This is a genomic window from Xenorhabdus sp. TS4, from assembly GCF_014467265.1.
GTDB classification, from domain to species: domain Bacteria; phylum Pseudomonadota; class Gammaproteobacteria; order Enterobacterales; family Enterobacteriaceae; genus Xenorhabdus; species Xenorhabdus ehlersii.
On the sequence record NZ_NKHQ01000061.1, the window covers coordinates 1 to 52,892 of the forward strand.

The following is a 52,892-nucleotide window of genomic DNA, read 5'->3' on the forward strand; positions in this document are numbered from 1 at the left end:
CTAAAAATGACAATTTACGATGTAAATTGGCTACCTAATTTTTGGCTATTTAAATTGACCGCTTAAAGGTGTTTACTGTTCCGTTACTCCCGAAACCCCTCTTTACGCCTAAAGCGCCTGCTGTACACCCGGGCATGGCTCAGTAATGAGCGCCCCGGTCTGATGTTTGATTTTGCCACCTCGTGGCTGCTCCAGAATAAGGTGCTGCTGCCCGGAGCGACCACGCTTGTACGCCTCGTCAGTGAAATAGGGGTTTTACGCCGGAATCCCAGATTTTTCCGTTATCTTAGTTTTAGCCTCATAACTAAAGTATCCAAGTCAATAATTTCATTGCTGTTTTTGAAGGTATAATGCCCATTCAGCAGTATGTGGTGCCAAGCCACAGGGGATATTCTCATCAATGCATCAATCCCTTTTACATTCTCTTCCGCTTCAAACCGCTCCAGCAAACGCGATAGGATCGCTAAGTTGTAATAAATAATCGCGTTACTGATTAATCGCCCACATTGGTTGCTGATCTCCGTTTCAATGTCGTTTTTTCCGGTTAACTCTTTCTTCCCTCCGACTTTGGCCACTGCGGCGCGTAACTGATGATAAGATTCAATCCGGTTCTGAGAGCGACGGATATTACGTTCCTGTTGCGGATCGCGCAGATACTTCAGCGTATAAATGCTGCGAATTAGCCGGTCATATTCAAATATCGCCAGTCTTGTCGGATTGGCTGTTGTATATGTACATAACTTACGGATCAGCGTTCCCTGCGTCATTTCCTTCAGTCCCAGCGTGGCAACGATGCGATCGAGATTACTTATTTCCCGGGTGATAAGCTCCAGGTCAATCTGACCGACTGCCTTCAAACGAGTGATGGACAGCGTATCAAAAGTCCAGATGGACTATATCTGCCTGCAATATCCGGGATATTTCCGCTTTGCGAAATGGATGGAACGTTTGGCACAGGGTATTGCTGATGGCGTCATTGAGGTTCCCAAAGATCACTAAAAAGACCTGGACGGAAATTTCGGCGGTTCCGACGTAGAACCCCATGAGGGGGTAGAATAAACAGCCCCGCTGCTTGCGGCGGGGCTGTTTATTTCCCTTAACTGCCGTTATGGTTTCGTTGCTCCCGAAACCCCGACATTGCCCCAAGGTTTTTATGCTCTTTTCTTCTTGTATCAATTTTTATGCGCGTAGCGCATGTAAGGCGGCTCATAGATGTTTGAGGGAACGTCGGAGGCAATCCGCCGAAACTAAGGGGGACTAACAATGTACACCATAACCGTTCTCGCCCTGCTAAGCCTGTGCGGCTTTTCAGGTGGCAATTAGGTAGGTTATCTCTGTAACCCCGGTGAGCGGGCAGCGTGAGGCTTTCGACACGGTGGGCGTGATTTCTGGGGCGTAAGCAGTTGCGTTTACGTAGCTGTTTACGGGGATAATAGCATTTATTTATTGTGTGTTTCTGAGTGAGTGGTCGTTAGGCTGCCGAAGAGGAGTCCTTTTTTGTCTTTGTTATTCACAGAATTTGTTTAATGAAATAACTAGTTTTTTTGAATAAAGAGATAAGACGTAGTCTTGATTATATTGCAGCTTAACTTTTTAATATTTGCTAATAACATTTATATATTAATTGCAGGTAAATGTGTATAAGTATTTATTACTCGGTTTTTAGGCTCTATATAGTAATTTTGATAGTTTTTGATCTTCTTTAAGTGATGAATAAATGAACAGAATTGAGTGTAATATAAACACAGATACCGCCAGTTAAGGCGGTTGTATCAATGGGGCATATAAAGCGTCAGTGGACTACAGGAGGCGTATCAGGTTGAGCTGCCATAACTTCTGGCCCTAGCTCCAACTGATATAATTCTTTCCAAACTAGTTTTTCAAATTCCAACTCAGTCATATAACTTAAAATTTCAGGCGAGAGCGTGCGCAACAACCTGTTGCTCACGTTATATTTTCTATCATCAAATGGTAGCCGACTGAGTATCTTATGTTGTTTTCGTTTCAATGCTTCCGTTCGACGACATGCCAGAGTAGCAAGGCGACATTTATTGTACCAGCGAGCTCGAGACGCTTTGACAGACAAAACCTCTCCTGGAGCAACGATTCCCTCAGATTCTGCAATGCGACGCTCATACTGTTCAGCCCGTAACTTATCCATGTTAACACCAGTTAGACGCCAACCTGCATCGGTGATAATGACATGCTTAGGAAAATAGATACCATTCATATGATCAAATGAGTTATCAAGCTCTGGAATACTCAGAATTCCGAATTTAATCATTTCATCAATTAGTCGTGATATTCTACTTAATGTTACCATCGTTTCAGGAATAACATTCCCTTGCTCATCTTTGGGACTGAGCCTTTCTGACAGTTTTGTTAAATTGATAGTCACAATGCTGTTCGCTAAATTTACTGTGTCTATCATGACAACAAACAAAGCATCCAGTAATGCACGACGTTCTGGGCGGAATCCTCTCTGGCGGCCAACTATAGGACGTAGAAAAACAAAGTAAGGTGAACATGATGGACGGCGACGAAAAAACCACTGACCAGTATTCTTGTCTTTAATCACTAGATTTCGTTGAGCTCGACCCAATTCGCCTGGCAATGGCTTATAATCTTTCGGTCGGGTATAGAACGGATTTGGGCATTTACATGCAGTAGAGTGCGTTCCTCTCCTGCGCTTAGTTTTCAGTTTTTCTTGTGAGTGTGAGGAAAGCTGTTCAAACACATTTTCCTACACTTACGGCAGAATCATATTGATCTAGAATGAACATGCGTTATAATCTCCACAGGCCAGCGCCTGTTTTGTGATCCCCTGATTTCTGTCACTTCCGCCAAGATGTATCAGATTTCGGGGGATTTTGCATTTAGAGCTCGCATCTCGAAGCCCTGTACCCTGAACATTTAAGGATATGTTCTTATCCAATAATACTAATTCGTTAAGCCAAACTCTTCTGGAAAACTTAGCACAACTATCTGTAAATACTACCTGATTTTTGCTTACATGCAATAAACAGATCATTTTTTAGTGATTAGTCACAAATGATTTAATCTACAGATTAAACCGTATTTTCCACTACTCCCTCACTCCTAGTCAAGAAATCTAAAAAAAATAGAATCGATTAAAAAACACCTAATCCTGTAAAAATCAATATAAAAAAACACCTATTTGCACTTTAATATAGCAACATTCGCTTGAAAATAGAACAAATAAAAAACAATTAGCAAAAGTTAATTATTCTGGATTTTTACTATTATTACTCAATTGATCTGTTAAAGCCGACTTTTAAAGGTATTTAAATTTAAAAGTTAACTTAAACAGAGTTTAATAACTGTTTTAAGTTGTTTTACGAAATTTATATTTTCAATAAATCATTTTACAACACATTAAATAGTAAATACTATTCTATGCATACATGAATACATTTTGACTCGGATAGTAAATTCGTTAATTTCTACTCCTCAAGACAGTGTCTAATTACTTTAGCCCGGACTGTGCCTGATATCTAAAATTGTCGGGTGCATTCCAGGCTAAAGTGCAGTCGTTATTACGGAGAAATCAATGCTTGTCTCCTAATACTCAATGCTCGTTAGTTGTATCCTTTGGGTACAATTTTGGCGGAGCATACCCACCATGCAGTACTGCGCTTTATTATTCTTCTTCAAATACTCTTCTGCAGCTCATCATCGGGAGACATCATGGAACGCTGGTATCTCGCTTGCCATAAAGCCGGTAAAGACAACGTATTCAAAGCCCAGATAACTCTGGAACGAATGAATATTATGGCGTTTAGCCCCGTAATTCGTAGTTGTCGGCCACGATCAGACCGACCAGGCCAATTCCGACAAGTAATGGAACAACTCTTTCCAGGATATCTATTTATTTTCTTTGATCCTGAAATACACCATACGTCAAAGATCGAGCTTTGCCCCGGTATAAGCCATCTAGTTCGTCTCACTGGTGAGATAACTCCCATCCGTGATTCAGTCGTGGATGAGATTATGCAATTGCCTGTTTGTAGCCAAGCATTTCGCATTAAGCATCCAGGTAAAAACAGTTGGGGAAGAAATACAACTCCATTGAATAATCAACAAAGAAAGCAAATTCAATCTCTCGTTGAGGAAAATAATGGATTAACGCGCAATGCTATGTTCTTCGCATTTGCGGAAGCCTTACGTTAATAACCAAGATCACCCGCTTACAAACTTCTGTATTACTCTATTACCAGTGAAAAAATTTAATTAGGTAGATGCTGCCACTATGAGAAGTGGCACTGTGTCTCTCACACTAATACCCTACTTTCCAATTACCCTATGAATTGTCAGTTTATACTGACTTCTAACCTTCTAGTTCTCTGGATGGTATTTCAACATTTGCGCAATTGCGTAATCGAGGTGATTTTAATGATCCAAAGACAGCCAAAAAGTTATTACTTGAGTGCTAAACACCATGAGCTGCTTAACGAACATGCTGTTAATTTAACATCTCTGCTAAACCAGCCAGTTTCTTGCCGTAATGTACTCGAAGCAGTAATCATATTATTACCAACTATAAATAGCATCGTACTAGCTCAAAAAGTCCTTGATAATACCCATACTCCCCGAAGAGGGCGGAAGACTATAAACGGGGGTAAGAAAAAATGAAAAAAATCATATCGGTAACCTTAGTGCCAGTAATGTTGAGTGGGTGTGCTGGAACAGTACAAACACCGCCCTCTGTTCCGGCACAAAAATTTGTCACTACCCTAATTCAAGAACAGTTGCCAATAATAAAGCAGGCGCACAGCGAACTCGCTCAAGTCAGCCGAATACAACTTAACCCAAAAACGCCATCAGTTTCTCTAGCTAACAATAAAGCGACAAAGGACACACCAAACCCGTCGGCGTCTTCATCATTAGCAGCAAAACCAGCGGTGGGATTACAAGCTATACGTTATATAGGTGTTCCCCCTAAACTACTTGTGCCGGCGAGTGCTGGAAAATCTGAAACTCTTAACCAAGCTGTTATGCAGATACTTCCTGTACACTGGCAACAAAATTATGGGAAAAACATCAAACCAGAAGTACATGAATCATTACAATGGGGAAGTAATTCCCAATGGACTTATGTACTCAATCAGTTAATGATGAAAAAAGGTTTGATTGCTACAATAGATTGGACGACTAAACGAGTATCAATTTCAGACACAAAATCATCAGAGCAAAAGATCCCAACATCAACTGAAAAAGTCGCCACAATAGACCACACGTCACCGATTCAAAAAGCTACACAAGAAACGTCTGGCAAAGCCAAAATGCTAGAAACTGCAATATCTTCTAAGCCTATAGTCCATCAAAAAGTATGGCGTATCGAAGCAGGCAATACCTTAAAAGACACCGTATTCAATTGGTCGGCCAATGAAGAATGCGCTACTCCGGGCATAAGCCACTGGACAGTAGCTTGGATGACCTCGGTTAATTATCGTATTGATGCGCCTCTTCAATTTGAAGGTAGCTATCGTGATGCTCTTAATAGCTTGTTCACGTTATATGGTACGGCAAAAGTTCCTCTATACGCAGGTACTCGTAATGAACAATGTGTTTTGAGCGTTGATGATAAGGAGGTTCATTAATGTTTTACTGGTTGTTGTCTTTCTTTATTGGTTTTCTCGTGATAGGGGATATTTCAAGTAATCTTCCTGCGGAGTTTCAACGACAAGAGAGCAATCTTAACCAGCGTGCAATTCAAACTGTACGTTACATTAATGAGATAAATGATTGGCGTTATAAGAATCCAGCTCAAACCGAAGGAACTATTCCTGATAGCAGCCTCGGCTGGGTTTCTGTTCCAGAATTACACAATGTATTACAAGCTAACCGTATATTTGTGTATCAAGAAAACCAACCCGGCTTAATGTCGGCATTACAAACTCAAACAAACAATTCAGCATTAGTTGGTAAAGTTATTAACCGCCGTTTAATTGACAGTTTGGGTAATGATATGCAAATCACTGTCCCTGCCGTTATTACCGATGGTAGTTTAGTATACTTGAACTAACTTTGTATCTTGTTCCTTCCTTCTTCATTCTAATTCAAGAGATCCCTATGAAAAATCGTCTTTCCCTGACCGGGATAGCGGCAGCTTTGTGCCTGTTGTTATCCGGTTGTGCACCATTGGAGCGTATAGACAAAATTGATAACAAAGTAATGTCAGATGAAAAACAAATTGAGAAGAACTTACAGACAATAAAAAATGGCTCAGTTGTTCGCAATCTAACGACACAATGGATCAATCCTTATCCTATAAAAAACGCACAATCAGACGGTAATACGCAACTTCCACCTTGTGCTGTTGCAATCAATCGCCCTGGAAATATTTCCTTAGCTGAGGTCAGTGCTTTTATTAGCAAACAGTGCCGTTTATCCGTGATAGTGACTCCTGATGCCAGAGCCATGCTTACACCAAAAAGCAGCGGTAAAACTGAGCGCATTAGTGGCCCGATACCTGCTCCTGATCCAAATGGAATACTTCCTCTTTCAATAATTGGGGGAGAAAGTATTCAACCAGTGCAACCTATTCATGATTCTTCTTCTCTTCGCAGCTTATTCTGGCAAGGTGAGTTGGGAGGTATGTTAGATAATGTAACAACTCGGCTTGGTTTGTCTTGGCGTTACGAACAAGGCCGAATTACTATTTTTTACTTGGATACACGCACCTTCCCTGTAAATTTTATGGATAGTAAAGCATCCTTTGGCTCTAAAACTGTTAGCGGAACAACATCATCAGTAGGTGCCACTGGTGATGGTGGTAATGGCGGGTTAAGTGGTGATTCAAATACATCTCAATCTACAGAGATGGAAATTAAATCCAATTTATATGAAGACGTGGCCAATACAATAAAATCGATGTTAACACCAAGTGTAGGCCGAATGCATATGTCTGCCGGTGTACTAGTGGTCACGGACACACCAAGAGTACTGGAACAAATCGGTCGTTATTTAGATGATCGTAACAAGCAATTAAATCGACAAGTCGTTTTGAATGTTCAAGTATACAGTGTTGAAAAGCGCCGACAGGATCAGCTGGGCATCGATTGGAAATCTATACTTAATACAAGCAGTGTTGGGATATCCTTAAGCAATGCATTTACTGGTGCTGCTTCTGGTGCTTTAAATGGCGGCATTTCAATTCTAGATGGTAAAGGTGAAGGTTCGGCAGCATTTATTAAAGCACTTTCAGAACAAGCCAACGTTAGCGTAATGACCGAAGCCTCAAGCATGACCACAAACTTGTCAGCAGTACCTATTCAGGTCGCGTTGCAACAAGACTATGCTTCAAGTGTTACAACTGAAAATACCCCTAACGTTGGTTCATCTAGTAGTATCACAAAATCAACCATTACCACCGGATTCAACATGACTGTATTGCCATTTTTGATGCCTGATTCATCAAAAATGCAGCTTCAGTTTGCTATCAATATGTCTGATGATCCTACGATGCGAACATTTACCAGTGAAAAAACATCGGTAGAACTAATGAGAACTCGCCTTAAAACTTTTACTCAACGAGTAATCATGAAATCAGGCCAAACATTGATATTGAGTGGTTATCAATCATTGAGTAATACAGCTAATCGTCAAGGAGTAGGAAGTTTCCGCTTCTTCGGGTTAGGTGGAGGGAGCAAAGGTGAAGACAATAAAACTATGTTAGTCATTCTCATTACACCAGTTATTTTGGGGTAAAATATGACTCAACAAAACATGCCAACATACTACCTGTTACAAACAGACAAAGCCTGGTTAATAGCTGGCCTACAATGGCAGTACTTATCTATACGCGGGCGGAGAAACATGCTCCTACGCGCTAAAGAGAAGAAAGCTAATTACTGGTCAGCACGAGCTGCCGAAGATAGTCAAGCACAAGGAACATTATTGGGTACAGTGAATATCACTGATACACAACCAATAAAAAGAAGTGGCCATATCCTTTCATCAATGGCACTCACTGTTCTCCCTGATTTACCAGATAATTGTTACGCTGTTTTTCAGCTTTCTGATGAGCAATATTGGTTTGTCGCAGTCATTGACAAAAAATTATCCTCTCTTGGTGATGTAGTCGGTGACAAAAGTTCGATTTTGACAGCAGTAGAAATATTTTTACAAGTAACTCCACAGCCCGAGAATGGATGGTCAGTATATGCACCCTCTAATTTTTTCCACGACATACTTGCGGAAGAATTAGAACTCCTCCCTCTACTCACCAATAAAATAAACATTCGTCGAGCTCGCCTTCATAAAACTCATAGTCGGCAATCGTTATGGATTTTAGGGAGTGCTGCGCTCATTTTATGCGGGGGATACTTAACCAACAACGCTTGGCAAGCTCATCAATCTCAAATGCGCATTGAGGCAGCTCAAGCTGCTCTCTTAGCACAGCAAGCTAGTAGAGAAAATCAGCAGAAAATCGCCGACAACCTGAAACCATGGAGCTCACTTCCTTCATTTCCCGACATGATGGAAGCCTGTAGCAAAGTTTGGGAAAAAGCCCCTATATCTATAGCAGGATGGATTTTCGACTCAAGCACTTGCAATAATTCAGGAAGCATTACACTGAATTATTCATTACCAAGTGGGGGAACAATAGGTGATTTTACGGCCCGGCTTCCTTTGTTCTATAGCGAAATAAAACCAACTTTCAACATACTTGGAGGGGCGAACTCAGCATCATTCACACTGCCATTTTCTCTGGTTCCGCCGGCACACCCTGAATCTTTATTATCAGGGGATCAACAAATCCAAAATTTAACCAGCTATGCGCAACGTATTAACGCGCAACTAAGGCTAAGTGAAAGTACCGTCACAATTCAGCCAAACCAAGGTGAAACTAACAACTTGCCGTTTCAGTTTCGCACCTACAATTTTGAATTTATCACTGATATACCTCCTGATCGATTGTTTGCACCTTCCCGTTTTAATAGCAATGGGATTAGAGCAATGAGCATAAGGACGTTACTTAAAAACAACCGATTGGAATACAACATTGAAGGAGTTCTGTATGCAGAACATTAAAGTCTGGCTCTTAAGTATGGTGCTGATAACGCCAGCAGTTAATGCAAATCCAGATACTGATTTACCATCTTCATCAACAGTTATCAGCGAACCCAAAGAACCCTCTATAACCACACCTACTCAAACTGTAACAACATTCAAACGAACAGAAGCAGGACGCGCTTTAAACTTGGGGCAACTTGAATCTATTCAAGCTGAGACTGTTCTTTACGAAGCCCAATTAGCCCGAGCCAAGGCTTTGAGCGAACTACAAAAAAATGGTTATGACAGTTCATTTGAACTTCCATTCAATCCTGCTTCACCAATACAAGACAGCAATCAAATAGATATTAAGGGAGCAACTCAAGACACAACCCTACCACAGGTGATTGAAATTTCCGGCAGAGGAAAAAACTTCACGGCATTACTTACCTTAAATAATGGTAATCAGGTCACCATCCAAACAGGCGGCCAAATACCGGGTACTGATTATGTTGTTCGGCGTATTAGTATCAACGAAGTTATTATAACAGCACCTAATAGGCCACTAATTTCTCTCTCTTTTGCGAGGTGACAATAATGTCCATTGGATATAGTGGAGAACATTTTTACCTAGATAAATCAAACCCAGAACAACCTGTCATTTATGTATCTGTGAACCACCGAGGTAATCATCAACTACAATCAATACTCGCTGAACAGCGTAATAAGTACCCAAATCTACTCATCGAGCTAGTTCAGCTTGATAAGCTCAAAGAAATTCAACAGAAACAACCAGTAGAAAATGAAAAAACGTCTAACCCTCAAGCGAAGGTCATTGAATACTTTCGAAAGGCGAAAGAGTTAGGGGCCAGTGACATCCATTTCCTGATTGGTATGAATAAGATCACCTTAGTACAATTCCGAATCCATGGAGATTTAGAAACAATCGACAAATTGGATGAAGACGAAGGTAGAACACTTGCATCCACAATCGTAATGTCCATGTGCGATGTTGCAGAGAAAAGTTTCAATGCAAACAGACCACAAGATGCCCGCATACGTAAAGAATTTCTTCAAACTGCAAAATTATTTGGTGCGCGTTACGCACATACTCCAGCTGAATTCGGCCTTTATGTAGTCATGCGTTTGTTACCTGATGAAGGGAAAGCCCCTCCGACTCTCGATGAGCTGGGATTTTTACCGGAGCAACAACCCCTCATTCGTCGAATGCTTTCAACACCAGAAGGCGTCGTCATTCTTTCTGGGCCTACAGGCTCAGGGAAAAGTACCTCCCTACGGACTTTTAGTGAGATATATCTAAGCTTCACCAATCATCGCAAGCGGTTATTAACATTAGAAGATCCTCCAGAAGGGCTTATTCGTGGTGCAGTCCAAACGCCCATTATTGCGGATAAAAATAATCCTGAGACGGTCAGCCGAGCTTGGGTTAGATCTATATCAGCATCATTGCGACTAGACCCTGATGCAATGATTGTCGGTGAAATTAGGGATTCCCACTCTGTGCAATCAGGATTAGCGGCCGCTAAATCAGGGCATCTTGTATTGACCACTCTACATGCAAACTGTTCTGTCGGTATTTTAGATAGATTGACAGATACACTAGATATTCCAATGGGGCAAATCGCTGATCCTCAGGTGATGATTGGCCTAATATCACAACGATTAGTTCAGCTACTTTGCCCTCACTGCAAAAAATCCTGGCAACGCGTTAAAGAAACCTTAGAATCAGAAAAAAAGGTTCTCTTAGAAAAATTCTGTAATACAGAAAAGTTATTCTTTCAAAATTCGTCAGGATGCGAACACTGCCACAAAGGTGTTACAGGACGTAAGGTTATTGCCGAAATTATTCGCCCTGATGCTAAGTTTATGAGTATTTATCGAAACAAAGGCAAACTGGCTGCACGCAGTTATTGGGTTCATAAGCTTGGCGGTATTACCCGTGGCCAACATTTGCAGAAATATCTCCATGCCGGTTTAGTTGATCCAATCAAAGCTGATTACATTAGCCCATTGGATGAAGATAGCCTTACCTTGTTACCAAGGGAGGAAATATGAAACTTGATTTTTCAGCATTAAGGAATCTTCTATCTGGTGTAGGTAAACAATCTGATAAATTCTCAATTAACAATATTAATGACAGGTTGAGTCGTTGGTTGGCTCAAAAAACATTCACTACCTCAGACCGTTTAACACTCTACGAAGATCTCGCATTCCTTCTAGATAACAATCTTCCTGTTGAGAAAGCCTTAAATGCAATGATTCTCAGTTATGGGACAAAACGCCCACCTGTTGTTTTTTGTTTAGAAGATGCTCTTTCTGCAATTAGCCAAGGCAAATCTGTTGATCAAGGATTATCCGAATGGGTTCCCAGACAAGAAGCCGCTATTCTTAGCGCCGGTGCGCAAGATGGTAACCTTGCTGCTGCACTCAACCGCGCCATTACAGTAGTACAGGGCATGGATGAGATGAAGTCTGCTCTTATGTCCACGTTGGCTTACCCAATGCTCTTATTGGGTACAACATTCGCCATGATGAAAATGGTAACAGTCTATTTTTTGCCACGCCTAGAAACGCTATCAAGTAAGGAAAATTGGGGGGGGGCCTTATGGTGGCTAAACACGATCTCTGAATTTTTCGTTAATAACGCTCTATTACTTGGCGTGTTCATTCTACTAATTATCGGCTTTGTTACATGGTCAATGCCTAATTTAACAGGCAACGTTCGTAAACATATCCTTGATAAGATAATGCCTTGGAGTATTTATCGTGACGTATTGGGAGTAGGTTTCTTATTGAATTTTAGTGCTCTAATGAGAGCACAAGTAACAACTCAAGACGCCATAAATATATTGAGTAATCATGCACAACCTTGGTTATTTGAGCGGTTAGCTGCCACTCAAAACCAAGTGAGCCAAGGCGATCATCTTGGAATAGCATTACGAAATGCCGGTTTCGGTTTCCCATCCCCCCGCGCTATCGATAAATTGGCATTACTTACCGACGGTGATAATGCCGAAAACATTATTGAGAATTTTGCCCGAAATTGGCTTAAACAAACCGTTGCTAAGATCAAGAAAACAGCGAAATTACTTTCTAATATCACATTAGGAACTAATGCTGGCTATATGATTCTCATTCTTTTAGCAACTCAAGACCTCAACAACCTAGTTGGCAATCACTAGTCCAACAATCTCATTTCTACATACACAGGAAATAAAAAGGAAATAATATGAAGCTATACATTAGTTCGCCTCGCCGTGCCATCAATAAAGGTGCTATCACACTTCTTGAAGCATCTATCTATATTGTTTTGGCTCTGGTTGTGTTAGCTGTAGCCGTTACACAAGGAGGAGGATTATTTAATCGTAATGACGCTAGTACCGAGTACAATAACGCTGCCGAAATATTGAACAACACTCGTGCAATGACAAAAACATCAGGTACATACAATTTTAGCACCGCAGATGCAATGACAGGAGCCCTAATCCAGTTCGGCGGTGCCCCTGCTAATATGACAATAGTGGGAACCAAATCATCTGGCACCGCAAAATTACAAAACTTATGGGGAGGAGCTGTCACAGTTCAACCTGTAACATCAGCCGGTGGTCAAAAGTCCAGCTTTTCTTTGACCTACGCTTCTGTTCCTCAGGAGGCATGCATCACTCTTGCAACTAAATTAAGTGCTGCCCCTTCTATTGTAATTACGCAAGTAAACGGAAAATCCACTAACGGCTCAATAGCAGCAAATGCCATTGGCGCCCAATGTACTCCGAATAATGGCTCTGCTGGTCAAAATACACTGATATTCACCAGTAATACCTGATCCTCCTTGCCGATAGCATTCTGCTATCGGCATCATCTCGCGGAGTGCATTACCATGCTATGTGCTTTACAACGGTTCCTGATACTAATTGTGTTCACAGGAATGGTGCTGTTATTTATGCCAATACATGCTCAAGCATTTTGTTTTAACGAAGCCGGAGCACGCTATAAAATAGATCCTTTATTACTACGTTCAATAGCGACTGTGGAAAGTAATCTTAGCCCCCGTGCTATCGGCAAAAATCGCAACAAAGCAGGTCGTATAACCAGTCGTGATTACGGACTCATGCAAATAAATGAAATACATATACCTCAACTGCAAGCTCTAGGCATTATTAATAATGAACAAGACTTATTCAATAATACCTGCCTCAATGTTCAAATAGGAGCTTGGGTATTAGCCAAACATCTTAAAAAATGCGGAGTGAATTGGGAGTGCTTAGGTTCTTATAATGCGGGATTTGCTGATAATAACAGTAGCAGAAGAATGATATACGCTCGAAAAGTGTATTCCGTTTATTTAAAACTTTATGGAGGGACTGATTAACTTGATTAATTTAATGATTTGGTCCTTTTTCTGTATTGCTTCCCCCCTATTTATAATATTATTTGCGCGAATATTGACTGTTCCGGCCAAACTGTTTATACGAATACACCACGGGCTTCCTCTAACACGCTTACAAATAAACAGTGTTATATTTTCCTTCACATCAGCCAGCACTTCACTACTTATAATGGGATTGATTTCTAATGTGAATCCAATAGGAATAATCAAATGTTGGGTATTATTGGCTTGGGGGATACCACTAGTTCTTCTTGATATACGAAACTTTTGGTTGCCTTTCTGCTTTACCACTGGGTTCTGGTTGACTGGTATACTATTTTCTCTTTTACCAGATAACACGACTCAATTTACAGAGTCCGTTATTAGTAGTGGCATCATGTTTGCGTTCATGCGGTTATTTCATTACTGCGTTAATAGAAAACACCCCGAAGAAAGATTCGGATTAGGTGACGTACATTTAATTGCAGCTCTTTGCGCTTGGATTCAGTGGCAGCTTGCCAGTCTGCTATGCGCGATGGGTTTTATCATATTCATTGCTGCCGCCTTAATTACGCGAAAGCATACACAGGCTTATGCTCCTTGGTTGTTCGCATTTATCGCTCTCTTAGCTACATTCCTTCCCCTGCAAACCATACAAGGTGTTTTATGACAGTTAAATTCAAGACTTCCATTAATAGAGGATTCTCATTAGTTTCTTTGGCTTTTGTTTTAGCCATAGTATTAATTGCGGCTCCTATTGGAATGCAAAAATATGCTGATTACACCGACCAGCGAGCCTGGAATGGGACAGCAGAACATATAAATATAGTTAGTCAAGGTAGTCGTCGGTATATAAGAGACAATTACAATACGTTGCTTAATCAAGTAAAAAACGGAAAATCCGTCGATATATCATCTCAAACCCTACTCGAAAAAGGATATTTACCTGCCGGTTTTTCCTTAACAAATAATAACAATCAAACCTATGTTCTATCTATAGCCAAAAACTCGAAAAAAAACGATATCATGGTTGCTTTTGTTATTACTACCGGTGGCCATGAAATTCCATTTAAAGGATTACGTTTTATTTCACAGGGAATAACTGGGCTTGGTGGTTATATTTATCCCGCCAACATTGCAAACGGCGCAGGTGGAGGCTGGCAAGTAAATTTATCTAATCTCGGGCTCAAAGGTCAGAGTGGTCACATTGTCTCTTATCTGTCTTCCGAAATATTAGGTACAGATGCAGAAGAAAGTGATCGCCTTTATCGTTTCAAAGTTAATGGAAGACCAGACTTGAATCGGATGCATACGTCAATTGATTTAAATAATAACGACATTGACAACGGTGGAGAAATTAATGCTCAGAAAGGTAATTTTAATGATGACCTGACTGTGAATAACGATATCAAAAGTAACAATGGATGGATAATTACACATGGTAATAAAGGCTGGATGAATGGTACTTATGGTGGCGGTTTTTATATGTCCGACGGTACCTGGATTAGGACCTTAAACAAAAAAGGAATTCACACAGACGGCCAAGTTAAAGCTCTGGATCGGATTTCAACGGGAGAGTATTTACAGCTTGGTAAACCTTCCGTTATTGGCACAGCCTGTTCCTCCAATGGCTTAATTAGCCGAGATGACGAAGGAGCACTGCTTTCCTGTCAGTCTGGTGAATGGAAAAGCAATGGAGGAGGAGGAGATTACGTTCCAGTAAACATTTCTATCCCTGCCAGTGGCCTTATTGACTTAAACCAATATGTTCCCAACGCCAAGGCAGTACAAATCAGAGGAACTGGTGAAAATAATGCAAATGGAAACTGCTGTCCAAGAATGGGATTGAATGTAGATAGCGTCAATGTATTCGGACAAGGATTTGATACAAGCACTAGCGGGGAAAGGACTTACAGCGCATTTACTTTCATTACATCGTCTGGTTCACATAATTTTACTTGGTACTCATGGGGTTGGTGGCGAGAACAACCAACACTGACAATCATTGGCTATTGGAAATAAGCGCCCAAAAAACGCCTATCAATCCTATCCGGAACAGTCCTAAATCTCAATGTCTACGTACATGTAGTAAACAGGAATATATCAATGATGAAACGACTGATTATTTTTATTACCTTATCTGTGATGTTAGCGGGGTGTCAGCAAAAACCAATAGTTTCTCAACACCAAGCACCACCCTCACTAACTATCTCGACCCAGCAATTGCAAAAACTGCGTCAGGAATTACACCAGAAGGGAGTTTTAGAAAAAGCTAATACTCAGTTTCCTACAAAAATTAACTCTAACTCTCAACTCATTACCGTAAATTGGAGTGGAGATGCTATTGAACTCCTCAGCCAACTCGCTCATCAACGTGGTTTAACATTTGCTTATACCGGTGTTCGATTGCCTCTCCCCGTCACTGTTCATGAAGAAAACATCTCTTTTGAACATTTACTGCGTGTCATTAATACCCAGATCAATTGGAGAGCCAGACTAGAACAAAATCCCGTTGAGTTACGTCTTTACTTTATGCTGCCGCTGAAAAAAGGAACATTAGCATGACACTAAAAGCATTGCTCCTGTGTCTGGCACTTGTCACCATGCCAACGATTGGGGCAACAATGGATACTGCACCACCAGATATAAACGCTTACCTATATCCTCAATCAATTGATAAACACGGTGTGAACGATACGTTATGGCAATTATTGGATGACGCAGGCCAAACAGTTGGATTTAGAGGAGGAAAAGCCCAACGAGCTTGGGAACTACAAAAAGAGTTAAATAACCAAAATGATATCCTCAGCCGTCTCTATGAATTCGCTCCATTAATAAACCGACAAGGTTGGTTGCCTCCTGTCATAGTGGTATCGGAAGATTTAGCACACATTACCGATAAACAGATTCGTACAGCGAACAAAGCCTACAATATTTTAGTACCAGAACGTTTTGTCAGTAATCCCCCAACTTGGCGCCAATATTTACTCTCAGGTCTGACTATTAGTTTTGATGTTTCCTCAGAGATAAAGCCTAAAAACAGCGCAGAAGAAAAAGTATGGCGGGAGGCGATCAAAAAAGGTTGGCAAGATGGCCGTGAAAGTGCGGATCGTATCCTAGAAAGTAATTTCCATCGATTAACCAGAGATTATTCTGGGATGATACGTTATTCAACGTTGATTCAACAAGGCATGATCTCACCACCGGTGATCAGCGAAGAACTCCAATCTGTTACTGGCTCTCGTGACAAATTGATGATTGGCGATAAGGTTCGGGATCTGAAACAGCGTGCCGGATTCGAACTAGATAAAAAACGTTGGAAACCAGTCGTTACCCCATCTCAGAAATAGCTCATAGGACTAATAATGATACCTTTAACACACTACGATTTCAGCCGTGGTGGGTTGAATGCTGATAATCTACGTGGCTTCTTTGTTCATTGCTACCGTCACGGTGTATCTGATATCCATATACAGAGTGGAAGCCCTCTCACTGCAGATCACTATGGCCGCAAAGTCATTTTAAGCCAATTTAGATTAGAACATTCCAATCTTATACGACTCATTGATGAAGTTTTTTCTCCTGAAATCAAAGCACAAGTACAAAGTGGAAATGGTGTTGACCGATCGTTACAGCTGGAAGGTGATAGTAACGGGAGATATCAATTAGCGCGGGGAGAACGTGTCAGATTTCGTTGCAACTTCATACAAGGCACGATTGGTAACCTCAATACCGCAATCGCCGTAACACTCCGAGTTATTCCCTCTCTGATTCCAACACTAGATAGTCTGGAATTAGAAGAAGATCTGCAAAAAAGTCTTCTACCACTAAACGGCCTCGGATTAGTTTGTGGTGAAACAGGCTCTGGAAAATCAACCCTTTTAGCATCGACCTATCAGCATTACGGGGAAACACATCCTGACGGAAAAGTTGTTACTTATGAAGATCCTGTTGAGTATTTACTTGGTGGGCCTAAGTGGGTTCTACAACCTCAACAATGCCAAATAGGTCGGGATGTTAAAAGTTTCGCTGATGGGCTGCGTCTCTCATTACGCCAAGCACCAACTGTTATTGGTATCGGAGAAATTCGTGATTTAGAAACATTACAAGCAGCAATGGCATGTGCTCAATTCGGTCAATTAGCATTAAGTACCCTTCATGCTTTTTCACCCGGTCATGCATTTTCACGTTGTTGCATTATGGCTCCCGAAGATTCGCGAGAACAAATTGCATTCGATTTACTGAATGCTCTTCGTTATATCGTCGTGCAACGTTTGATACCAACTACAGATGGCAAGCGCACGGCAGTACGAGAATACATAATATTTGACGATGAATGGCGCAGAGCATTACCTCAGCATCACTACACCCGCTGGCCTGAAATGATTAATTCAAGTTTACGAGACAACAATAGACGCATTATTGATCGGACATGGCAATTGTTCGTCAACAATAGGATTGATGCACAAATTGCAGAGAAAATCATGGGATGGCGTGAATTTTCGGATAAACAGAAGAGTACATAATGAAAGATGATTACAGCCCTTGGTTAGATGCAGGAAAACCTGTCTCCATTTATGGCATTCCCGTTTTAGTCTTCCTTGTTTTTCTATTGTTATTCATATGGCCAACGACAATTACCTTATTCATCTGCTGCTCTCTGATCATTTTATACAAAGTACTAGCCATATTCGGCTACACCCTAACAGTGTTACTCCAGAGGATTCACCACTGGCTACGTGGCAATAAAATCACAGGGCGCCCTTGGTGGTATCGGAAATTCTTTGAATAGGACATGTAATGAAAGCGACTGAACCTACCTATCTAGTAATTCCTATAGAACAACTTCAAGAAGCCAAAAAACAAGCTGGAAAACTTGAGAATGGCCAAAATGCTCTAGAGTTCGATGTCAAAAAAAAACTGTGGTTAGCTCGCCCTGGCGCAGATCTTGAAAAATTGTCAAAATGGCATATGGATACCACGTTAGTTACAGAAGGTAATCATAGACAAGATTTTGGAGACTTCATTCGTGCACATGGAGGTAAGCTAAAAGGCAACCCAGTCATGAATGGAAAAAAACAACGAATTAGTATGGTTGGTGATGGACCGGGGAAGAAATCAGGTGTCTATGTCGGACATGAAGATGGTTACCCAAACGGGTGGTTTGTTGACCATCGCGACGGAGGTGACCTAAAAAAATGGTCCTCAAAATCAGCTAGACCTGACCCTAAAAAACTAGCTCATCTTAAGGCTATCGCCGCTCAGGAACAGTTACGTCGAGACAGAGAAACAAGTATTAAACAAAACTCCAAAGCCAAAGAAGTTGCTGCTCTCTATAACAAACTTCCTCAGGCGGGACACAATCACCCTTATCTATTACGTAAAGGAGTTATGGCTGCAAAAGGTGTACATCTGGACACTCAAAATAATCTAATTGTCCCTCTTTCAAATGTCGAAGGTAATATTCGAACACTACAAACTATCGACCCTGACGGAGATAAGCGCCTCACAACAGGTGGAGAAAAAGAAGGTAATTTCTATGTGGTTGGCGGCACCTTAAAAAATGGCTCGCCGATCATATTTGCCGAAGGTTACTCAACCGCAACAAGTGCCGCAATGGCCATTCAATATCCTGTAGTTATGGCCGTTGATTCCGGCAACTTAGTTAAAGTTGCTCAAGCTTTACATGAACGCTATTCCGACAGCCCGAAATGGTTTTTAGCCGATGATGATATCCCCAAACCTACACGCCCTGGTAATCCCGGCAAGGAAAAAGCTTCTCAAGCCGCTGAACTAACTGGGGGATATTATATTCTTCCAATATTTACGGGCGAAGAACGTCAAAAAGGTCTTACGGATTTTAATGATCTTCATAAATCCAGAGGGATTAATGCACTAAAACATCAGTTGCAGCCTGTAATTACAGCTATACAAGCATCTTCTCACATGGAGCCGCCTAAGATGGTTGATACCCCTACAAAAAACCAATCAGAATCAACAAAAATGCAAAACGAGATATTTGAATCAGATAATTCAAAATCCGCTTCAAACATTAACGTTACTCCTGAGTCTTCCATCTCCAACGATGATTATGCAGATTATAGCCACATCATCGAAAAGGTTATGGAACAGGAACAACAAGAACACCAATTCGAAAACATCACATCTGAACTGCCCAAACAAGATGTACCTGAGCCTTCTGAGATATTAGAGCCGGCAACAATGGAATCGGCTCAAAATGAGCATGACGAGTCAATTAATGACGATAATATTGCACCACAAGAGGCTTCCCTTGGTGAAAATGAACCATCCGATGTCATTAGTGAGCCAGTATCTGCAGACAACAAGCAAGATGTACAGCAAACTGCTCCAACGGAAGTTCAACAAGCTCAGAACTCAGAAGCAACAGAGGTTACTGAAACTAGTAAACAACAGCTGCCAGAACCGAATCCCGAGAAAGAAAAAACTCAAGCAGCAGATGAAGACGCTAAAGCATGGTTAAATTCCAGCCGGGCTTCAATCGAAGAAATGTTATCGGAAGATAAAGCACGCTTCCGCAATAGAATACGGGATTCCCAAATAACAGGCTTGCAAAATCAAGAAGCGGCAGCAGCAGAGTTAGCAAAAGAAGAGGAGAAATTAGCAAGTAATGTAGAGCCAATAAAACAGAATGAGCAGTTAGAAAATGCGATTCTTATCGAAACATCACGCCAATTAGCACCGATAGACCTTGATGCTTTAATGCAACAAATCACACATGAAATAGCCAATGATGGCCGTTCTGTAAAATACCTGCTTAGCGGTGAAGATGCATTTGTTGACCATAGTAATCATATCGTGATGGCAACTGCTCAATCTAGTCAGAATGATTCCATGATACTTGCGGCCCTTCTTGTCGCTCGGGAGCATTATCGCGGTCGTATCGAATTAACAGGTAGTGATGAATTCAAACAACGCGCCATTAATCTCATCGCAGAATATAACCTCGATGTAAAAATGAAGAATCCACAGCAACAACTCATGCTGGATGAAGCAATCAAAAACCTTGCTAACGAACCGACTCCAAACGATACACCTACACCAGTAGGTAGCCCGGTTGCAAGTATTGTTACAGAACCCAACGAAAAATCAGCACCCGTTTCGACTGTGCCATCATCAGAATTACTAGCAGAGATGCCACCTGAATTACGCCCGACTGTTCTTTCTCAGGAAACCCCACAGAATGCCAGCTGTGAAGAAAGTCAGGCTGGTATCACCGGAACTATCTTGGGATATGGCCCTGCCAAATATAATTTTGACCCTTCTGAAAGTAAAAGCTATTACGTACACCTACGAACTGCACAAGGTGAACGATATATCTGGGGTAAGGACTTAATGAAAATCATGCCTGAAAGTGGATTAAGTAAAAATGATGCTGCCACACTTAAATGGCTTGGCAGTGAAGAAGTCTCAGTGTTGGCCAAAGTAAAAGACGATCAAGGAAAAGTTGCTGTAGACGAAAATGGGGTAGAAAAAACACATAAAATCACTACTCATCGTAACCGGTGGGAAGTGACTTCGGCGATTGATTCTAAGCTTCTTGTCAGCAATGAACGCCAATCAGCCCCCCCTGCCAGTCTTATGGCTTATGATATGAATCACTTTAAGTCCATACAAGAACAAGTAATTCAGTTGGCCACAAAAGCAGGCGTAACTGTACCGGACTTACCATCACCAACAAATGATCTGCTGTGGTTTAAATCTAATGGTGAAGGTTCACAGCCTCCGGCGATACGCCCAACCGATATGAAATTACCTGCCCACACTCAAGATGCGGGAACCGTACTTATGAAAGCCATGGATAGTGAAGATCAGCTTAAATTGCTTCTGGTGAAAGGGCTAGGCGAATACATACAAGGTGTAGTGCATTATCAAGGTGAATATCATTCCGTATTAGGTAAGCTGTGCACACGAGAAAATGGCAGCCGTTATTTATCACTCAATTCAATAACTTCTGATGGGCCAAAAGTCATTGGTTATGGAAATGCAATCAATAATGAAGACGGAGCCAATAATGCCTTTGTATTCAGGTTAAAAGATGAAAAAGAACGCCTCTATACTCCATTAGTTGACCCGGCAAAGTGCCCTCCCGCTCTGCACAAACAACTTGGGTTTACGAATGACTACACTCCACCGTCGCAAACCTCGCAGATCCGGGAGGACATTGTGGAACATACCGCTAAACCTACCCCATCAACACCACGACCAGGGGCATAAAGGAATCATCATGCGCATCATGCGATTACACTATCTTATATTGGTCATGGTTATGATCAGCTGTTTTTCGCTTCCTGCTCAGTCTGCAAATTGCCGTGCGGGGGCAGCGGCTCAAGCTGGAGCACAAATAGGATATGAACGAGATCGAAAAGCGGCTGAATCTTGGTCGCAACGTGAAAACCAAATATCCAGAGAACTACAGCAGTGTTTGGGTAGTATCAGTACTTCAATTACTGTACCAACTTTCCCTGATTTGAGCGGAATTCTAAATGGAATTAAAGATAGAATCTGCCAAGTCGCACGCAATAAGATCCGAGATTACATTCCCAGTAAAATTGACCCATGGGGAGACTTACCACCTATTTTAAGCGGCTCTATAAATACACCAGTGGGGAGTTTACCTCCACTTATGGGGAAAAATTCACGCCCAGTGGGGATGGATATAGGGAAAAGTTTGCCACAAATTACGTCACCAACTCAAAGAACTCCTGCAACACCAGCTCCGAAGCATTCCGCTTCTAATTCATCTGGTGATTCTTATCTCTTCACTCGCTAGTTTCCTCCTTTGAGGATACCGAGAAAATATAAAATCTGGATATTCCATGAAAGAAAAAGAACAGGTTATTACTCCGGTAATTAATCCTGATCCGTATGCATCAGCTATTGCTCAGCACAACGCGAATCAACTTAATGTAGGATTTACACGTAAATTACTCACAGCCAATGTTTGGTTCGCTGCTAGCACATTCGTAGCAATGATAATAATCGGATGCTTGGTATACGCTGTATTACACCCTCCTGTGAAATATTTTGCGACTCAAGATGGAAGAGTAATCCAGCTACATCCAACAGATAAACCAGCTTATAGTGATGCTGATGTAGTTGATTTTGGCAACCGAGTCATTCGAGAAGCCTTCACACTTGATTTTGTTAACTATCGTTCTCAGATGAATAACCTGATACCTCGTTTCTCTGACGATGGTTTTCAAAGCTACTACACCGCTTTAACTCAATCCAATATCTTGTCCGCGATAAAAGACAAAAAAATGAATATGTCATCAATGACATCTTCTGGTGTCGTCGTCAGCAAAGGAACGTTAGAAAACGGTGTCTATGCTTGGAAAATTCAATATCCCACAAAATTAAAACTCGTTGGGCAGGTTAACTCCTTACCTGAACAAGGTTTTGTTATTTCACTATTAATTCAACAAGTCGATCCTCGTTTGAAAAACGCAGGTTTAGAAGTTGGCCAGTTAATTACCTATGAGGCTCCATAATGTTAAAAACTCCACTATCTGGTTTAATTCTTCTGGCAACCTTTAGTAGTTACTCTGCACAAACAACCTCAGCACCGCCAATCCCAAGTAATTGGCAACCTGCAGAAAGCATGAACATTCAAATACAGTCAGCACCTACAGCTCAAACATCTACAATTCAGCAAACACCGGTTCAATCGGCAGTTAACCCTGAACCTAATGCCCCATTACCATCGCCAGCATTGTCTTATGCACTTGATCAAGTAGCCCCCTTGACGCCAGAAGATGTGTCAGAATTACATCAAACATTTGATCAGTTACAACGTAGCGAAAGTCGGGATCCAGTAACTGCAGTACCACGTATTAGCTCACTCACAGTTAACTTATCTCCTGGTGCATCGTTACCCTTGTTACGGGCTCTTCCTAATTTCCCAAGCACCGTATCATTTACTGATGAAACAGGAGCTCCATGGAATATCGGAGCACCTCCGATTAACGGAAATGAGGCAGGTTTTGAGATCAAATACATTCCAAATAGCCCTATTATGTCAGTTCAAGCTAAGCGTGCTTATGACACAGCCAGCGTCAGTGTATATCTTCAAGGGTTACCAGTTCCTATTGTGATCTCACTCTCTAGTGGAGAAGCCGGTAACTCAAACAAAGCACAAATCACAGATAGCCGGCTTGATTTGCGTATTCCTTTACGAGGCCCTGCAGCTAAACAACTTCCGATCGCCCGAGAAAAAATTAGCCTTGAAGATCCTTTACTACAAGCATTCTTAGACGGCGTTCCTCCCAAAGAAGCTAAACGCCTTAAAACTAGCGGTGATGTACCAATGACCAGCGTCTGGCAAATGGGCGATGACCTTTATATTCGCTCCCGCCATATGATTAGAGACTCTTTTGTTTCTACGTCTTCCTCTGCTGACGGCACCCGTATTTGGAAACTACCTGTCACGCCAGAAGTCGTATTCTCAGTCCAAGGAAGTAATGCGACTCTCAATATCAATCTGGAGTAACTACATGGCCATTGAAAAAGATATTGCCAGCGATAGTAAGAAATCTGGGTTACTGATCTTATCCGGTGGAATGCTTATTTTCGGGGGGGGGTTTCTCTTATGGGGTTATCTTAACAAACCGGCCCCAACTCCTTCTAATATCAATTTAAACAAAGTGGCAAACAACGCCTCTGTTAAAAGTACTGAAACCAAACAATATCAACAATTACAGAGCCAAGCCAACAAGTTGGGTTCCCAGACGGCAGACGTTAATGGAACCAGTTTTGTTGCCTCATTGAAAATGAGCGATGTTAAATACGAAATGCCTCCTATTGCCCCTCAATCTGTAGAACTCAATACACATCCTATTGAATTTCAACAAAATCCAACGACAACACCTGATGGTATTTCTGAGGATAAAAGAGCAGCCCTTAAAGGTTATTTAAAAGTTCTAAATGAGCGTTGGAAACCTGGGGGAATGCAACTGGCCAGTGCATTTGGTCAAGAAAGCGAAGGAAATGGTTCAAGCCAAGCCAATACATTTAGCACTTGGACAAGAGGGTTACCCAGTAATGAACCTTTGGAACCTGCCAAAACAACAATGGAGAAAAGCACATTACAAAATAAGATCATTGTACCGCCAAACACTCGTAGGCCCGGAGTTATTGATACTGCTATTGATTCTGACAACCTTAACTCAATTGTTTTAGCTCATATCCCTGCAGGATTCTTAGAGGGTGCAACGTTCAGTACCAAAGGGGTACAACTGGCCGGAAATGGTGTTGTGATTCACCTAACTCACATGACATTAAACGGTGTTGAATATCAAGTAGATGCATATGCGTTACAAGACGATACGCTTCAATCTTCAGTTGCAAGTGAGGTTAACAATCGCTATTTCAGCCGCATTATTTTACCTGCAATTGCCAGCGGCATTGGTGGTGTGGGTCAGCTCTACAAAGATCAAAACACACAAATTATCTCCACACCAAGTGGAACAATCACCGGTGGAACAGGAAAAGTTAATGGCTCGGCTGTTGTCGGAACCGTTATCGGCGGAATTGGTGAACAAGCAGGCCAAATTATAGCTAGTGATGCAGCCAAGCTCCCCGTAAAACAAGTTATGGTTCATAAAGATCAAGTAATTGCAATCCAGTTTATGAAAGGTGTGTATGAGAGTGATCGGGTGAATAAAACACCTCCACACCCACTGAACCCAGAATAACCTCAGGAGAACATCAATGAGCTCTCGTTTCGATTTAGATATCCCTCCAACAACACCTTTACCGGAAGATGTGAATGTCGAACCCCCTAAAACTTCTCAACAAACTAATAAATCTAAATTAATTACTTTACCGCTAGGAATAAAATTAACTGTCATGCAGTTGGTGATGATGGTAGTCATGTTTATCGGTATTGCAATATATGTCTTTTCCAGAGATGCACCACAACAAACAAGCAATGCGCCAAAATTTACATCTCAAGAACCCGCAACAGAACAACCTATGCCTTCCTTTACTGAGGCATTGCCATATTCCTCAATATCACAAGTACCTGTTATTCAGGGAACATCAACCACACCTATATCAGAAAATACCCTGACAGGCGAAGAAACTGGAGAAATTAAAGAAAGTATCAACAACCTACAAACTTATAGTGAAAATAATCGAGAAGGAATCAAAGCACTTGATCAACGACTACGAGCACTTGAGCAGCAGTTTTCAGTTCAACAACAGCATCTATCGGCATCTGTATCACCAATAAATTCAACAACATCCAAACCAACTGTCAAGAAACCTCCCCAAACCGGCAGTAAAAAATCTAATTTTCATGGAGCTTCTGTAGCCAGCCTTTATCCGGGGCTTGCATGGGTAAATTATAAGGGAAGCACTTGGGCACTACGTCAAGGAGATCGTATTGGAAACGCCACAGTTCAAACCATAGATATACATAAGCGTGAGGTAGTAACCACAGCTGGCATCATTCGCTAAGGAGATTTATGGATTTGGTGCAAATGATTGCCAACGCAGTCAACAACATAAGCCAAGTCGGTATTCAATTGATACTAGCCCTCGGTGCTATCGTCGGGCTAACCATTCTCATCGGGCACTTTAGCAATATTGCAAGCAGGGCAAGACGAGGTCAATTACAAGATGAGCCTGGGAAAATAATTGGCGTCATTTTAATATGTGGGTGCCTTATCGCACTACATAACGTAATGAATGCGACTTCTAACCAAATGGCACTAGGTGATATCACATTCGGTGCTATCGCTTATGTCTCAGAAGGAAAATATGGCCCAGCTGCAGTCGCTATAAATGCAGTCCTCACATTACTTCAATGGGTAGGCGTTATTTATGCCTATCAAGGACTGCTCCGCCTTCGCCGTTCACAAAAAGATGGTCATACCGGTCTTAGCTCCGGGGACGACATATCCAGTGGTATTAAACGCTTAATTATTGGCGCAATGCTTGCCAGTAATCAGCAACTGATTAATACCATTCAAAATACAATCAAAATTCATTGGTAAACAAAGAGGTAGTAATGAGCGTTATAAAATTTCTAAAAAGTCTCCCATTGTTTGTTTCTGTTAAAGCTATTCTGCTGGCCGAAACAGTTCGTCGATACACATTTAGTGCTGTTGCTGGATTTATAGGGCTAGTATTGTCACCAGTTGCAAGAGCCGATGATGATATTGCTGGTATGGTCAGTAATCTTTTAAATGGTGTTTATTCATTAAAAGAACCAATTGTAAAAGCATCTCTAGTTCTTGGTATTGGTTTTATTGCTGTTGGTATTGTCTGCATGTCTGCCAAAAAGAACAACCCACAAATTAAAGCAACACATATCATTATTCTTTTCGTAGTTGGCGCGGGCCTTATTGCTCTCGAGCAAATTGCGAGCCGTAGCCAGAAACAGATGGGACTCAACCCAGTTTCAGTTGGCTAACATTGATGGCCGATCTATTCAGGTCGGCCACTTCTATTTCCTTGTATTGATTTCAATTTCGAAAGAAAAACTATCCAGTCATATTTCTTCTAACTATAGGGAATTTATATGTTAATTTTCTCTATTTCCCGCCATATAACGGGACACACAATATCAGCTAACCAACAAAAAAAACTGAATGATATAGCTCAAAAAGGTGGGCATTATTGCGAGTTCTGTGGTTATAAGTCACAAAATAATAGAGTCATATTCCGTGATAATAATCCTTTAAATACACAGCCCAATAACCTCGGTGTTGCAGATCCCCTTTGTCAATCTTGGCGGCAATTAGACACCATCACTGCGGAGGCTGGAGCTATAGTCTATCTCCCTGCATTAAACCCAGAAGATGTTAACCATCTACAACGTGCGATTGTTCAAGCATTAGACTCAAATGATGAATCCTATCAGAAAGACGCTAAAGCGCTGCTCAACTGGCTAACCTCCTATGAAAAACCTGTTCAACAAATCTGGGGAACATCTCATCCTCAAGCGTTTGGAGAAGCTATCAAACGCATAGCTGATGATCACAGACCTACATTATTGGAACGTTGGCGCTATTTAGCACTTGTGCTACACCCGGCCCAACTTAAAGGCAAACTAGCCACAACCAAGCTGGAAACTAGTACCACTTGGTGGAGACATCTATATCGTGATTATTGCTCTCGGAACTAAATATGATTATTGATAAAATCGAAGAAGCCTTTGCTTATTTTTCTCGCTATACGTTAGGACGAGACTTTTCGCAGTACTGTGATCTACGAACTGTCATTGGATTAACGCCAGACGATAAAATTCGCCATCCATCATTAAATGCACCCTATATCCACGTCACCGAAAGCAACGATTATGCCTCCTGCTTTGAGATATTAGGCGCATTTCGTGAATTCAGTGAAATTGAACCAAAAACACCAAATGAAGCACCAAACCCTGATAGTTTATTGCGTTTCATTTTGAAACTGCGTGACAATTTGACAGGTGACTTCAAGTCAATGGGACACAAACTCAGTATCGTGTTTGAACGAGACCCTACGCGAGGCAGAGAAGAAATTAGTCGATTAGTTGCACCGCAACGTCAATCGTTCCAAAAATTAGGGCTTGCATTGGATGATCTTGTAGATGAACAGATTACTAAAATGACACCCTATCTCGCGCGAGAACGAGTATGGCTAACGGTATACACCGCAATTGCAACACTACCAAACGCTGAAAAAAAAGAAGAAATCCAACGTCAAGATAAACAATTTAAAGATCTTCCCGAAGCTCGCTATGGACAAAACCCTGTTTATGCTGAATTCGAAGGATTGAAGCTAAGACACGATGCTTTTATCGACAAATTGATGACTGATCTTTCTGACGGCAATGAAGGTATTATGGTGCGCCTACTAGACGCACATGAAGCCGGTTACATCATCCGAGATGAAATTGAACGAACCAGTACAGACAAAACTTGGCAACCATTACTGCCTGGTGATCGAGTTATTCCTCACGGAAAAATGCGGGGTGAAGATATTAGTGCTTGCCTTGCCCCTCATCTCAATTTTCAATATTGCGACACAGAGGTGAAGTCCTTAGGAAACATTGTTGAAGTAGGTGGACTATATCATGGCCAATTAGCTATAACATTGGCTCCTCAACGCCCAGAACCGTTCAGTCAGCTATTTAAGAAAGTTCCTCGTCAAATCCCATGGCGTATACGCTTAGATCTTATGCCTGGGGGAGGAGAAATGCTGCGTAGTAAGAATAATTTGCTAAGTTTTGTCGCATTTATCCCTTCCTTACGCGATATTTATCAGTCTATATCGTGGTTGCTTGCACAAGACAAAAAAGATCCCGTTTGCATAATGAGCATTACTGCTAGCTCATGGGATGAAGATAAAAGCAGAATGCAGCGGAATCTAACTTTGTTACAAAAGTCGATTCAATCGTGGGGAGTTTCTAGTGTCACACGAACATTCGGGGACCCAATTAGAGCATGGATTAACACACTACCGTTAGCATCCAGTTTCAGCGCCCCCACCCTGATATTCCCACCATTATCTGAAGGACTAAAGCTAATGCCACTACAACGGCCAGCAAGTCCTTGGGGGAACGAAGGGAACGTAATATTTCAAACGATTGACGGAAAACCCTATCCGGTGCAATTAGCCAGTAGCATCCAAGAAAAACATACTGAATTATTAGCCGGTGCCCCAGGCTCTGGCAAATCATTATTGGCCAACAGAATGCATGTAGACGGAGTATCCACAGGCAGTGCAGAAATTCCATTTATGGCTATGGTTGATAAAGGTTTCACCGCTCAGGGATTCTATGATCTGATGAGGGATAGTTTACCCCCTGACCAATTAGATAAAGTAATTAGCATCATTTTGCGCAATGATGCTGAACATTGTCGTAATCCATTCGATATATCTCTAGGTTTGAAATACCCAATTAGTACAGAACGTGAATACCTGCTGAAAATGTTGATCAGTTTATGTATTGATCCACAAATTAACATGCCCCCCGATGCTGCCGCTTGCAGACAAATCATATCTATGGCCATAGATATTGCTTACAAAAAGAATAGTGATACTGAACCATTACGCTATGGCCCTTCGCTAATCCCAGAAGTGGATAATGCATTGAAAGAAAGCGGCTGTCTTTCTGAACATGATTCACAATGGTGGGAATTGTCTACGTGGTATGAAGTTCGGGACATGTTATTTGATAAAAGTTATGTGTATGAGGCCTCACTTGCACAAGCCCAGGCAGTACCAGAACTTAATGATCTACAGGGTGCACTCAACACAGAGCAAATGCGGACAACATTTGCACAAGTTAACCGCCCAGGTTCTAATGAGTCTATGTTGCATTATATTTCACGTTGTTTCACACAGGCGCTGTCTGATTACCCACTGATTTCTGGACGTACCCGATTTACTGTCAGCCCTAACACACGAATTCGAGTTGTTGATGTTAACAACGTATCTGGTGATGATTCCCCAGCAGGAAAAATTCGCACTGGTATTATGTATCAATTTGCGCGCCATCTTGCCGGTGCAAACGATTTTTACCTGCCTCAAAACCAAAACGAGTTATATGCCAATCTGGGTTCTCGCTATATTGATCTACACAGAAAACGCATCGAACAATTGGATCAGGAAAGTAAGCTCATATTTATGGACGAACTACACAATATCAAAGGAATCGAAACGTTGTGGGCTGCTCTGCAGACCGAAGATCGTGAGAAACGTAAATTTGGTGTCCGTACTGTTTTCGCATCTCAGTATCTAGATGATTACCCTCAACAGCTTTTGGAGTCAGCTAACTCCTTATACCTCATGCGTGTACGTCCCAGCGATTTCAAGGTATTGGAAGAAGTCTTCAATGTTCCACTATCAACACTGAATAAATTTCTCAATACTACGCGGGGCCCAGCACCAGATGGCAGTGGCACCACATTTCTGGCTGTTTTTCAAACCACAAATGGGAATGTTGCTCAACTTTTGAAAAATACGGTTGGACCACGCCTTTTATGGGCTCTAAATTCTACCCCAAAAAATCGAGCTCTTCGCAACATGCTATATGAAACTCTAGACGGAAAATTAGCTCGAGAGCTACTTGCCACAGCTTTTCCTAGTGGTTCAGCCGAGAAGCATATTGATATGTTAAAGAAAAAATCCAATCTCGATAATGAAGATGGTGCAATCAGAATGTTAGCTAACGAGTTACTGTCCAAAGCTGGATACATTCAAGGTAATTCAATCTCCAATCGGCCCCACTAAGATTAAAGTCTTCCTTACTTATCCTGGAAATATAATGAAGTCCAATACCCCTATTTTACCTCGAGTATCCCTACTCTCCGGCTTGATATTTTACATTACATTGACCAATCAATCATTTGCAGGGTATCCCGTTACCGTATTGGAAAGTGTCCCCGTTACAACACAAGTTACTCCAGCACTTGGAACAATGAGTGCCACTTTAAGTGAAATCGCCACAACTCAACACCAAGTTGGAGCGGCTATTAACCAAAACGGTAGTAAAATTGCTACACAGATTGAGCAATCAGCGCAAGCACAGCGTGATCAAGATATCTTTGCTCGTCAGACAGATAAGTTAGAGCAAGCACGACGAACCTATACCGTTCCAGATAGTATCTGTACTGAGTCTGGTTCAGGGATGGCATCACAAATACAGGGCGGAGCGCGAGCGCAGCAAAGTTCGTTAGCCAGTGGGAAAGGAATTAGTAACAGCAAAATTCGCCATAGTGTAACCACACCTACTCCAGCACAAGGACAAACACAATTTCGGACAGCAGCCATTCATGCTGATTATTGTGACGCTGTAGACTTTGCTGCATATGGTGGAACACCTCTATGTAAGGCTGTTTCTGAGTTACCTGGTGGTGATAAGCGCTTAACGTCATTATTGGATGGGGCGGGTAAAGATGGAAAATCTCCCGACCTTACTTTTGATCAAAAGCAGACCGATGCTGCCATAGCTTACGTATTGAATAGCTCCTCAGCATCAGCCGGCAAGCAATTAAGTAAGGGAGAAGTCAAAACAACCTCAGGGCAACAATATATGGGGTTAATGACACAATACGAAGCTATCAACTCTGCAGCTCGCGAACCGATGCTGGCTATGGTGGCCGCAAGCCAACCCAATGAAGCTACACGCGATGTACTCAAAGAAACTCTTATGGCTCCTTCCGCATCTGCATATTTTAATCAAACTGTATCAGACGAAGCTAAACGTACCGGCATAATGTCTGAAAGAGAATTTGAACAGTTTGAAGTCGGTAGACGTTATGCCAACACAAATTACCAAACAGACTTGCAGAATATGGAGGGTGATAACTTAATGCGTGAATCAGTCCGAACTCAATCACTGCAAAATTGGTTGTTACTAGGTATAAAACAGCAATTGCAGAAAAATAATATTCTACAAGGACAACTACTTTCGCTTAAAGCGACCGAATCCTACCGCCCTCAGTTACAGATGAAAATGCAAGAAGTGAATGCAGGAGCTGCACGACCATGATTGATAAAACTAAAGAAAAATCCACTAATTGGAATCGCCGAACTGTAAAAATTATTTATTACATTTCTAATGTATTCTTACCATTATCTGAGGTACGTTACACTGCGGCAAAAATAGGACCATCTTTTGTTAAGAATATCAAACGAGTAAAACATCTATTTCTTTCCTCTCAACTTGAGAAAAAGCTCCAACAACCACTACTTAGTTTTGATGAAGCAATAATCGCAAGTGGCATGACAATTGAAACATTGAAGCAATGTTTTCTACGTCGTAAAAAGTTATGTTTATCTTTAGCTGCTATTCCGTCACTATTAGTCATCTGCATCATTTTTGTTGTGCTATTCAGTGAGATATACACGCCACTATTATTTATAAAAACTCTTGTATTAACTCTAGCCTTACTCTCTCTAGCTGCATTACCGTTTTTTCAAGCGTTGATATGTAGTTGGCGATTATGGCAGCTAAGTCAGCACCGAGCATCACCAATGGAACGAGGAGGATTTGCGGATTTTTTATCTGAAAATTCGTGGATTAAAACAACACTAAGTTTTAGACAGTAAACGTTATAACGCCAAAGAGCATAATTATACATTCTGCCCCTATCCCCAATATATCAGCTAATCAGCAAACATCAGCAAACATCAGCATCTTATACGAGACTTCTATGAATACCATTCGAAAATTAATGGCTAGCGTATGTCTTTACTTGTTTACTCTCAACGCTTGGGCGGATTCATCGATCAATTTTGACACTATAGAACAAGCGGCCAAGCGTTCCAGTGATCTTTCACGTCAAATCTTAGTTATGGTATTTGGTGACGTTGTAACAGATCCATTTTCAACTAATTCCAGTATGATTGGAGAACTATTCTTTGTTTTTAACGGCATAGTAATGATCATTGCCGTTGTCTGGTTCATCATCGTAGCATTAAAACATTTAACAAAAGCGGGACAACACGGAAAAATCTTCAATAATGGAAAGTCTATGGTAGGCCCAGTAACCACTACTGCTGGTTTCTTCTGCTTAGTTCCCACTGTCTCGGGATGGTCAATCGCACAACTAAGTTTTTTATGGGCAGCCTCAATAATGGGCATAGGGAGCGCAAACCTTGTTACAGATCGCATTGTTGATTTACTTGAAGATGGGTATTCATTAGTTGTGCAACCTACCGCCCCGCAGACTTTAAGCTCAGCCCGTGCTATCTATGAAATGAATTTGTGTATGTACGGTATCAACAACGAACTAAGCACTATGTATCAGCAATTTGGGCAAGGAGGAACCCCTCTTATGAGCATAAAAAGTACTACAGATGGATTTGAGATTGGGAATGGTAATGCTCTATGTGGTTCTGCACGATTACCTGAATCCATAAAAAACAAAACAATGGATTGGCTGTTTCCTGCCTCTGTTGATACCGATCGAATTATTGACGCTCAACGTAGCGCTATGAACGAAATGCAAAATAATTTATCTCAATCAGCTTCCGAGTTTGTTACCGCTCTGCTTAATAAAAAAATGAACGGTAGTGGCACATTGCCTGATGCAGAGACAAGCATACAAAAAGCAGCACAAGCATATGAGGATCGCATTAATCAAACATTGAGAACTCAAGGACAATCAGACGAGCTAGCTTCTGTATTATCTGCTCAGTTAAGGAAGAATGGTTGGTTGGCTCTGGGTTCGTGGTATCAAACATTTGCTACCGCAAACAATAAAATTAACGAAGCAGTGCAACTAAAACCAATCATTGCTGGCATATCTGGATTAGGCGACTTAGGTGCCGGGGATACCTATAAAAGCATCATGACCGCCTACCAAACACAGTTACAGCATACCCCCTATACGCCACCACTAGGTACTCAGAGTCCTAAGAACACACAACAAGCAACTGATGCCTCAGATCCCTCAGCCGTATTTGTTGGAATTTTTAATTCACCAGGGCAAAGATTATCAAACTATATAGTAAAAAATATTGGCAATGGCGATTTTAATCAAAATGGGCAGATCAATCCTTTATTGAAAATGAAAAATATAGGTGATTACATTCTTATTTACACTGAAAGTATTTATACAATATTTGCAGCAGCAAAAATAGCGAGTGAAACCGCTGGAAATAACTTCCTTTTAAATATTGCATCACTCGGATTAGTACAGGCTGCACCTGCAATCATGAATTCGATCACTCCATTAGTGCAATTTATTTGTGTATTATTGTTTGGCATTGGATTTAGTTTATCTATTTATCTGCCATTTATACCTTTCATCTATTGGATTGCAGCCACTGCTAATTGGATCGTTAGTGTATTAGTAGGTGCCACTGGCGGTTCATTATGGGCTGCTACACATATTGGTATTGAGAATGAAAGTGGTCATCGTTCATCATATGGCTATATATTTCTTATCGATGTTATGATTCGACCAATGTTAATGGTATTTGGATTTATTTTTGCCAGTATAGTAATCGTAGCGCTTGGAACACTCTTGAATATAATGTTCGGCGCTACAATTGCTAATGTACAGGCGAACTCTATAACTGGGTTAGTTTCGTTGGTCGGTATATTAATGGTCTATGCAAGAATATGTACTACTACTGTTAGTAGAGTTTTTGCGTTACAAGTGACTATGCCTGATTATATAATTTCATGGTTAGGCGGCCGAGAAGCAGCGAGCATTCTTGGGGGAGTGGCTGAATCCACAAAAAGTATTTTTGCCGGTTTTAGTCGTGGACTTGAACGCAGCCCGGATGTAAACTATACAAAAGATAATAAATCACCACATGGGGATGGTATAAAATAAATAATATCATGCCTTATATAGGAGATATTCCATGACATTTATAAATAGCATAAGGAAATCATACGTTCCTATGGTATTCGTTTTACAGTTAATTATCGTTCCACTTTGTATAACTATTATTGGAAACTATTTATTTTACATGGACTTTTTTAGTTTCACACCTTACATTGCCTTAATGGTAATAGCTGCACTTTTCTTATCTAATCGATTTGTTTTTTCAAAAACAACTTCACAATTAAATAAGTTAAAGAAATCTTTTGGTGATGTAATATTCTCCCCCAACCCAGAGTTAGAATATTTTGATTTTGCCAATGGCAAATATATTGGCATAGATAAAGAAAATGGAAGGATACTAACCATATCCCTCTATGATAGAGATAAGCCAATATTAACAGGATACGATTTTTATGATTGGGCTGGTTACGATATACAAGGATACAAACTAACACTAAAATTCAATAACATTTTCCATCCATATTTTTCAATTAATAGTACTGCTAAAATAAAACCGTTCTGCCATAGGCTGGATGTACTATTATCACCATCATTTAGTCCAAAAATAAAAACAGACAGTTCATTCAATGAACTTGTGCAGAAAAAATTTCAATTCTGTTGATTTTGCTGTAGAGCGTATTTTTTTCGAAAAGAGCGTCTTATCAACGTTCTTTTTTTATTTTCTGATAATCCCATTCTTGGTGTCATCCCACCTTTTCATAGCCTGTAGATCAGTCTACAAGCTATTTTTTGTTCCGGAGCGACAATGTATTCAAAAACGGCACAGCCGCCACAACAAGGTCAAGAACAAGGTCTGATGTTGCTATTAACCTTTTTCCTATTATGTTTTTTAATTTGGATATACCAATCTCCTATCATGTATGGATGTTGTTGGCTCCTTTATCAACTTTGGATGCTTTGTGATTTTCCCCGAATTCATGGCTATGTCGCAGAACGGATTAACTTATTAGCCTGGGCTGCAGATAGAGTTAATGATCTTAGTTGGAATGAGTTTATTAGCATCATGAATAAAACTGCAGGTATTCTGATGCTCCCTTTAAGTATCATCGTCGCTGGAAGTTTGGTTGCAATCCGAAACCATCCAAGTAACCGAACTCGTAGGAATATTGATGTTTATTCACTACCACATATCATGGCTCAACTTTCACCCTCAATTATCCCAGCTCTTTGTTACGGTGATAAGAAAACACAGCTACTTAACATTGATCCTCCTGAGCATCGAAGTGCTCAGACACCTGACGAATTCGCTTTGCAGCACCAACTTATTATTGGAGAACGTCTAGAGCGAGATAAGACCCGAGAAGTATTCATGAAACAATTGGGAAATCCATTAACGGGATTTTCTTCTCTCAATCCCTATGAACGAGCCTTATTTGCAGTATTCGGCCTGCAGTTTTTTTTGAATGATCGTAAAGCTGCTGAAAAATTGCTAGATGACCTTAATCGCTCTTGTCTAATCAAAAGCCGGCGTGATAACGGAAAGAAAGGTTACCCAATATTAAGCCTCTCTAATAGCGCTTTTAACCGGGTTACTCAGCATCCCGAAGCTGGACGTTGGTTGCACCATTACAGTACTACACGCACAGCAATATTTGCACTTCATGATCAAGATTTGCGTTTACCCGGTGCCCGTTTCCGCTGGCTAAAAGGCTTAGATCGGACTCTTTGGTATGCTTTAACTTCCTCTGGGCGTCCTAAAGTGTTTGTCGAAGGTGCTGGAGTTATTGCCGCTGCAAAATGGGAACGACTCATTTCCGATGTATCCCAGAGATTACAGGTAAGTATACCTCGACCTGAAAATTGTATGGATATAGCTATCGTTGGGCTTGAAGAGGATCTTAAAAGTATTGGACTAATCTTAGGAGAACATATCCCACAGGACAATACAAAAACAATAGAACCCAAAGAGCTAGAATATGAAGAAGATGAAGAAAATGAAGAAGATAGTGAAATAGTCATACTTCGCTCACACGAGCCTACTGAAACTGATACACCATCTAATTCAATACAAACCAATAGCCAACAAACAGAAAACGCTCCCTCTAAACAAAGAAATTTTTCTCGCCCGAGAGCTAGACGCCCTTAATAACAGGAACACAATTATGTCGCATTCATATTCTGCATCACTGCAAGGTAAAACCCTGTCTGTTATCTCTGATCAGCCATACAAAGATACATCTTTAATAATTATGGAATTGGGTAAAAACTATCGCTTTTATATCAATGATAGAAGTGTTTTTCATGACAATATAAAACAACGCCCAGCAATGATTTATACGGCACAAAATAACGATGAAGCAAGGATGGTTCTTCATGCCATCAATAAGGAAATAATCCGCAGCAAAAAACAAAGAGAAAACAGAAGAAAAATCGCTGGTTGTAGCTTATTAACTGGAGCTATAGTTTTAATCATTGCCACTGCATGGAAAGTAGGAATAACCGAAGGTAGTAATTTAGCCCAAAACATTCAACCAATGCCTAGTACAGTAGGTCAACCTTATTCTACCAGTATATCTAGCAGGCATTCCCTTCACCCACTACCTGACACTATAGTTCCTGTTTCTTCAGTCACTCCAAATTTACCGGTAGAACAACCAAAACCGGCAATAAAAACAGAAGAATATGAATTCACAGCACCACGCTTATCTGCAGCAGCACAAAGCGGGAAATATACCATCCCGCTATCTTCTGGCCATGCGAGAACACTGTATGTTTTTTCTGACCCAATGTGCCCAAATTGTAAAATTATAGAACCTGCTTTAGAAGAATTATCCCATAATTACAATATAGAAATATTCCCTGTGTCAATAATAGGAGGCCAGCAAACAGCAAGCCTAGTGACACCAATCCTGTGTCTTCCATCTCAAGATCGTAAGCCTTTCTGGAAACAACTATATCAAGCCGATGTTGGTATGAATCCAAACAACCAACAAGCATCCTTAGACTCTTGTGATATAGGGGAACAAGCACTAACGAAAAACGATGCAGCCTTTAATTTTTATAATCTTCCTGGCACTCCGTCATTTTTGGCTGATGATGGCCGTTATATTCCTCTTAACTCACTGAAAAGTAATGATGCTCTTACGGCTTTTCTCAATTCACCAGTCCAATAACACTCTAAGAACTTCCCATGACTAAACCTATTGAGGTCGATTCGCGCCGAGTTCGCCGGCCAATCGGCTATACCTTTATAACTGACGCACTTCTATCCCCACTAGGTGTACAACTCTTAATGGTTGCCGGCTTAATTTTTGGCTGGTTGTATCCCGTTAGTTTATTACTCAGCATTCCAGGATTACTTCTCCTGATAGTTTTATTTAGCGACCAACCTTTCCGTATGCCATTACGTATGCCCAAAGACATTGGAGGCATAGATTTAACCACAGAACGTGAAATACCTAAATTTCGCAATGGCGCTTGGGGGCTATTCCGTTATGTAGTACGCACACGCCAATACATGCCTGCAGCCGGCATCATGTGTCTGGGATATGCACGAGGGAAATCCCTAGCTCGAGAGCTGTGGTTAACGTTAGATGACTCATTACGACATATGTTACTTCTGGCTACTACAGGTTCAGGTAAAACAGAAGCCTTGTTATCTGTATTTCTGAATGCAATCTGTTGGGGACGAGGGATTTGTTACTCTGATGGTAAAGCTCAGAACACACTAGCATTTGCCGTATGGTCGCTTGCTCGTCGTTTCGGACGAGAAGACGATAATTATGTATTGAATTTTATGACTGGCGGCACTGATAAATTCGAGGCACTTTTAAAGAATGCCAAAACGCGACCACAATCAAACACGATCAATTTATTTGGTACAGCAAATACTACTTTCATTATTCAGTTGATGGAATCCCTGCTACCTACTCCGGGGAGTAGCGATGCAGGCTGGCAAGACAAAGCTAAATCCATGTTGACCGCTGTTGTTTATGCTGTTTACTACAAATGTAAGCGAGAAAATCGCAGGATCTCTCAATCGGTCATACAAGAATATTTACCTTTAGTAAAGCTAGCCAGGCTCTATCAAGAAGCTAAAAAAGACAATTGGCACAAAGACGCTTATGGTCCGCTGGAAAGTTATTTTAATACTCTGGCAGGGTTTCGTATTGAGCTAATCAATCGCCCCTCAGAATGGGAACAAGGTGTATTTGATCAGCATGGTTATTTAATCCAGCAATTTAACCGTATGCTAACCATGTTTAACGACATCTATGGCCATGTATTTTCTCGCGATGCAGGTGATATAGATATAGAAGACGTACTACATAATGACCGCATCTTAACGACAATGATACCGGCGTTAGAACTCTCAAAAGGTGAAGCCGCAAATATAGGCAAGTTATACATTTCTGCTATCCGAATGACTATGGCCAGAGATCTAGGCTGTGAGCTTGAGGGAATGATTAACGATGTACTTATTGTCAAAAAATATGCCGGCAAGTTCCCATATCCAATAGCTATGGATGAATTAGGAGCCTACTTTGGCCCAGGTATGGATAACTTAGCCAGCCAAATGCGTAGCCTTGGTTATATGTTGATCGTATCCGCGCAAGACATTCAGAGATTCATTGCAGAACACAAAGGTGAATACATGACAGTCAACGCTAACCTTCTGACTAAATGGTTTATGGCTCTACAAGACGAAAAAGATACCTTCGATTTGGCTAAAATAACAGGGGGCAAAGCATATTACTCTGAACTTGGAACCGTGGAGCAATCTCCCGGTATCTTTACACCGAATTATGAAGACGCAAACAGCAATTATATCAGAGAAAAAGACCGGTTAAGTCTTTCTGATTTAAAAGATTTAAATCCTGGTGAAGGAATGATTTCATTTAAGAGTGCCCTAGTACCAAGTAACGCAATTTACATACCCGATGATGAAAAGATGACATCATCCTTGCCGATGCGTATAAATCGATTTATTGATGTGCAATCCCCTACAGAAACAGAGCTTTTTGCCCAAAACCCAAATTTGCAACTAAAACTCCCGCCATCAACACAAGAAGTGGATGAAATTCTACAACTTCTAAGTATGCCCGCTTCCACTACTGCAATGATGGGTATTATGGACCCTGTTCTTAAGCGCGTTGCAGCTGTAGCTTTTGATTTAGATAACCGTGCTGACATTAGCTATACTCCAACTCAACGGGGGATATTGTTATTTGAAGCAGGAAGAGAAGCTTTACACCAAAATAAACGCAAATGGCGAACTATACCAACGCCTCCCAAACCTATCCGTGTATCTAAAAAAATAGCTCAGACATTAGCGAATACGGGAGAAGATGTATGACTGATACGTTAATGTGTCAGTTAGACTCGATAACAGTTACGTTATAATGCACTATAGGACAATTCTTGGATATGGTCATATCCTACACTGGACAATTTAAATTACATATCCAATGTAGATAAATAAGATGCTTAAAATATTCTTAGTGAATAGCTACAACAAGCTTCCATCTATCAAAGGATATTTAAGCAGCTACACCTAAAACACCAACTCCCTGACCCAAATTATTAAGGACTCGTAGGCATGAGTGACAATAACCTGAATTATCGACGAGGTTATATTGAATTAGTCAAACTATGCACATTGATGCTTAACACGATAGCAACCGATGTTAAAAACGGTGATACTACAATCATGGTTCAATCTTCTGGACAACAATTGAGTGCGGAAAATGTAGACCTGATTATTGAAGAAAGCAGGATACTGCTTCATTCAATTTCACCATCAGAATCATTCGATTTAGCAGAGCATGATGCTTTATTCAGTCGATTAATGGACTTGTTTAGTGCACTCTATGGCAACGATCATGGTGCTTGGCTAAGTTACCAACCTGAGTTTGAGAAACGAAGAAAAATGCAAATGAATTGATCGTGAAGCCGACTTTTAAGTCGGCTTTTTTTGCAAAAAATTTTGTCGTTATTTAGGATTATAACCAGAATCCAGTTTATATTTTTCAGATAGTACTGACTTAATTTCCTCTGGCTTCTGCTGTTGTAAATCAGTGGATTGTGATTGATACACAGTATCATATCCCGCCATTATCCGCTGTACTGGATCAGTCAGTGGCAATGGTTTATCGCCTCCGTCATTAAACCATTCAACCATTTCACAAGCCTTACCAATAAAAGCTGGCTCACCAGAAAACATCAGATGTTCGCCACTTTTACTCTCGGCCAACGCCATCCCTCCGGCTATGTGTTCTCCGTCATTAGCATGGTAATCATTGATCTCAATACAGCTCCCCTTATCCTGTAATTGAACTACACCATCACGAGAATACTGTATAGTTCCATCTTTAGTGATTGCTGGTGAATAACCATCAAGTTCAAATGCTGGGGTATCATCAGCTACGGCACAAATAATGGCATTAGATGAAATATTGCCAGTCCTAATATTTCTTTTCATCCTATGAGCCCAACCTCGCAATTGGGCAATTGCAGCCTGATCTTGTTTCAGTGCTTGTTGTGATACCCATTCCTGATAAGACAACCGACGGTTTGCAGGATCAGCCTTAAACGCTTCTCGTTCAATACGAATTTCAATCCTCAATGCAGCCATCGATTTCATCCGCTCAACTTCAATAATGTTATATGTCAACTTGCGTAATAGCGGATCATTGATAGCAACACGAGCATGATTTTTACGCCAAGCAAAACGTTTAGATTCATTTTGATAACGCAAGCGAATCGCTTCCCTATCCATTTCTGGTCTAACCCATTCGGCTTTATAATCTTTATAACGAGATTTTAAATCCTCTCTTGCCGCAGCCCTTTCCAATCTTCTTTCCAAACGAACATTCATATCACGAAAATGCAAAGTGGGTTCATAACGAAACTCATGCACGATAGCATTTTTCACAAAATGAATATTATCTGTCGTATAAACCCCTACTTCATTCAAAGGCTGAAATTTACCAAGATCCTTTTCGAGACAACTTAACGTTAAGTCTGGATGGACGCTACTTGCTTTAACTGGTGGTAATTCTGGATTATCAATAGAGTATATTGCTAACCCTTTTCCTTTTGGTTTCAACTCCAATCCAGCACGAACTAAGATACGATGAATATCACTCCAAGACATATTAGGGTCTGACATAGCTTCATCAATTTTGAAGCCACATTCACTGGTCGCATAAGTGTGAAGACTCTCGACATCAGCATAATATTCAAGTGATTTAGCTCCTGCAGGAACAGGTTGGTTATCACGTTTTGAGCGTACAATTTCTTTATTTTCATTAACAACAAAAAAACCATTGGTACGTGTCCAGTTATATTTAAGCTCAAGCTCCCTAGCAGCATATTGCAAACGGATTTTGGTAAACGAATCGTCTGCTGTTTTATATGTTTCAGGATGAATACGATTAGCCGAAACATGACAATGGATATTATTGGTATCTGTATGAATAGCAGCTACGTACTGGTGGTCAAGCATTCCAAGTGCATTCAAACTATGACGAACACTTTCAAAAATTTGTTCTCTTGAAGGGTTATCTTCTGTTGGCCATGAAAGAAGATAATGAAGAACCGGATCTTTGCAACGTACATTTTGCAACGAAACTGCGTTCATTTCTATTGGTGCAGTAGCAATGTTAAAACAGTTCGTTTCACATATCACACCATCAAACAAAACCTGAGTATATCCACTCGGATCTGCATGGAGGATGTGTTGAATATCGGCCTCAGGATTTCGAGTTATATAATTAACTAAGTGGTTGAAAATTTCCCCCTTAGAACCAGGACGACGCCAGCCTAGATGTTCAGGTTCAATTGGCGTATCAGGTTTATCCTCATCACGGATAACGGTATAGGCTATTAGCTTGAGAAAGCTACTTTTGCCATCACGCCTTTTTTCCGGAATTCGAATAATCATGTTACAAAATCACTCCAAACCAACTTTTAAGATCGCTTTCTGAATAGAAACCAAAACCTCAGAATATTCTTTACTTAACACCCCTCCGCCCTCTTTGAACAAATGCTTCTGCAAGCCACCTAAACGACGAAGTTCCATAATTAATTCAGTATCACACTTTGCTTCCATTCTACGACCAAGAGCACTACGCAACATAAAAGCTCCGATACTTAGCCCTGCTGCCTCTGCCTTTTTTTTGACAACTTCTTTTTCCTCTGGGAAACAACGAATACAAGGAAGAAAATCTGTTCTGTTCCGACTTTCGCTTTTACTCATAGTGTATTTCCCTTTTAGTTTTTCCAGTAAGTAATAGTCTCGCTGGGGTGTCGGGGCTGTGCCCTGACCAAGAGTTTTGTAAAACCAACTGTGGGCAGGCGGTATTACAAAACACATCTTGTCCGCTTTTTGGTATTGGTGATTCACATCATACTTGATAAAAAAGTTATTGTCATTACACCAGATAATAGTCAATGGAGGTTTATTAGATTGATTTTGCTAGATATACTATCTATCGCATATTAAGCACACGTTATTTAACAAAGGAACCTCATGGCTACTCAAGAATTTTTCTCGATTGATGATATAGAAACTGTTAAAGAACAGTTGCGAAACATGCCAGATATGAACAAGCAGAGAATGACAAAACGTCAAGCTCTAGATGAAATGAAAAGGGAATTGTTAGAACTAGCTGTCAATAAAGGATATAAGACAGATGAAATAAAATCAGTACTTGCAGAACTTGGGATTACTGTTAGCGTAAAGATGATTAACGACATTATTTTAGAAAACAAAGAACAAAAAAAGACAAGAAAGTCAAATAAAAAAATCAATAAAAATAATACTCAAAGCTTATCATTGGAGCTTAACACGCTTCAAACTAATTCGAATGAAATTGAAGAATAACGTTTATACAAAAAAGCGGCAAAAAATTGCCGCTTAACCTCAACTATCTCAAAATGTTTTTCATTTTTTCTGCTAAACTTTACATAGCATTATTTAGCTGTATATCTCCTGTTATTCCATTAACTCACTTTGTTCTAGTTTTCTTACCATAAACAGTTTTACCTCTCACCCCGCCTTTTATAATATTTTCTTGTACACGTTGATATGTTGTCCAAAGATCATTTTTATTATCTTCCCATCGACGGGGTTATAAAATGTCCTGTGGTAACACAGGAATATGATTATCATACTTATACTCTAATACACTTTCAGCAAAGGCTATCTGGGCACTTTTACTCAGTTGGATGCCCTTCATCTCATCGTGAGAATCATTTATTTTTACAAACATATCTACTACTGTGTAAGCATCTTCGATAACTTGTCCAACGACACCCCCTTTATGGGGAACGCTGATATCTCCAAACGTTTCACCACAAACTAAACCATTATTACAAACGAAACGAAAGACTTCGGGGATCATCTGATAACTGCTGCTACCATCGTGACTATTAACTAAAATGATCTCTGGAACATCATCTAACAAAATCTCTCCTTCACGCCGTAAACGCAACATATGGCGAGCATGTCCAAGCAAAAAATGATAAAAAGGAATGACACCAGAAAAAATATTTTCATCCTTAGCATTGCCGTAGATATGCGGCAATAGTGAAAGCGGTGTGAACGCAAGTTCACTGCAAGCGATCCATTTTCGAGGGTATCGTTGGCCACAGCTAGAAGGAACAACTACCGGAAATGGATACAAGTAAGTGAAAAGTAGAGAATACAGATCTGGAGCCTAGACATCTGTCACCGAGCAAGAAGTACCGCGTTAAGCTGTGACGCAAGGGGATACACCTGAACTCTGCCTTTGTCTGTAAGAAGGCCGGGGTTGCCCGGTATCCTTTGAATCCGGCATCGCCGGACGGTGAAGCGGCGCGTACACAACGTGGACGCTGCAAGCAGTTTTTTATTGGTGGTGTCGGCTCAATGCCGACCAACCGCCAACATCCGCAAAAGGAAAAGAATACTTATAAAAATTCGCCATCGTATAAAGCGATAGCGATCTACCCAATTAAATTTTCTGTCATGACATATGGGATAAAGTTGCAGACTTAAATAGAGGGATTAATTTTGAAATATCAACAACTTTTTCCGCCTTATTAAGGCCATAAGACTCCTGCAACTTTAACCACCTGCCAAGAACCTTAGACAACCTCACAGCCTCTCTGGCGTGACGTCTACTTTGCACGTTATCAGACGTTGAGCTGTAGAAGGGGCAACATCCAATTCCAAAGCAAAATCACGGATACCCAATCCTAATTATTCCAAAGAGTCCCAAATAATTTCACCAAGATGAGGGGGATTTAACATCTTCATTAATGATAATCCTCATAGTTAACAATATATGCGTCACCATCAATAAACTCGAATGTCACGCGCCAATTTCCTGATACTTTAATTGACCACTGATTCCGTCTATCTCCAGTTAATGAATGTAGATCATATCCGGGTAGATCAATCTCCCATATATACTCAGCGTCATGAATCGCAGCAAGTTGCTGCTTGAGCTTTTTTGCATGTTGAGGATTAATACCAGCTGTAACCTCTTTTTCAAAAAAGAGGCGTAGCCCCTTATGCTTGAAATTCTTTATCATTTTTAATTGCTCCCCGTTGCGCCACAGAAATCATTATATCAACGTGCTCCCTGATACGCAACACTTTTTTTACCAATCAAATACAGGAAATTCGAATAAAGCGTCAAATTCAGTAGAAAGATAACGTTTTCTTTACTTTATTTTTGTGAAACAAATACAAACCGATAATCTTTATCGTTGTTTTTCTCTTCCCACTGACTGCGGGCAGAATCTTTGTCTTTTGCTTTGACATATTGAACACATTCAACGAGTTCACCATGAAAATTTTTCCCTAAAAAATAGACTTTAAAAATATTCACTTTTACTCCTTTGCCACTCATGAGCATGTCAGTATAAAAATCTTCTTTCTGGTGTATCCCCCTTTCTGGTGTATCCCCCTTTCGGCTTCTTGCCGGGCGCGGTGCTTCTTGCGCCGTGACTCTTTAGCGGCACAGGGTTTAAGGGACGGCGTCAAGGGAGCTACCGCAGGCCGCAGCGCAAAGGAGCGACCAACGGGAGTGAATGCGAACGGGTGAGGATACGGACTTGATGACGGCACGCCCTGTGCAATCGTCTGTCACGGCGCAAGAAGCACCGCGCTAAGCTGGGGCGCAAGGAGATACACCAGAATGCGGTTTTTGCCTGTAAAAAGGCCGGGCTTGCCCGGTATCCTTTGAGTCCGGTATTGCTGGTATAGGCTCAATGCCGATTAGCGCCAATACTGACGAAGAGAGGAAAAAACTTGTAGCAGCACCTTATAACGGAGCATTGCTATTTATGCTTTTTGAATATCAAATATAAATTTTTTATTCAGAAACTCTTTCATTTTGTAGATATGATAATGCCGATAAGTTTTTTTCGCCTTACTTCTTTGTTTTGGCCTTAAGCTAGTATTTTTCTGCCTATCTTCTTCAATTGATGAAGTTACACAAGATGCATCGCCATTGTGAATAACAGGGTTTAGTAAGCAATAAATGTTAGCAATATTAAGAATCCTAAAGATCCCCCACATATCAGCCTCAAATCTAATTGGTGACATATTGTCAATCAAATTTTGTGCGGCTTGATAATTCACAACATATCCGTAAGCATAACTGGCTTCGTAGATAGAGTAAAAACTAAGATTATTAGACTCTATTTTTTTATTTTTTATATAACTTTTAGCTTTGTTTAACAAATAAACATTAGGCACATTGCAATTATCAAAATCCTTTATTTCGCTAATTACTTTATTTATTTTCAAAGATAATAAAGCATCATCCTCTAAAATAAGAGCCAATGGAATTTTTTCATCGACAATTCTTTTATATATCTTCAAGTGACTTAAAGCACACCCGATCTCACCTTTAGTTAATTGACATTCAGGGTAGTTAAACACTGAATCCATTAGTTGGTTATCAGTTAACGTATAACCATTCACGGCACTGATAAATTCTACATTATTTAATTTAAATTTTTCAATTTCGCGTTGAATGTTTTTCCGTCTATTTGTGTCTTTTTCTAGATTAATGACAAATACTTTCATGCGTATATAAATTATTGTAAATAGTGTGACACAAGCGCAAAAGAGTTCAGGCCACTACGACAGTAACAACTGACGTAAAGTGCCATATTTTCCGAATTCTGAGGCTATCCTTAATAACTTGATTGTAGTTAGGCGTTTTAGTGTCGCCTAACTAGTCTTCATTAAGCATGGGATAAAATTGCAGGCTTAAACAAAGGGGTTAATTTTGAAACATCAACCAATTTCTCCGCCTTATCGAGGTCATACGATTCCTGCAATTTTAACCACAATCGAGGGCTGCTACCAAGAACCTTAGACAACCTCACCGCCATTTCTGGTGTGACGGCTGCCTTGCACGTCACCAAGCGCTGAGCTGTAGAAGGGGCAACATCCAATGCTCTAGCAAGATCACGAATACTAAAACCTAACTCTTCCAAAAAATCCGCAATAAGCTCGCCAGGATGAGGGGGGTTTAACATCTTCATTAGTGATAATCCTCATAGTTAACAATATATGCGTCGCCATCAATAAACTCGAATGTCACGCGCCAATTTCCTGATACTGCAATTGACCACTGATTCCGTCTATCTCCAGTTAATGGATGTAGATCATATCCGGGTAGATCAATCTCCCATATATACTCAGCGTCATGAATCACAGCAAGTCGCTGCTTGAGCTTTTTTGCATGTTGGGGATAATACCAACTGTAACCTCTTTTTCAAAAAAGAGGCGTAGCCCCTTGTGCCTGAAACTCTTTATCATTTTTAAGTGATCCTTGCTGCGCCACAAGAAACAATATAGCAAATCGCTCCCTATTACGCAACACTTTTTTTACCAATCAAATACAGGAAATTCAGACAAAACATCAAATTCAGCAGAAAAATGAATTAGTTCAACGCTGTTTCTTTTCATATAACTAATAATCAATTTTGGCTCTGTCGCATTAAGAACAGATCGGTTAACGTACGCGCTTTTGCAGAGTGAGTTGTCAGTGTCTTTAATCCGAAACGCCTTCGAACGTCTACACTATCCTGTCGATATTATCGCGCAGTGTGTCCGGTGGTATCTCGCTTATGCCCTGAGCTTACGAAACCTGGAAGAGATGATGGCTGAGCGTGGAATAACCGTTGATCATTCCACGTTATCTCGCTGGATTCACCGCTTGGTTCCATTACGCCTCAAACGTTATTGAGCGGTATTGAATTGGTCAATATGATTAGCCGCATAAAAAAAATCACATCATTTTCTCTTGCTAGCGCTCTGTTAATGCGACAGAACTGATAATGGTAAGTCTTTTTCTCGATGTTTTAGTTCACTCTAATGGGTCTTCTGCGTTGTTCTTTAACCAATCATCGACAAGTTTATTTATTACATCAGTGATAGACATTCCATTACTTGCACAAGCAGCCTTAAAGCGTTTGTGCTTTTCTTCATCAAAATTAACGTTTACTCGTTTAATTTTTACCTCTTCTGGAGCCGGAGAGCTCACTACATGCTCCAGATCACGATGTTCGCCAAAGGTCATTTTTTTATTGCCACTATGAGCTTTTTCCAATGCCATTTTATCTCTCCCAAAAAACACGAATTGCACAAATGAGCAAATACACAAAAAAGCAAATGAGTAATTACTCAAATAATTTAATTATTTCTTTTGTCAGAATTTCTATTTCACCTTTTGCGGACCCATCATTTAATTCAAATATACTATCACCATCTAATATTGATTTAACGTAGGCTTGACGTTGTGTAATTGCAGTACGGAAGAGTTCAACTCCTGTATCTTTAATACTTTCTTTGAGCACCTTAAGCATTGTTGCTTGCTCTATCTTACGTGTTATAAGAAAACGAGCCTCAACCTTACGACTGTAAGCCTGTGCTTCCAGTACTGTTACGACACTACCCGCAGCAGAAAAATCCAATGGGCTTGGTGTAACAGGAATAATGACAAGATCACTCACCATAACTGCCGCAGATGTGATAACAGATAACGATCCGGCCCCGTCTACAATGACAAAATCATATTCAGCTAAATCCTTTCTGACACCGTATACATCCTTTTCAGAAGCAGCTGTGAACACATCAAAAGCGGCTTTACCTGATTTGCTCCAGTTTGTCAGGCTTAATTGAGGATCAGTATCTACAACCGCGATATTCAGTCCTGAACGAGCCATTGAAGTACTGATGTTAATCACTGCCGTTGTTTTACCTGATCCGCCTTTTGGATTCAGGAAAGAAATAACTTTCATGCGCAATCCTCAAATGTGTTTTTACTCATTTACTTAAATATGTATTAATCATACTCAAAATACCGCCATAAGCAAATAACCATTCACTTATTTGAGTAAATGATTATTTTGATATTTACTCAAATACTCGCTTGAGTAAACGCAAAATTTAGCACATCTAACTGATAAAATTGGAGTTTACGACATTGGGAGGGCTCTGTCGCATTAAGAACAGATCGGTTAACGTACGCGCTTTTGCAGAGTGAGTTGTCAGTGTCTTTAATCCGAAACGCCTTCGAACGTCTACACTATCCTGTCGATATTATCGCGCAGTGTGTCCGGTGGTATCTCGCTTATGCCCTGAGCTTACGAAACCTGGAAGAGATGATGGCTGAGCGTGGAATAACCGTTGATCATTCCACGTTATCTCGCTGGATTCACCGTTTGGTTCTATCATAAGGGCTGTATTCCTCAACAATGTCATAACGCATCTTGCTTTTTATCGGCGTCAGGAAAAGCCAGGTCTAATTTGTCACACACATCATGGATAGAACGGTTTCTCATGAGCCCAATGCCCAGCACTAGCCACACGGCTTGTTCGGCGGGAAATCGACGTTTTCGCACCGTGGCTCGGCCGGTTTCTTTAACCGCTTTAGTCACCCATGCCATCGGAATGTTTTGGCTAAAGGCATCCAGAGATTCGGGGTAATTAAATGCCGCAGTAGCTTGGAGTTCACGAGAAAATGCAGACATAAAAATCGGCCTCAAACAATCAGTTGAGGCCGATTATGACTTATCTTGATTTGCTTAAGCGAGCGGTATTAGGGATAATACTCCCCTTATCCATACAATAAATCAATTAATGACGATACTTAGAAACATTAAATTTAATATCAAATTTATCCATAACAAAAACAAACGTCAGTTCATATTTGTATTTCATATCGCTAGAAATATTTTCATCATGAAATACCTTTAACAATATAAAAGCACAATTCAAAGCAACTAAAACCGGATTCCGAGCAGATACAATAACCTCAAAAATTTGATCGGCCAAAACGGATACTTCATCAGACTCCCAAGATAATGACTTCAAAGAGCTGATTAAATCAAAATAAGTAATAATTTTACCAGTCAACACAAACCCCATACCTTTAAGCAGTGGAAAATAATTTTATTTGTTATAATTACTACTAGTAACTTTAAAAATTCCCCGGTGAAAAAGCCATTTTTAGGTAAACCCTTTCATCACGGTATCTCAAAAAGATATCTGTATGCTTAATAGGATACCTGTAACGTATTCTGTAACAGTGGTAAAAAAGAATCAAGATAAAACCCTAAAAGACATTTATATTTTTTATATATGAACCCACAGCGATTAGTAGAAGCAAGACAAGAAAAAGGCCTCTCTCAACGAGAAGTAGGCGAAGCGCTAGGAATAACTAGCAAGGATAATGCCGCGAGAATAAAGATCAGCCGATATGAGAGAGGTATTCAAACACCCCCCTATGACGTAGCCTGTCGAATTGCCGAGATTCTAAATGTACCAACCTGTTACTTTTATATCGACGATAAAGATTTCGCTAAACAGGTTTTAATTCTGTACAAGAATAATTTTGAAAATGGATTTGAAAACGAACTCATCAATATCCTGAAAACCGAAAACAAAGAATATAAGCAAACCTTAAAAGACTTTAAGGAAAAGCTGAATTCCCTATCCCTCTAAAAAGAACATCACGTTTGCTTTTAGGTCAGGAACGCCACGAAAAGCAAACGTAAAACTTAAGCGTTACGTGAATATTTTCACGTAACCTTCAATGGCGACTAAGATAACAAAAACTTTGCCTACAATAAAAAGGAATCAACCTTGTTCTGAGAAGAATTCGCCATGTACGGGGTATGAGAGCCAACGGAACGAAAACGCACGCTAAGAAGTTAACTTATTGTTTATAAAAAACAAATAAATTATTGTTATTCTAGTTTATGTATTTCCAATACAGGATGAGGTAAGGATAATCATTTGGGAAGGAACTAATGCTGTTAAGGAATCTGATAGATGAGAAAAGGAAAGGCGACAATATGAAGACTTTCCTTTATATGGGAGTATTTGCTCATTGATTATAACTGTTGTATCACTGAACCACAGCCAGCCCTGAATTCGACTTTTGCCAGTGCACCATTAACCAATGATATTTGAGGCGGGATATGACCAATGTCTACGTCATAAAGGACAGGAACTGTAAGGTCACCTAGTACCGCGCGCAAAGCATCAATGTAGGTATGCTTTGAAGCGTCACTGGTATTTGGTCCTGCACTTCTGCCAATGAGAATACCCTGTAAATCAGTAAACCAGCCCTGTAAGCGCAGGCTAAGTAATGCTCTTGTTAATTCGCAGGGATCCATTTCGACATTTTCGAAATAGAGGATAATCCCTTCATCACAATGATTGGCATGAAAAAGTGGAAGATTTCCAAACTGGGTTCCAGCTAAGCGGGAAATAATATCGAGGCATCCACCCAGCAGACGCCCCTGAAAACAGGCATCATAACTGGCTATATTTAATGCCTTCCATTCGGTTTGCTGTGTCAGGTTAAATCCGGCGCAGGTATTAGTTCCCCATTGATTTTCTTCGATTTGAAATGCAACGGAGGCATGCTGTTGAACCGCAGTCCCCCGATCACTCTCAAGAACGGGTTCCGCCGAAGAACCCCCAAAAGTGACGATTCTGAGAGTACGTTACGTTGTAGCGAGGATTTTATAGACCGTAGAACGCGCTATTTTTAATTGTCTCGATATCTCTGTTGCACCGATACCTTGCTTGTGAAGGAGGCGAACTTGAGCTTTGTTTATTGTGGGTTTGCGACCAAATTTAATCCCCTTCGCTTTGGCCTCCAAACGTCCCTCGTTAGTCCGTTCCAGTATTCTTTGGCGTTCTGCCTGGGCCACCGCCGACAAGATGGTGACCACCATCTTACCCATTGTTCCTTCTGTGCTGATCCCATCATCCAGAAATCTGACCGCCACTCCCAGTTTATCGAATTCCTTTATTAGTTGGATCATATCGACCGTATCACGACCAAGACGATCCAGTTTTTTGACTAGGATTACATCGCCCTCTTCAACTTTCAGGCGTAACAGGTTCAGCCCATTTCGGTTTGTATGGCTCCCAGACTCTTTGTCAGTAAATATCCGGTTTGCTTTCACACCTGCCTCTTTTAAGATCTTTAACTGAATATCAAGGGACTGCTGACTGGTTGATACCCGTGCGTAACCAAAAAGTCTCAAGAAAGTGTCTCTCATATCGATTTGTAGACAGTCGATGTCTACTTTTAATATAAAACGATTTAATAGACAGTATAACTGAACGATTTTATGATGTCCGATAAATCATAACATTTCGGACGGTTGCATAATTGTAAAAAATAACCGTCAAACAGTGAGGCTGGTATGCCCGTCGATTTTCTGACCACTGATCAGGAACAGAATTATGGTCGCTATACCACAGAACCCAACGGCGTGCAGCTGGCCCGCTATTTTCATCTTGATGAGCGGGATCTTGCTTTCATTAACCAGCGGCGGGGAAAGCATAACCGGCTGGGGATTGCGCTTCAGCTCACCACCGCTCGTTTCCTTGGCACCTTTTTAGCGGATTTAACCCAGACTCTGCCAGGCGTGCAGCGATTTGTCGCCGTACAACTTAATATCCACCGTCCGGAGCTCCTCTCGCGCTATGCTGAACGGGACACCACACGCAGGGAGCACACCGCGCTGATTAAAGAGTATTACGGCTATCATGAATTTGGCGATTTTCCATGGTCTTTAGGGGTTTCGGGAGCAATGGAACAGTGAACGCCGTTAAGTGGTCAATTTAAATAGCCATTTAATTATAAATCAATAGATTAATTTTCTTCATTGAAAGG

At 40.7% G+C, this 52,892-nt stretch carries 49 protein-coding genes and 8 pseudogenes; 41 read left to right on the forward strand and 16 right to left on the reverse strand.

Annotation, left to right across the window (positions count from 1 at the left end; translation table 11 throughout):
• Positions 1–75 precede the first annotated feature (75 nt).
• Positions 76–291: pseudogene (locus tag Xets_RS13850) on the forward strand (DUF4158 domain-containing protein); the annotation flags it as partial.
• Here the strand turns inward: Xets_RS13850 and Xets_RS13855 are convergent.
• Positions 282–857: pseudogene (locus tag Xets_RS13855) on the reverse strand (Tn3 family transposase); the annotation flags it as partial. The pseudogenes Xets_RS13850 and Xets_RS13855 overlap by 10 nt on opposite strands.
• Before the next feature lie 7 nt (positions 858–864).
• On the opposite strand from Xets_RS13855, the gene Xets_RS13860 reads away from it, so the two are divergent.
• The gene (locus tag Xets_RS13860; protein ID WP_187651902.1) at positions 865–999 is read left to right on the forward strand and encodes an arylsulfatase; all 135 of its coding nucleotides are present in this window, start codon (positions 865–867) and stop codon (positions 997–999) included.
• Between the two features lie 793 nt (positions 1,000–1,792).
• On the opposite strand, the gene repA is transcribed toward Xets_RS13860, so the two are convergent.
• Positions 1,793–2,737, reverse strand: coding sequence for a plasmid replication initiator RepA (gene repA, locus Xets_RS13865; RefSeq protein WP_370588245.1), 945 nt, complete (start codon positions 2,735–2,737; stop codon positions 1,793–1,795).
• Positions 2,738–3,708: 971 nt separating this feature from the next.
• Between repA and Xets_RS13870 the strand changes: the two genes are divergently transcribed.
• From Xets_RS13870 to Xets_RS14030, 34 genes are all read left to right on the forward strand, one after another.
• Entirely contained in the window at positions 3,709–4,191 is a 483-nt protein-coding gene (locus Xets_RS13870) for a transcription termination/antitermination NusG family protein (protein WP_187651903.1), read from the forward strand.
• Positions 4,192–4,649: 458 nt separating this feature from the next.
• Positions 4,650–5,621: a TcpQ domain-containing protein gene (locus Xets_RS13875; protein ID WP_187651904.1), complete on the forward strand. Its 972-nt coding sequence runs from the start codon at positions 4,650–4,652 to the stop codon at positions 5,619–5,621.
• Positions 5,621–6,046, forward strand: a complete 426-nt coding sequence (pilM, locus tag Xets_RS13880) for a type IV pilus biogenesis protein PilM (protein WP_187651905.1) — start codon at positions 5,621–5,623, stop codon at positions 6,044–6,046. The genes Xets_RS13875 and pilM overlap by 1 nt, the downstream gene beginning before the upstream one ends.
• 47 nt (positions 6,047–6,093) lie before the next feature.
• On the forward strand, positions 6,094–7,731 hold the full coding sequence (locus tag Xets_RS13885) for a PilN family type IVB pilus formation outer membrane protein (protein WP_187651906.1): 1,638 nt from the start codon (positions 6,094–6,096) through the stop codon (positions 7,729–7,731).
• A 3-nt stretch (positions 7,732–7,734) separates the two neighbouring features.
• Entirely contained in the window at positions 7,735–9,057 is a 1,323-nt protein-coding gene (gene pilO2 / locus Xets_RS13890; protein WP_187651907.1) for a type 4b pilus protein PilO2, read from the forward strand.
• Positions 9,044–9,610, forward strand: coding sequence for a type IV pilus biogenesis protein PilP (gene pilP / locus Xets_RS13895; RefSeq protein WP_255430647.1), 567 nt, complete (start codon positions 9,044–9,046; stop codon positions 9,608–9,610). Before pilO2 ends, pilP begins: the two co-directional genes overlap by 14 nt.
• A gap of 5 nt (positions 9,611–9,615) precedes the next feature.
• Positions 9,616–11,094: a GspE/PulE family protein gene (locus tag Xets_RS13900; protein WP_187651908.1), complete on the forward strand. Its 1,479-nt coding sequence runs from the start codon at positions 9,616–9,618 to the stop codon at positions 11,092–11,094.
• Positions 11,091–12,221, forward strand: a complete 1,131-nt coding sequence (locus Xets_RS13905) for a type II secretion system F family protein (RefSeq protein WP_187651909.1) — start codon at positions 11,091–11,093, stop codon at positions 12,219–12,221. The genes Xets_RS13900 and Xets_RS13905 overlap by 4 nt, the downstream gene beginning before the upstream one ends.
• Before the next feature lie 47 nt (positions 12,222–12,268).
• Positions 12,269–12,862, forward strand: a complete 594-nt coding sequence (locus Xets_RS13910; protein WP_187651910.1) for a type 4 pilus major pilin — start codon at positions 12,269–12,271, stop codon at positions 12,860–12,862.
• A gap of 117 nt (positions 12,863–12,979) precedes the next feature.
• The gene (locus Xets_RS13915) at positions 12,980–13,408 is read left to right on the forward strand and encodes a lytic transglycosylase domain-containing protein (RefSeq protein ID WP_255430648.1); all 429 of its coding nucleotides are present in this window, start codon (positions 12,980–12,982) and stop codon (positions 13,406–13,408) included.
• A 187-nt stretch (positions 13,409–13,595) separates the two neighbouring features.
• Positions 13,596–14,075 carry a prepilin peptidase gene (locus Xets_RS28720; protein ID WP_370588247.1) on the forward strand — a complete coding sequence of 160 codons (480 nt, stop codon included), beginning with the start codon at positions 13,596–13,598 and terminating at the stop codon, positions 14,073–14,075.
• Entirely contained in the window at positions 14,072–15,427 is a 1,356-nt protein-coding gene (pilV, locus tag Xets_RS13925; protein ID WP_187651913.1) for a shufflon system plasmid conjugative transfer pilus tip adhesin PilV, read from the forward strand. The genes Xets_RS28720 and pilV overlap by 4 nt, the downstream gene beginning before the upstream one ends.
• An 84-nt stretch (positions 15,428–15,511) precedes the next feature.
• Positions 15,512–15,970: a DotD/TraH family lipoprotein gene (locus Xets_RS13930; RefSeq protein WP_255430649.1), complete on the forward strand. Its 459-nt coding sequence runs from the start codon at positions 15,512–15,514 to the stop codon at positions 15,968–15,970.
• On the forward strand, positions 15,967–16,755 hold the full coding sequence (locus Xets_RS13935; RefSeq protein ID WP_187651914.1) for a type IV secretory system conjugative DNA transfer family protein: 789 nt from the start codon (positions 15,967–15,969) through the stop codon (positions 16,753–16,755). Before Xets_RS13930 ends, Xets_RS13935 begins: the two co-directional genes overlap by 4 nt.
• Before the next feature lie 15 nt (positions 16,756–16,770).
• Positions 16,771–17,931 carry a plasmid transfer ATPase TraJ gene (gene traJ, locus Xets_RS13940; protein ID WP_187651915.1) on the forward strand — a complete coding sequence of 387 codons (1,161 nt, stop codon included), beginning with the start codon at positions 16,771–16,773 and terminating at the stop codon, positions 17,929–17,931.
• Complete coding sequence (icmT, locus tag Xets_RS22620) at positions 17,931–18,197, forward strand: IcmT/TraK family protein (protein ID WP_222941606.1); 267 nt, start codon at positions 17,931–17,933, stop codon at positions 18,195–18,197. The genes traJ and icmT overlap by 1 nt, the downstream gene beginning before the upstream one ends.
• Before the next feature lie 8 nt (positions 18,198–18,205).
• Positions 18,206–21,661, forward strand: a complete 3,456-nt coding sequence (locus Xets_RS13945; RefSeq protein ID WP_187651916.1) for an LPD7 domain-containing protein — start codon at positions 18,206–18,208, stop codon at positions 21,659–21,661.
• Between the two features lie 10 nt (positions 21,662–21,671).
• Positions 21,672–22,217: a hypothetical protein gene (locus tag Xets_RS13950; RefSeq protein WP_255430651.1), complete on the forward strand. Its 546-nt coding sequence runs from the start codon at positions 21,672–21,674 to the stop codon at positions 22,215–22,217.
• A gap of 46 nt (positions 22,218–22,263) precedes the next feature.
• On the forward strand, positions 22,264–22,938 hold the full coding sequence (locus Xets_RS13955) for a DotI/IcmL/TraM family protein (RefSeq protein ID WP_187651917.1): 675 nt from the start codon (positions 22,264–22,266) through the stop codon (positions 22,936–22,938).
• A complete protein-coding gene (locus Xets_RS13960) occupies positions 22,938–23,936 on the forward strand; it encodes a DotH/IcmK family type IV secretion protein (RefSeq protein ID WP_187651918.1) in 999 nt (332 codons plus the stop codon). The genes Xets_RS13955 and Xets_RS13960 overlap by 1 nt, the downstream gene beginning before the upstream one ends.
• Before the next feature lie 4 nt (positions 23,937–23,940).
• Positions 23,941–25,140 carry a conjugal transfer protein TraO gene (traO, locus tag Xets_RS13965; protein WP_187651919.1) on the forward strand — a complete coding sequence of 400 codons (1,200 nt, stop codon included), beginning with the start codon at positions 23,941–23,943 and terminating at the stop codon, positions 25,138–25,140.
• A gap of 16 nt (positions 25,141–25,156) precedes the next feature.
• Positions 25,157–25,906 (forward strand): hypothetical protein, encoded by a 750-nt coding sequence (locus tag Xets_RS13970; protein ID WP_187651920.1) that lies wholly within the window; start codon positions 25,157–25,159, stop codon positions 25,904–25,906.
• A gap of 8 nt (positions 25,907–25,914) precedes the next feature.
• Positions 25,915–26,445, forward strand: a complete 531-nt coding sequence (traQ, locus tag Xets_RS13975) for a conjugal transfer protein TraQ (protein ID WP_187651921.1) — start codon at positions 25,915–25,917, stop codon at positions 26,443–26,445.
• Between the two features lie 14 nt (positions 26,446–26,459).
• Entirely contained in the window at positions 26,460–26,864 is a 405-nt protein-coding gene (locus Xets_RS13980) for a DUF6750 family protein (protein WP_187651922.1), read from the forward strand.
• A 108-nt stretch (positions 26,865–26,972) separates the two neighbouring features.
• Entirely contained in the window at positions 26,973–27,578 is a 606-nt protein-coding gene (locus Xets_RS13985; protein ID WP_187651923.1) for a hypothetical protein, read from the forward strand.
• Between the two features lie 2 nt (positions 27,579–27,580).
• Positions 27,581–30,670 carry an ATP-binding protein gene (locus tag Xets_RS13990; RefSeq protein ID WP_187651924.1) on the forward strand — a complete coding sequence of 1,030 codons (3,090 nt, stop codon included), beginning with the start codon at positions 27,581–27,583 and terminating at the stop codon, positions 30,668–30,670.
• Positions 30,671–30,704: 34 nt separating this feature from the next.
• A complete protein-coding gene (gene traW / locus Xets_RS13995) occupies positions 30,705–31,931 on the forward strand; it encodes a conjugal transfer protein TraW (RefSeq protein ID WP_187651925.1) in 1,227 nt (408 codons plus the stop codon).
• The gene (traX, locus tag Xets_RS14000) at positions 31,928–32,491 is read left to right on the forward strand and encodes a conjugal transfer protein TraX (protein WP_187651926.1); all 564 of its coding nucleotides are present in this window, start codon (positions 31,928–31,930) and stop codon (positions 32,489–32,491) included. The genes traW and traX overlap by 4 nt, the downstream gene beginning before the upstream one ends.
• A gap of 104 nt (positions 32,492–32,595) precedes the next feature.
• Positions 32,596–34,728 carry a DotA/TraY family protein gene (locus tag Xets_RS14005; RefSeq protein ID WP_187651927.1) on the forward strand — a complete coding sequence of 711 codons (2,133 nt, stop codon included), beginning with the start codon at positions 32,596–32,598 and terminating at the stop codon, positions 34,726–34,728.
• Between the two features lie 31 nt (positions 34,729–34,759).
• The gene (locus tag Xets_RS14010; protein WP_187651928.1) at positions 34,760–35,344 is read left to right on the forward strand and encodes a hypothetical protein; all 585 of its coding nucleotides are present in this window, start codon (positions 34,760–34,762) and stop codon (positions 35,342–35,344) included.
• A 144-nt stretch (positions 35,345–35,488) separates the two neighbouring features.
• A complete protein-coding gene (locus Xets_RS14015) occupies positions 35,489–36,829 on the forward strand; it encodes a conjugal transfer protein TrbA (RefSeq protein WP_255430652.1) in 1,341 nt (446 codons plus the stop codon).
• Between the two features lie 16 nt (positions 36,830–36,845).
• The gene (locus Xets_RS14020) at positions 36,846–37,856 is read left to right on the forward strand and encodes a DsbC family protein (RefSeq protein WP_187651929.1); all 1,011 of its coding nucleotides are present in this window, start codon (positions 36,846–36,848) and stop codon (positions 37,854–37,856) included.
• A 17-nt stretch (positions 37,857–37,873) separates the two neighbouring features.
• Entirely contained in the window at positions 37,874–40,039 is a 2,166-nt protein-coding gene (gene trbC / locus Xets_RS14025) for an F-type conjugative transfer protein TrbC (protein ID WP_255430653.1), read from the forward strand.
• Between the two features lie 243 nt (positions 40,040–40,282).
• Positions 40,283–40,627, forward strand: a complete 345-nt coding sequence (locus Xets_RS14030) for a hypothetical protein (protein ID WP_187651930.1) — start codon at positions 40,283–40,285, stop codon at positions 40,625–40,627.
• A gap of 48 nt (positions 40,628–40,675) precedes the next feature.
• On the opposite strand, the gene traI is transcribed toward Xets_RS14030, so the two are convergent.
• Positions 40,676–42,628 carry a TraI/MobA(P) family conjugative relaxase gene (gene traI, locus Xets_RS14035; protein ID WP_187651931.1) on the reverse strand — a complete coding sequence of 651 codons (1,953 nt, stop codon included), beginning with the start codon at positions 42,626–42,628 and terminating at the stop codon, positions 40,676–40,678.
• A gap of 9 nt (positions 42,629–42,637) precedes the next feature.
• Positions 42,638–42,943 (reverse strand): plasmid mobilization protein MobA, encoded by a 306-nt coding sequence (mobA, locus tag Xets_RS14040; RefSeq protein ID WP_187651932.1) that lies wholly within the window; start codon positions 42,941–42,943, stop codon positions 42,638–42,640.
• 273 nt (positions 42,944–43,216) lie between these two features.
• Between mobA and Xets_RS14045 the strand changes: the two genes are divergently transcribed.
• On the forward strand, positions 43,217–43,570 hold the full coding sequence (locus Xets_RS14045; RefSeq protein ID WP_187651933.1) for a molybdopterin-guanine dinucleotide biosynthesis protein MobC: 354 nt from the start codon (positions 43,217–43,219) through the stop codon (positions 43,568–43,570).
• Positions 43,571–43,817: 247 nt separating this feature from the next.
• Here Xets_RS14045 and Xets_RS14050 read toward each other — a convergent pair whose 3' ends face one another.
• The 6 genes and pseudogenes from Xets_RS14050 to Xets_RS14075 form a co-directional block, all read right to left on the reverse strand.
• The gene (locus tag Xets_RS14050; RefSeq protein ID WP_255430654.1) at positions 43,818–44,273 is read right to left on the reverse strand and encodes a DUF932 domain-containing protein; all 456 of its coding nucleotides are present in this window, start codon (positions 44,271–44,273) and stop codon (positions 43,818–43,820) included.
• A 712-nt stretch (positions 44,274–44,985) separates the two neighbouring features.
• Complete coding sequence (locus Xets_RS14055) at positions 44,986–45,264, reverse strand: type II toxin-antitoxin system RelE/ParE family toxin (protein ID WP_187651934.1); 279 nt, start codon at positions 45,262–45,264, stop codon at positions 44,986–44,988.
• A 137-nt stretch (positions 45,265–45,401) separates the two neighbouring features.
• The gene (locus Xets_RS14060) at positions 45,402–45,563 is read right to left on the reverse strand and encodes a hypothetical protein (protein WP_187651935.1); all 162 of its coding nucleotides are present in this window, start codon (positions 45,561–45,563) and stop codon (positions 45,402–45,404) included.
• Between the two features lie 455 nt (positions 45,564–46,018).
• Positions 46,019–46,768, reverse strand: coding sequence for a glycosyltransferase family 25 protein (locus Xets_RS14065; RefSeq protein WP_187651936.1), 750 nt, complete (start codon positions 46,766–46,768; stop codon positions 46,019–46,021).
• 161 nt (positions 46,769–46,929) lie between these two features.
• Positions 46,930–47,232 carry a HigA family addiction module antitoxin gene (locus Xets_RS14070; RefSeq protein WP_187651937.1) on the reverse strand — a complete coding sequence of 101 codons (303 nt, stop codon included), beginning with the start codon at positions 47,230–47,232 and terminating at the stop codon, positions 46,930–46,932.
• Positions 47,232–47,509: pseudogene (locus Xets_RS14075) on the reverse strand (type II toxin-antitoxin system RelE/ParE family toxin). The gene Xets_RS14070 and the pseudogene Xets_RS14075 overlap by 1 nt, the downstream one beginning before the upstream one ends.
• Positions 47,510–47,738: 229 nt before the next feature.
• Here Xets_RS14075 and Xets_RS14080 point away from each other — a divergent pair.
• Positions 47,739–47,921 (forward strand): annotated as a pseudogene (locus Xets_RS14080) (IS6 family transposase); the annotation flags it as partial.
• 138 nt (positions 47,922–48,059) lie between these two features.
• Here the strand turns inward: Xets_RS14080 and Xets_RS14085 are convergent.
• Positions 48,060–48,308, reverse strand: a complete 249-nt coding sequence (locus tag Xets_RS14085; RefSeq protein WP_187651938.1) for a plasmid partition protein ParG — start codon at positions 48,306–48,308, stop codon at positions 48,060–48,062.
• Positions 48,309–48,372: 64 nt separating this feature from the next.
• Positions 48,373–48,993 (reverse strand): ParA family protein, encoded by a 621-nt coding sequence (locus Xets_RS14090; RefSeq protein ID WP_187651939.1) that lies wholly within the window; start codon positions 48,991–48,993, stop codon positions 48,373–48,375.
• Positions 48,994–49,245: 252 nt separating this feature from the next.
• Here Xets_RS14090 and Xets_RS14095 point away from each other — a divergent pair.
• Positions 49,246–49,422: pseudogene (locus tag Xets_RS14095) on the forward strand (IS6 family transposase); the annotation flags it as partial.
• Between the two features lie 66 nt (positions 49,423–49,488).
• On the opposite strand, the pseudogene Xets_RS14100 reads toward Xets_RS14095, so the two are convergent.
• Positions 49,489–49,725 (reverse strand): annotated as a pseudogene (locus Xets_RS14100) (transposase domain-containing protein); the annotation flags it as partial.
• Between the two features lie 106 nt (positions 49,726–49,831).
• Positions 49,832–50,110 carry a hypothetical protein gene (locus Xets_RS14105; RefSeq protein ID WP_187651941.1) on the reverse strand — a complete coding sequence of 93 codons (279 nt, stop codon included), beginning with the start codon at positions 50,108–50,110 and terminating at the stop codon, positions 49,832–49,834.
• A gap of 225 nt (positions 50,111–50,335) precedes the next feature.
• Here Xets_RS14105 and Xets_RS14110 point away from each other — a divergent pair, with 225 nt between their 5' ends.
• On the forward strand, positions 50,336–50,698 hold the full coding sequence (locus Xets_RS14110) for a helix-turn-helix domain-containing protein (protein WP_187651942.1): 363 nt from the start codon (positions 50,336–50,338) through the stop codon (positions 50,696–50,698).
• Between the two features lie 392 nt (positions 50,699–51,090).
• On the opposite strand, the pseudogene Xets_RS14115 reads toward Xets_RS14110, so the two are convergent.
• Positions 51,091–51,663, reverse strand: a pseudogene (locus Xets_RS14115) (LD-carboxypeptidase); the annotation flags it as partial.
• A gap of 45 nt (positions 51,664–51,708) precedes the next feature.
• A complete protein-coding gene (locus Xets_RS14120) occupies positions 51,709–52,257 on the reverse strand; it encodes a recombinase family protein (protein ID WP_187651943.1) in 549 nt (182 codons plus the stop codon).
• A 162-nt stretch (positions 52,258–52,419) separates the two neighbouring features.
• Here Xets_RS14120 and Xets_RS14125 point away from each other — a divergent pair.
• Positions 52,420–52,791 (forward strand): annotated as a pseudogene (locus Xets_RS14125) (DUF4158 domain-containing protein); the annotation flags it as partial.
• Between the last annotated feature and the right edge of the window lie 101 nt (positions 52,792–52,892).

Coding starts and splice junctions, on each gene's coding strand:
- Xets_RS13860 (WP_187651902.1), top strand. CDS start 865: ATGGACAGCGTATCAAAAGTCCAGATGGACTATATCTGCCTGCAATAT.
- Xets_RS13870 (WP_187651903.1), top strand. CDS start 3,709: ATGGAACGCTGGTATCTCGCTTGCCATAAAGCCGGTAAAGACAACGTA.
- Xets_RS13875 (WP_187651904.1), top strand. CDS start 4,650: ATGAAAAAAATCATATCGGTAACCTTAGTGCCAGTAATGTTGAGTGGG.
- pilM (WP_187651905.1), top strand. CDS start 5,621: ATGTTTTACTGGTTGTTGTCTTTCTTTATTGGTTTTCTCGTGATAGGG.
- Xets_RS13885 (WP_187651906.1), top strand. CDS start 6,094: ATGAAAAATCGTCTTTCCCTGACCGGGATAGCGGCAGCTTTGTGCCTG.
- pilO2 (WP_187651907.1), top strand. CDS start 7,735: ATGACTCAACAAAACATGCCAACATACTACCTGTTACAAACAGACAAA.
- pilP (WP_255430647.1), top strand. CDS start 9,044: ATGCAGAACATTAAAGTCTGGCTCTTAAGTATGGTGCTGATAACGCCA.
- Xets_RS13900 (WP_187651908.1), top strand. CDS start 9,616: ATGTCCATTGGATATAGTGGAGAACATTTTTACCTAGATAAATCAAAC.
- Xets_RS13905 (WP_187651909.1), top strand. CDS start 11,091: ATGAAACTTGATTTTTCAGCATTAAGGAATCTTCTATCTGGTGTAGGT.
- Xets_RS13910 (WP_187651910.1), top strand. CDS start 12,269: ATGAAGCTATACATTAGTTCGCCTCGCCGTGCCATCAATAAAGGTGCT.
- Xets_RS13915 (WP_255430648.1), top strand. CDS start 12,980: ATGCCAATACATGCTCAAGCATTTTGTTTTAACGAAGCCGGAGCACGC.
- Xets_RS28720 (WP_370588247.1), top strand. CDS start 13,596: ATGGGATTGATTTCTAATGTGAATCCAATAGGAATAATCAAATGTTGG.
- pilV (WP_187651913.1), top strand. CDS start 14,072: ATGACAGTTAAATTCAAGACTTCCATTAATAGAGGATTCTCATTAGTT.
- Xets_RS13930 (WP_255430649.1), top strand. CDS start 15,512: ATGATGAAACGACTGATTATTTTTATTACCTTATCTGTGATGTTAGCG.
- Xets_RS13935 (WP_187651914.1), top strand. CDS start 15,967: ATGACACTAAAAGCATTGCTCCTGTGTCTGGCACTTGTCACCATGCCA.
- traJ (WP_187651915.1), top strand. CDS start 16,771: ATGATACCTTTAACACACTACGATTTCAGCCGTGGTGGGTTGAATGCT.
- icmT (WP_222941606.1), top strand. CDS start 17,931: ATGAAAGATGATTACAGCCCTTGGTTAGATGCAGGAAAACCTGTCTCC.
- Xets_RS13945 (WP_187651916.1), top strand. CDS start 18,206: ATGAAAGCGACTGAACCTACCTATCTAGTAATTCCTATAGAACAACTT.
- Xets_RS13950 (WP_255430651.1), top strand. CDS start 21,672: ATGCGCATCATGCGATTACACTATCTTATATTGGTCATGGTTATGATC.
- Xets_RS13955 (WP_187651917.1), top strand. CDS start 22,264: ATGAAAGAAAAAGAACAGGTTATTACTCCGGTAATTAATCCTGATCCG.
- Xets_RS13960 (WP_187651918.1), top strand. CDS start 22,938: ATGTTAAAAACTCCACTATCTGGTTTAATTCTTCTGGCAACCTTTAGT.
- traO (WP_187651919.1), top strand. CDS start 23,941: ATGGCCATTGAAAAAGATATTGCCAGCGATAGTAAGAAATCTGGGTTA.
- Xets_RS13970 (WP_187651920.1), top strand. CDS start 25,157: ATGAGCTCTCGTTTCGATTTAGATATCCCTCCAACAACACCTTTACCG.
- traQ (WP_187651921.1), top strand. CDS start 25,915: ATGGATTTGGTGCAAATGATTGCCAACGCAGTCAACAACATAAGCCAA.
- Xets_RS13980 (WP_187651922.1), top strand. CDS start 26,460: ATGAGCGTTATAAAATTTCTAAAAAGTCTCCCATTGTTTGTTTCTGTT.
- Xets_RS13985 (WP_187651923.1), top strand. CDS start 26,973: ATGTTAATTTTCTCTATTTCCCGCCATATAACGGGACACACAATATCA.
- Xets_RS13990 (WP_187651924.1), top strand. CDS start 27,581: ATGATTATTGATAAAATCGAAGAAGCCTTTGCTTATTTTTCTCGCTAT.
- traW (WP_187651925.1), top strand. CDS start 30,705: ATGAAGTCCAATACCCCTATTTTACCTCGAGTATCCCTACTCTCCGGC.
- traX (WP_187651926.1), top strand. CDS start 31,928: ATGATTGATAAAACTAAAGAAAAATCCACTAATTGGAATCGCCGAACT.
- Xets_RS14005 (WP_187651927.1), top strand. CDS start 32,596: ATGAATACCATTCGAAAATTAATGGCTAGCGTATGTCTTTACTTGTTT.
- Xets_RS14010 (WP_187651928.1), top strand. CDS start 34,760: ATGACATTTATAAATAGCATAAGGAAATCATACGTTCCTATGGTATTC.
- Xets_RS14015 (WP_255430652.1), top strand. CDS start 35,489: ATGTATTCAAAAACGGCACAGCCGCCACAACAAGGTCAAGAACAAGGT.
- Xets_RS14020 (WP_187651929.1), top strand. CDS start 36,846: ATGTCGCATTCATATTCTGCATCACTGCAAGGTAAAACCCTGTCTGTT.
- trbC (WP_255430653.1), top strand. CDS start 37,874: ATGACTAAACCTATTGAGGTCGATTCGCGCCGAGTTCGCCGGCCAATC.
- Xets_RS14030 (WP_187651930.1), top strand. CDS start 40,283: ATGAGTGACAATAACCTGAATTATCGACGAGGTTATATTGAATTAGTC.
- traI (WP_187651931.1), bottom strand. CDS start 42,628: ATGATTATTCGAATTCCGGAAAAAAGGCGTGATGGCAAAAGTAGCTTT.
- mobA (WP_187651932.1), bottom strand. CDS start 42,943: ATGAGTAAAAGCGAAAGTCGGAACAGAACAGATTTTCTTCCTTGTATT.
- Xets_RS14045 (WP_187651933.1), top strand. CDS start 43,217: ATGGCTACTCAAGAATTTTTCTCGATTGATGATATAGAAACTGTTAAA.
- Xets_RS14055 (WP_187651934.1), bottom strand. CDS start 45,264: ATGATAAAGAATTTCAAGCATAAGGGGCTACGCCTCTTTTTTGAAAAA.
- Xets_RS14065 (WP_187651936.1), bottom strand. CDS start 46,768: ATGAAAGTATTTGTCATTAATCTAGAAAAAGACACAAATAGACGGAAA.
- Xets_RS14070 (WP_187651937.1), bottom strand. CDS start 47,232: ATGAAGATGTTAAACCCCCCTCATCCTGGCGAGCTTATTGCGGATTTT.
- Xets_RS14085 (WP_187651938.1), bottom strand. CDS start 48,308: ATGGCATTGGAAAAAGCTCATAGTGGCAATAAAAAAATGACCTTTGGC.
- Xets_RS14090 (WP_187651939.1), bottom strand. CDS start 48,993: ATGAAAGTTATTTCTTTCCTGAATCCAAAAGGCGGATCAGGTAAAACA.
- Xets_RS14110 (WP_187651942.1), top strand. CDS start 50,336: ATGAACCCACAGCGATTAGTAGAAGCAAGACAAGAAAAAGGCCTCTCT.